Annotated in this window: 35 protein-coding genes (1 of these 35 running past the window's edge); 22 read left to right on the plus strand and 13 right to left on the minus strand. The window is 58.7% G+C overall.

Features of this window, described 5'->3' with window-relative positions:
- The 6 genes from AAF358_24480 to AAF358_24505 form a co-directional block, all read left to right on the plus strand.
- The coding region (locus tag AAF358_24480) for a galactose oxidase (GenBank protein MEM7708736.1) at positions 1 to 442 on the plus strand (442 nt) is incomplete at its 5' end.
- Positions 439 to 1599: a mannose-6-phosphate isomerase, class I gene (manA, locus tag AAF358_24485; GenBank protein MEM7708737.1), complete on the plus strand. Its 1161-nt coding sequence runs from the start codon at positions 439 to 441 to the stop codon at positions 1597 to 1599. The genes AAF358_24480 and manA, both read left to right, overlap by 4 nt.
- Before the next feature lie 81 nt (positions 1600 to 1680).
- Positions 1681 to 2538 (plus strand): ABC transporter ATP-binding protein, encoded by an 858-nt coding sequence (locus AAF358_24490; GenBank protein ID MEM7708738.1) that lies wholly within the window; start codon positions 1681 to 1683, stop codon positions 2536 to 2538.
- Positions 2528 to 5104, plus strand: coding sequence for a glycosyltransferase (locus AAF358_24495; protein ID MEM7708739.1), 2577 nt, complete (start codon positions 2528 to 2530; stop codon positions 5102 to 5104). Before AAF358_24490 ends, AAF358_24495 begins: the two co-directional genes overlap by 11 nt.
- A 3-nt stretch (positions 5105 to 5107) precedes the next feature.
- Complete coding sequence (locus AAF358_24500) at positions 5108 to 5890, plus strand: ABC transporter permease (protein ID MEM7708740.1); 783 nt, start codon at positions 5108 to 5110, stop codon at positions 5888 to 5890.
- A gap of 4 nt (positions 5891 to 5894) precedes the next feature.
- Complete coding sequence (locus AAF358_24505; protein MEM7708741.1) at positions 5895 to 6947, plus strand: glycosyltransferase family 2 protein; 1053 nt, start codon at positions 5895 to 5897, stop codon at positions 6945 to 6947.
- A 47-nt stretch (positions 6948 to 6994) separates the two neighbouring features.
- On the opposite strand, the gene AAF358_24510 is transcribed toward AAF358_24505, so the two are convergent.
- The 8 genes from AAF358_24510 to AAF358_24545 all read right to left on the minus strand — a co-directional run bounded on the left by AAF358_24510 (position 6995) and on the right by AAF358_24545 (position 19241).
- Positions 6995 to 8287 (minus strand): DUF1501 domain-containing protein, encoded by a 1293-nt coding sequence (locus AAF358_24510; GenBank protein MEM7708742.1) that lies wholly within the window; start codon positions 8285 to 8287, stop codon positions 6995 to 6997.
- A gap of 10 nt (positions 8288 to 8297) precedes the next feature.
- The gene (locus AAF358_24515; GenBank protein ID MEM7708743.1) at positions 8298 to 10145 is read right to left on the minus strand and encodes a DUF1800 family protein; all 1848 of its coding nucleotides are present in this window, start codon (positions 10143 to 10145) and stop codon (positions 8298 to 8300) included.
- A gap of 355 nt (positions 10146 to 10500) precedes the next feature.
- Positions 10501 to 11274: a sulfotransferase family 2 domain-containing protein gene (locus AAF358_24520; GenBank protein ID MEM7708744.1), complete on the minus strand. Its 774-nt coding sequence runs from the start codon at positions 11272 to 11274 to the stop codon at positions 10501 to 10503.
- 102 nt (positions 11275 to 11376) lie between these two features.
- The gene (locus tag AAF358_24525; GenBank protein MEM7708745.1) at positions 11377 to 13902 is read right to left on the minus strand and encodes a hypothetical protein; all 2526 of its coding nucleotides are present in this window, start codon (positions 13900 to 13902) and stop codon (positions 11377 to 11379) included.
- A 305-nt stretch (positions 13903 to 14207) separates the two neighbouring features.
- Positions 14208 to 15050: a methyltransferase domain-containing protein gene (locus tag AAF358_24530; GenBank protein ID MEM7708746.1), complete on the minus strand. Its 843-nt coding sequence runs from the start codon at positions 15048 to 15050 to the stop codon at positions 14208 to 14210.
- A gap of 26 nt (positions 15051 to 15076) precedes the next feature.
- Positions 15077 to 16969: a hypothetical protein gene (locus AAF358_24535; protein ID MEM7708747.1), complete on the minus strand. Its 1893-nt coding sequence runs from the start codon at positions 16967 to 16969 to the stop codon at positions 15077 to 15079.
- A gap of 53 nt (positions 16970 to 17022) precedes the next feature.
- A complete protein-coding gene (locus AAF358_24540; protein MEM7708748.1) occupies positions 17023 to 18297 on the minus strand; it encodes a hypothetical protein in 1275 nt (424 codons plus the stop codon).
- Complete coding sequence (locus AAF358_24545) at positions 18294 to 19241, minus strand: hypothetical protein (protein MEM7708749.1); 948 nt, start codon at positions 19239 to 19241, stop codon at positions 18294 to 18296. The genes AAF358_24540 and AAF358_24545 overlap by 4 nt, the downstream gene beginning before the upstream one ends.
- An 87-nt stretch (positions 19242 to 19328) precedes the next feature.
- Between AAF358_24545 and AAF358_24550 the strand changes: the two genes are divergently transcribed.
- The 10 genes from AAF358_24550 to AAF358_24595 all read left to right on the plus strand — a co-directional run bounded on the left by AAF358_24550 (position 19329) and on the right by AAF358_24595 (position 29289).
- Positions 19329 to 20396, plus strand: a complete 1068-nt coding sequence (locus AAF358_24550) for a hypothetical protein (GenBank protein MEM7708750.1) — start codon at positions 19329 to 19331, stop codon at positions 20394 to 20396.
- A 10-nt stretch (positions 20397 to 20406) separates the two neighbouring features.
- Complete coding sequence (locus AAF358_24555; protein ID MEM7708751.1) at positions 20407 to 21738, plus strand: FkbM family methyltransferase; 1332 nt, start codon at positions 20407 to 20409, stop codon at positions 21736 to 21738.
- Between the two features lie 44 nt (positions 21739 to 21782).
- Positions 21783 to 22718, plus strand: a complete 936-nt coding sequence (locus tag AAF358_24560; protein MEM7708752.1) for a sulfotransferase — start codon at positions 21783 to 21785, stop codon at positions 22716 to 22718.
- On the plus strand, positions 22711 to 23481 hold the full coding sequence (locus tag AAF358_24565; GenBank protein MEM7708753.1) for an SDR family oxidoreductase: 771 nt from the start codon (positions 22711 to 22713) through the stop codon (positions 23479 to 23481). The genes AAF358_24560 and AAF358_24565 overlap by 8 nt, the downstream gene beginning before the upstream one ends.
- Positions 23482 to 23660: 179 nt before the next feature.
- Entirely contained in the window at positions 23661 to 24350 is a 690-nt protein-coding gene (locus AAF358_24570) for a 6-hydroxymethylpterin diphosphokinase MptE-like protein (protein ID MEM7708754.1), read from the plus strand.
- On the plus strand, positions 24347 to 26014 hold the full coding sequence (locus AAF358_24575; protein MEM7708755.1) for an MBL fold metallo-hydrolase: 1668 nt from the start codon (positions 24347 to 24349) through the stop codon (positions 26012 to 26014). Before AAF358_24570 ends, AAF358_24575 begins: the two co-directional genes overlap by 4 nt.
- A gap of 22 nt (positions 26015 to 26036) precedes the next feature.
- Positions 26037 to 26732 carry an acylneuraminate cytidylyltransferase family protein gene (locus AAF358_24580; GenBank protein ID MEM7708756.1) on the plus strand — a complete coding sequence of 232 codons (696 nt, stop codon included), beginning with the start codon at positions 26037 to 26039 and terminating at the stop codon, positions 26730 to 26732.
- Positions 26733 to 26767: 35 nt separating this feature from the next.
- Positions 26768 to 27670, plus strand: a complete 903-nt coding sequence (locus AAF358_24585; GenBank protein ID MEM7708757.1) for a phosphoglycerate dehydrogenase — start codon at positions 26768 to 26770, stop codon at positions 27668 to 27670.
- A 148-nt stretch (positions 27671 to 27818) separates the two neighbouring features.
- Positions 27819 to 28523, plus strand: a complete 705-nt coding sequence (locus AAF358_24590; GenBank protein MEM7708758.1) for a methyltransferase domain-containing protein — start codon at positions 27819 to 27821, stop codon at positions 28521 to 28523.
- Between the two features lie 55 nt (positions 28524 to 28578).
- Positions 28579 to 29289: a class I SAM-dependent methyltransferase gene (locus tag AAF358_24595; protein MEM7708759.1), complete on the plus strand. Its 711-nt coding sequence runs from the start codon at positions 28579 to 28581 to the stop codon at positions 29287 to 29289.
- 16 nt (positions 29290 to 29305) lie between these two features.
- On the opposite strand, the gene AAF358_24600 is transcribed toward AAF358_24595, so the two are convergent.
- Positions 29306 to 32977: an FkbM family methyltransferase gene (locus AAF358_24600; GenBank protein MEM7708760.1), complete on the minus strand. Its 3672-nt coding sequence runs from the start codon at positions 32975 to 32977 to the stop codon at positions 29306 to 29308.
- 195 nt (positions 32978 to 33172) lie between these two features.
- Here AAF358_24600 and gmd point away from each other — a divergent pair, with 195 nt between their 5' ends.
- From gmd to AAF358_24620, 4 genes are all read left to right on the plus strand, one after another.
- Positions 33173 to 34291 carry a GDP-mannose 4,6-dehydratase gene (gmd, locus tag AAF358_24605; protein MEM7708761.1) on the plus strand — a complete coding sequence of 373 codons (1119 nt, stop codon included), beginning with the start codon at positions 33173 to 33175 and terminating at the stop codon, positions 34289 to 34291.
- Positions 34288 to 35283: a GDP-L-fucose synthase gene (locus AAF358_24610; protein MEM7708762.1), complete on the plus strand. Its 996-nt coding sequence runs from the start codon at positions 34288 to 34290 to the stop codon at positions 35281 to 35283. Before gmd ends, AAF358_24610 begins: the two co-directional genes overlap by 4 nt.
- A gap of 193 nt (positions 35284 to 35476) precedes the next feature.
- The gene (locus AAF358_24615) at positions 35477 to 36808 is read left to right on the plus strand and encodes an alkaline phosphatase PhoX (GenBank protein ID MEM7708763.1); all 1332 of its coding nucleotides are present in this window, start codon (positions 35477 to 35479) and stop codon (positions 36806 to 36808) included.
- A complete protein-coding gene (locus AAF358_24620; protein MEM7708764.1) occupies positions 36805 to 37191 on the plus strand; it encodes an MAPEG family protein in 387 nt (128 codons plus the stop codon). Before AAF358_24615 ends, AAF358_24620 begins: the two co-directional genes overlap by 4 nt.
- Before the next feature lie 33 nt (positions 37192 to 37224).
- Here AAF358_24620 and AAF358_24625 read toward each other — a convergent pair whose 3' ends face one another.
- Both AAF358_24625 and AAF358_24630 read right to left on the minus strand, forming a co-directional pair.
- Positions 37225 to 38079: a GGDEF domain-containing protein gene (locus AAF358_24625; GenBank protein ID MEM7708765.1), complete on the minus strand. Its 855-nt coding sequence runs from the start codon at positions 38077 to 38079 to the stop codon at positions 37225 to 37227.
- A 73-nt stretch (positions 38080 to 38152) separates the two neighbouring features.
- Entirely contained in the window at positions 38153 to 38530 is a 378-nt protein-coding gene (locus tag AAF358_24630; GenBank protein ID MEM7708766.1) for a VOC family protein, read from the minus strand.
- Positions 38531 to 38603: 73 nt separating this feature from the next.
- Between AAF358_24630 and AAF358_24635 the strand changes: the two genes are divergently transcribed.
- Positions 38604 to 39161, plus strand: coding sequence for a winged helix-turn-helix transcriptional regulator (locus AAF358_24635; protein ID MEM7708767.1), 558 nt, complete (start codon positions 38604 to 38606; stop codon positions 39159 to 39161).
- Here AAF358_24635 and AAF358_24640 read toward each other — a convergent pair.
- Positions 39158 to 40393: a threonine synthase gene (locus AAF358_24640; protein ID MEM7708768.1), complete on the minus strand. Its 1236-nt coding sequence runs from the start codon at positions 40391 to 40393 to the stop codon at positions 39158 to 39160. The two genes, AAF358_24635 and AAF358_24640, sit on opposite strands and share 4 nt — an antisense overlap.
- 111 nt (positions 40394 to 40504) lie before the next feature.
- Here AAF358_24640 and AAF358_24645 point away from each other — a divergent pair, with 111 nt between their 5' ends.
- Positions 40505 to 40972 (plus strand): TspO/MBR family protein, encoded by a 468-nt coding sequence (locus AAF358_24645; GenBank protein ID MEM7708769.1) that lies wholly within the window; start codon positions 40505 to 40507, stop codon positions 40970 to 40972.
- A gap of 117 nt (positions 40973 to 41089) precedes the next feature.
- Here AAF358_24645 and AAF358_24650 read toward each other — a convergent pair whose 3' ends face one another.
- Positions 41090 to 42500: the 3' portion of a tetratricopeptide repeat protein gene (locus tag AAF358_24650; GenBank protein ID MEM7708770.1), read on the minus strand. The gene runs 752 nt beyond the window's last position; 1411 of the gene's 2163 nt are visible here — the last part of the coding sequence; its start codon lies beyond the right edge, outside the window; the stop codon is at positions 41090 to 41092.

A 42500-nucleotide genomic window follows, 5' to 3' on the forward strand; every position in this document is an offset into this window, starting at 1 on the left:
CGTCAAGGTGCTGCCGCCGGCGAATGATGAGGAACGACGGAGCTTTGTTCCCTCTCCCGAGTGCTACCGCGGCGACATCGACTCGTTAGACCCTTCCCGAATCAGCTGGCGGCAGATTTCCAACCACCCCGGGCCCGCCCTTTACCGGAGCGCCGCTGAAGGCTCCGGCGGGCAGGTTGTTTTCTTTGGTGGCACCGACAACCCGTACAACTATAACGGCGTTGGCTACAACGGAATACCGTCCGAACCTCGCAACGGCGCGTTCGCCTATGTGGTAGCAGAAGATCGTTGGGAGGCGCTCGCGGTGCAAGCTCGGCCCACCATGGACCACCGTGCCCTATTGACTTTGGCACCCGGACGCTGGCTGGTGATCGGTGGCATGGACGAAAGCCGCGAGCTGCTGTCAACGACAGCGCCGATCACGGCCGAGGTGGATCTATGAAAGCCTCGGCGTTTCCACTACGCGGCAAAGTGCGGCATTACGCCTGGGGTGGTGATGCGTACATTCCCGACCTGCTTGGACAGCCGGACGGCGACCAGCCTTGGGCCGAATACTGGCTTGGCGCCCATCCCGGCGACCCCGCTGAAGTTCTGATGGATGACCGCTGGCACAGCCTCGCAGAATTGATCAAAAACGACCGGGCACACTGGCTAGGGCAGCCAACGTCGAACCGCTTCGACGAGCTGCCTTATCTGATGAAGGTGCTCGACGTCGCCAGACCGCTGTCGATCCAGGTTCACCCCAACGCCGCCCAGTCCGCCTCGGGTTTTGCTCGCGAGAACGCGCTAGGAATCGCGGGCGACAGTCCGCAGCGCAATTTTAAGGACGCCAACCCGAAGCCCGAACTTGCGCTTGCGCTGAGCACCTTCTGGCTGCTGTACGGATTTCGGCCGCTGGCCGATGGACTCGAGCAGCTTCAGCGGTTTCCTTCGCTTAAACAGCACGCACGGCTGCTCGAAACCGAGGGTCTCCAGGCCCTGTTCGAAAGGCTTATGCGGGCGCCGGCAGACGAGCTGGCGGCGTGGCTCGCACCGGTGCTCGAAACGGCCGGCAGCCAAACCGCGGGGATTTCGTCCGATCCGATTTCCTGGATCAGCCGCTGGCGATCCCTGCACGCGACACCAGGGGACGCAGTTGACCGTGGCGTTTTCGGTTTCCTGCTGATGAACCTGGTCAAGCTGGAGCCTGGCGAAACCATTTTCCAGGACGCCAACGTACCTCATGCCTACCTGCATGGTCAGTGCGCAGAAATCATGGCCAACTCGGATAACGTCCTGCGAGGGGGCTTGACGCCAAAACACGTGGACGTGGAGGCACTGATTTCACATATCGAGTTTGTTCCGGCAAGCGAGATACAGGACCTGCCGCCAACGAACCTCAATGAGTTTTCCCTTGCTCGCCTGCGCGGCGACAGTGCCCGTTCGATCACCGGACCAGCGTGCGGGCTGGTCCTGGATGGACAAGCGACGGTAGGCGAATATACGGCGAGACGGGGCGAGGGGTTTTTCGTGCGGGGCGGCCAGCGCATCATCCCAGACATCTCCAGCGGCGGCGATGTCCTGGTTGGCAGCCCGGCGCTCTCGTTGCTGGAGGCGTGAGGTCAGGGCGCTGCAGCGAGTCGGGCCGTTTTCTGCGCTATGGGCGGCGTTGCTGGCCTTTTTGCTCAGTTTCGGCGTCAGGTGAGCACCAAACGACAGAATAACGCCGCTTTTCGAAGTATCATCGCGACCACTGACAACGGTCCTGATGACACCGTCGCGCTGCCGAAGAGACACGCACCCTCTACGCTGATGAATTACCCGAACAAAAAAAACGCCGGAGTGTCCCCGGACCGCATCGTGCTCAAGGACGTCGGCTGTCACTACGGCTGGCGGCGCGGCGCCAAAGGCAAGGACCTGTTCTGGGCGCTACGTGATCTGAACCTGGAGATTCCTGACGGAACCTCGCTCGGGGTGGTGGGCAACAACGGGGCCGGCAAAAGCACGCTGCTTTCGCTGCTGGCGGGCATTATCTCTCCGGATTGCGGCCACATCGAACTGGGCGGCCGAACTGCAACACTGCTGTCGCTGAACGCCGGTCTAGACCCCAACCTGACCGGGCGCAGCAACGCCATACTGAGCGGACTGCTGCTGGGGGTGTCCCGGAAAAAGATCCATCGGGAGCTGGACAATATCCAGGCTTTCTCAGGCCTGGGAGAGTTCTTTGACCAGCCTGCCAGGACCTATTCCACCGGAATGCGGGCAAGGCTCGGCTTCGCCGTAACGGTGTACCTGGAGCCGGACATCCTGCTGATCGACGAAGTGATCGGCGTCGGCGACATGGCCTTTCGGGAAAAGTCCGCCGGCGTGATCAAGGCCCGTATGGCCTCTTCCCAGACCGTTATCCTCGTGTCTCACAGCCTGCCTTACGTGCGGCTGTACTGTGACACCGCGCTCTGGCTAGACAACGGCAAAATGAAAGCCTTTGGCGACTGTGACGAGGTTCTAGACGCCTATGTCACTTCCCAGGACACGCCGGAGCAAACCTGTGAAGCCTAGAGTGCAGCCCAACGCGGCATCCAGCCCGCAGTCCGCAGAGCGCAGCAGCACGGAGGAGCGACTCCGGCGCGAATGCCTTCGTCTCAGCCGCAGACTGGCAGCCGAACGGGACCGCAACGACGCGCTGAGGCAGGCCGTCACCGCCATGCTTTCTTCCATGACGTTTCGGGCCGCCGCGAGCGCCAATCGGGTGCTGTCAAGCCTGCTTAGAATGAAACGGGGGCCGACGGCGTGGGATCAGCTCCCGGTGCTGCTGGACGAACAGGGCTCCGGCGTTGACCCGCGCGAAAACCTGAAGCTGTCCCGAACCGCGCTGCTGCACGCCGAGGCCAGCTGTAATCGCGCTGGCCTGACCCGACTCCAGCAAGAGCCTGGCGGTGGCTGGCTACTCATCATCGGGAGCCCCCTGCCGTTCAGCTACTTTGGTGATCATCGCCAGATCACGCCGGAAGAAGATTTTGACGATCTCGCCGGGTGTCGAGGCGTTCTCGCCCTGGCGCTGGGCGACGGTGCGGCGGAGGTGATCGATCGGGCCGAGTCTGCTGCCAACCTCAGCGGCTGTCCCCTCGCCGTCTGGAGTGATCGCGAGGTGCCGGGCCTGCCGGACGCGACGCAGCTTGCGGGACCCAGCTTCGAAGGACAGCCCAACCACCAGCAACCCATCGATGACCCGCTGACCTTTCAGCGCTGGCTCGGTCAGCTTCGGGCGCGGAGCATCGGAAGTAGTGAGGTGCCGTTTACCGAAACCGCCTATCTGCGCTCCAATCCGGATGTATTGGAGGCGATCGTCGCTGGCGACTTTGAATCAGCGAGAGAACACTGGAAGCTGATCGGTAGAGCCGAATTTGCTGAGGGTAGCCGAGCCTGCCATCTGCGCCGCGACGAACCCACGCTGGGGTTGAGGACAGCCAGCGACGCGCTGAAGTCGCAGGCGCGAACGGAATGGGAGGGTTGGGATTATCAGCCGACGATTTCTGTGCTCGTACCCGTATACCGGGTCGACCTGCGCTGGCTGAAAGCCTGCGTAGACTCAGTACGGGAGCAGATCTATCCGTTCTGGGAGCTTTGTCTGGTCGACGACGCCTCCGAAGACCCCGCTATCGAAGAGTATCTACAGTCGCTCGATGATCCGCGTATTCGGGTTGAACTTCTATCCACAAACGCGGGGATCAGCGCTGCCTCCAATGCCGCGCTCGCCCTGGCCACCGGTGACCACGTGGCGCTTCTGGATCATGACGACGAGCTGACTGTCGATGCCCTATGGCTGGCCGCCCGCGTGATCGTCCGGCACCGGTCAGACATCATTTATTCCGATGAGGCCAAGCTGGACGACGAAGACCGGATTGTTGAACCGCACTTCAAGCCCGACTTCTCCTGGCCGATGCTGCTCAGCCAGAACTACGTCTCCCACCTCGGCATCTACCGACGTGAGCTGGTGAATTCGGTGGGGGGCTTTCGAACCGGCTTTGAGGGTTCCCAGGACCACGATCTGCTGCTGCGGGTGGCGTCAGTCGCTGACAGCATCTTCCACATCACGCGGGTACTTTATTACTGGCGCAAGGTGCCCGGCTCAACCGCCCAGCGCTTTGGCGATAAAGACTACGCCTGGGACCGCGGCGTCAGCGCCGTTTCCGACTGCCTCGGCGAGCTTGGCGCAGCTAAGAAAGGCCCATACCCCGGAACCTATCGGGCAGTGCGCCATTTCGAAGAAAGCCCTGCGGTTGCGGTACTGGTACCTTTCCGCGACGAGCCGGCGGTGCTGGAAACCTGCCTGGAATCGCTGACGAGCAAAACCGAGTATCGCCGGTACGAAGTGATCGGCGTCAACAATCAGAGCCGGCAGAAGCGCACCCGGCGGCTGATGGATCAATGGTCGGCTCATGAACGAGTGCGCTTCGTCGACTTCGATCAGCCGTTCAACTTCTCGGCGATCAACAACTTTGCCGCTGAACAGACCGATGCTGAGCATCTGCTCCTGCTGAATAACGATATCGAGATTCTCGAGGAAGGCTGGCTACGGGCGCTGGTTGAGCATTCGATTCAGCCACAGGCTGGCGCGGTCGGCGGGCTGCTACTGTATCCCGACCAGACCATTCAGCATGCGGGCGTGATCCTCGGCATTGGCGGCGTAGCGGGGCACTCACACAAGTACCTGCCGTCGCAGCACCACGGCTACTTCTGCCGCCCGCACCTGGATCAGAACGTCAGCGCGGTGACCGGCGCCTGCCTGATGGTAAAACGCCGGCTCTACCTGGAAGCCGGAGGACTGGACGATCAGAATCTGTCGGTGGCCTTCAACGATGTGGACTTCTGTCTCCGACTGTTGGAACTGGGCTATCGGAATATCTACACCCCGCGCTGCCGCGTTGTGCATCACGAATCGAAGTCGCGCGGCACCGAAGATACGCCGGCGAAGCAGCGACGTTTCAATCGCGAAGCGGCATTTATGCGCCAGCGCCACTCGCTGGCCCTATGCCTTGGAGATCCTTTCTATAACCCAAGTCTGTCGCCGGTCACTGAGGATTTTTCCCTGCGGCCCGACGTACAGCAGCTGCTGTTGACCTAAGGCATGAGCTTGTCCTGGACCCACTACGCTGACCTGGTCGTGTTTAAGGCCCGCTCGGAGCTGCTTGTCGAGACGTCGCGAACCTATATCGGAATCGCCTGGTGGGTGCTCGACCCGGTCCTGTACATGGCCGTGTTTTATCTGGTCTTTGAGGTCTTTCTGGAACGCGGCGGCCCCAATTTTGTACAGTTTCTATTGGTCGGGCTGGTGTTTTTCCGGTGGTTCAGCAACGCTGTCAGCAACGGCGCGACCTCGATCCGGCAAGGGCACGGGCTGATGCAGCAGGTCTATTTGCCCAAAATTGTGTTTCCGCTCGTGAGCTTTCTCAGCGACAGCTTCAAGTTTGGATGCACCCTGCTGCTGCTGCTGCCATTTCTCTGGATCAGCGGCTTCGAGGTGTCGATTCACTACCTGGCACTGCCGGCTCTGCTCCTGATCCAACTCGCCCTCAACCTTGGGTGCCTGCTGATCGCGGCCGCGATCTTGCCGCTGGTTCCAGATCTGAAATATTTGATCACTCACGGCATCATGGTAATGCTCTTCACTTCCGGTATCTTTTACGAAATCAAGGATCTTCCGTCCGAGGTTCAGGGATATGTATTGCTCAACCCGCTAGCCAACCTTATAACGGCCTACCGGGACGTGCTGATTGCCGCCAGCTGGCCCGACTTCAGGCAGCTTCTTCCGGCGATAGGGGTTGCCCTGCTGCTGCTGATCACCGGAGTCTGGTTAATCGTCCGGCTGGATCGCCGCTATCCGAAGATCGTGCGTGTACGAGGCGCCTGATCCGGTGGAACCAGATCACACGGAGCCGCCGACGCCAATCGTTATCCTCAACTGGAATGGGTTGAGCGATACGATCGAGTGCATTGACAGCCTGGCCAGCCAGACCTGCCGGGATTTTGTGGTGCATTTAATCGACAACGGTTCTGATGGTGACGATTTTCTAGAGCTTCAAGAGCGCTACGGGAAAGACCCCAAAATCTCACTGTTTGCCAACCCACAAAACCTGGGGTTCTCCGGGGGCGTAAACCGGGCACTGCAAAACATATTGGCGGATTCTCCTCGCCCGAGATGGGTCGTCCTTCTGAACAACGATACGGTCCCGGACCCACGGTGGCTGGAAATGTTGCTGGACGCAGCTGAACCCGGCAGGTCGATCGTCGGCTCCTGTATGGTCAACTACTACAACGCAGGCGAATTAGACAATGCGGGTCATTGCTGGCTCGATTCCGGAGAGATCATTCCTCGAGGCACCAGCGAAAATCCGGCTGACTACCAGGACCCGGTTGAGCTCATCGGCGTTTGCGCCGGGGCAATGCTTATTGCGACGGAGCTGCTGGAGGAACTGGGGTTGTTTGACGCTTTCTTCGAGACCGGTTACGAAGATGCGGAGTTCGGACTACGGGCCTTCCTGGCTGGCTACCCTTCCTTCTATGAGCCAAGGGCCCTCGTGCGCCACAAAATCAGCCGGTCGGTCGACAAGGTGCGCAGCCGTGAGTACGCGATGCGCATTCAGCTGAACATCAATTTCACTTACCTGAAGCTGGTTCCGCTACCCGTCGCGCTTTGCAACGCCCCATTTGTGGTCACCAAGACGCTGGGCGTGCTGCTTGTTTCGTCGCTGTTTGGGCGCTGGGCGCTAACCGGCGCCCATCTGCGCGCACTTAGCGAGACGTGGAAAGCACGGGCGCGGATCCGTTCATCCAGAGAGGCATTTGCTTCAATGCGGCGAGTGTCCGCCTGGCAGATCCTGGGATCACAGAAGTTTTTCCTCCCACGCTACGTCAGCTATTTTCGGCGGTACATCCTGACGGGAAGAAAAACGGTGTTTGAAAGGTAGCAAGCGGCCGGCGATCAAGCCGCCAGCCGCTTGAAACCCAGGCGCAGTTAGAGGTTTGTGCGGAGCATTCCGGGCACAGCTTCGTAGTTGTGACCGGGGAAAATCGCCGACTGGCCGCCGCTGTAACCGGAGTTCCCCAGCACGCCGTGAGCAACCGCGATCATGACATCGCGGAAATCGGTCGTCGGGATAAAGGCGTTGCCAGGCGTATTGTCGAAACCCGGGAATGTGCCCCAAAGCCCGCCGTTCATCCGGCTGGTTGATCCCATCACCATCATGACGTTACCAAGGCCGTGGTCCGTTCCTCGGTTGTCATTCTCCTTGACCTGCCGACCGAACTCGCTCTGCACAATCACAGCGACATCTTCGTCGTAGTTGGCGGCTATCATGTCCTTATAAAAGGCAGCGAGAGCGTTAGTCAAGTCTTCGAGTCGCGTACCGTAACCGTTAGCCAGCACGTTTTGCGTGTTGTGGGTATCCCACCCGCCGCGATCCGCGGTGATGACGCCGACACCCAGATCCTGTCGAATGACGCTCGCGGCAAGCTTCAGGTCGTTACCAATCCCGCTGTTGGGATAGGTGACGTTGCCCGCCGGCGTGTAGTCATCCAAATCAAGGTCGTTAATGGTTTCGATCGCCAGCATCGCCGTTGAAACTGCATCGTCGAGCGAGCCAGAGCCCTGGTACATCTCAGCGAGAAGCTGCAGATGTGCTTCCTCGTAGGTTCCACTGTTGGGCGTAAAGCCGTTCGTTGAGTCGATGGTCGCCACGTCCGGCCAGCCGTTGACGCTGGTCGGCGGGTTGCCGCCGGATACCATCGCCGTGAACAACGGATTCGGCGGTGCATCGTTGGCTGCATTCAGGTAGCGAGCCAACCAGCCGGCGTTGGCGGTCTGCGAGCCGGGCGTACCCAGTTCGATCTGCTCCTGTGCGTCGAAGTGGCTGCGGGTGTAGGTATCCGGATCCTTGTGACCGCACATGTGGATCAAGCTGAGATTTCCACTGGCCCAAAGGTCCATCATTTCACCGCACCAAGGATGCATTCCCCAGTTGGGCGTCAGGCCAATCGTATCGGCGATGTAGGTCGCATCGCGATTGAGCTGGTAGGCAGAGGAGAAAATGCCGGTTGACCGCGGAACCAGGAAGCTCAGTCCATCCATACCGCCCCGCAGGAAGATATAAACGAGCGTTTTCCGCCGGCCGCCGACAGCCTGTGCCGAGGCGATTTGCGAAAAGCCCAGCCCAACTCCCGCAGCACCACCGGCAGCGAGGGTCTGACCAAAAAATCGGCGCCGATTCGGGTTCTGAATCATCAGTCGTTTCTTGTTGACTTTGTCCATGTCTAAATCCTCAGCGCTGAATAAAGGTCGGAGACCAGAGAATCAGGTCTACCATGCCGATCATTCTTCGGCGCCAATAATAGGGGTAGTCATCCTCAAACACATCGAGGCGTGGGATGGTCTGATCGTACAAATAGAAATGCGGCAGGTTATCCGGATTAGGCAGATCTACCTGTGTCATAAACTGCATCGCGACGCCACCCAACTGGGTATTGGCATCCTGGTATCCGATGCTGTTTCCAACCCAACCTCCCGAGGGTGTGTAGCCCATAATCCACGAACACCAGAACTCGGCGAGCTGCCGTGGCGTGAAATCGCCGTTCAGGTTTTCCCGGACGATCTCGGTGACCCGCATCATCCGATCGCTGTTGCCTGCATCGCGGTCGAGCATCCAATCGATTGCCTGCCACGTCTGGACCAGTGATGTGGACCCTTCCCAATGCTCCCGGTTATCCGGATAGCCATCGGGTGTCGGCCAATGGAAAAGCTCCTGGCGGGTGTCGTCAAACTCCCAGTGGAAGCGACGGGTCGTGTCCGTCGAATCCTCTTCCCGCAAAATGTGGTTACCGCCGGCGGCACGCATGCACGAGACGACGTACTCAAACGGCCGCTTTTTCTTTTCGCCCCAGGTGTTCTTGAAGGCGTCAGAGAGCAAGATCACCCGAAGGGTCCGCCTGATCTGATTCGGCGACTCTCGGAACGCGAAAAATTCCGCAGCGGCGGCCTGTACAATGGACTCCGGCGGGTTGTCAGAAATCAGTCGCTGACACAGCTTTCGGGCAATGTAGGTTGCCGTGCCGGGGTGGTATGCCGCCACCCGCATGATGAGCTCCCCTTCCCGCTCAGGCTCCGTGTTGGCCGGAATGATGTTGGACGCGGTACTGAGAATCGACTTGCCGGTCTCATCGTGCTCACCGAGGTCGACGAAAAAGAAGCCCGTGTCACATTGCCCCGGGGTTGAGTTCCCGTTTTGCTCGTAGCGCCAGCCCGTCAGGCCTGCCGCGGCTTCATACACGTCATCATCGTAGTACTGGGCAGCAATCTGAATGCTCGGATTGGCAAAGTTGCCCATATCGAAGTTGTTGATTGCGACGTACGGGTTTTCCGGCAGCAGTTCAAAGCCGGTGAACGGTCGCTCAACGCCTCCATAGTTCTCCGCACCAAGGCAATGAAGTTCGAACAGTTCGCGGGCGTAGTTTTCGTTGATGCCGCCCGCGGAGTTCACGTAGTTGTCCAGGTAGCGGAGCATGACCGGGTGCTTACCCGAAGCCTCCAGCATGTTGGCAAAGTTGCCGAACGCATTAGCGCGGATAACGTCTCGGTCCCAGGACGACCAGCCGACCTCGATATCGCGGTTACCACGGACAAACACGTTGAAGTGGTTATGCCAAAAGTCGACGATGAGCTCGAACAGCTGCTTATTGCTGAAAACCGCTCGGTTGAATGACATGTTGCGAACGTCGCGGTAGGGCCGCAGGTACACGTTTTGGTCACCGTCACATTCGCGGTTTGCGAAAGAGGTCACCCGGCTTTCGTCGAGCGACTCAAAAAGACCCTCGAACGGCGCCATCCGAGCATCAAAGTCGCTGTCGTCGATGCTCGCGGGGTTGAGCTGTTCGTCAACATAATTTTCCAGTCGTTCGTCGTCGTTCGATCCGAGCGACATGAAGTAGCCGACGTCGTCTTTCCCAAGGTCACCAAATTTGCCGACACCCCCGCCTCCCGGGGGTGGCTCGAAGCTGTTTGAGAACACCAGACCTGGATCAACTGGATCGGCCGTCACGCCGGACTTAAGCTCTCTGCGAGCGGGTCCAAAACCCATCTTGTGGAAAACCCGCACCGCCAGCGGTGGCGTCAAGGTGTTATCCGAGCCCCCCTTGGCCCCAGCGGCGAATTCACGCGCCTTCTTCGCCAGCGGTTTGAGCTTGGGTTGAGCCCTCGCACTATCATCAGCTGTAGTGCTGGCAACCGCCGTGCTGGCAACAGCTGCCGCGGACCCCGTCAAAAAGCGGCGACGTGACTCAGAACGATCCATTCGGAAAACCTCTACACAATCGTAAGAACCCGCGAGTCTAGCAGCGGACCATTTGCCGTATGTGTGACCGGCATCTCTTTTCTGGAACCTATTCGAAAACTGTGACGCACCCGCCAGCAGGACCTGCGGCAAATGCGCTAGCGATTGGCCCCAAGAGGGCAGAAAGTGACCTGTCGCGTCACCCGTCAGAGGCACCGCTCCGATCAATACTATGGTTTAGCCGCTGCTCAAAAAGCGCCACCGCCTCATCATAAAGGCGGAGATCATAGGTATTAATTTCGGCAAGCTGACGGCGAAGCTCGTCGTCCAGCTCAACGTCGTCCGTACTTTCGTTGGCCCTGGGGAAGTCGTTTGGCAGAGCCCAGCGAAACATATCGAACATCAATTCCATAGATTCGTCGAATCGCTCCTGAATCCCGACAAAGTCAAAAGATCGAAGCGTTACCAGCGCCCGGCGAAAGGATTCTTCGTTGAGCGGAAAAGGTTGGTTGACGTCTGCCGGCCAGGCTGATGGATCGTCGAGGGCGAATCGCATCGTCAACATTCGGGTTTGAATATTGGCGATATGAGACTGCACAAAGGCCCGCTTCTGCATGATGTCGGCGAGACTCAGATCTTTGGCCCACGCCGCGTTGCGACGCACGTGGCGAAGGTGCGACACGCTTCTCGCCACCGGCTCCCGAAGCATGGTCAGCGTGACGGGCGTTCGAGCAAAGCGTTTCATGAGCTGCCACGGGTAGTGTCCGCGCAAAAGTTGGGTGTTGGACCAGACGTCATCCGGCAATTCCATTAAGTAAGGAATGGGTGGATAGTTGCCATCAAACGACTGCCGCATCACCTGGTCGGCGGGGACGGTCCGCTGCGCGTCGAAGCGCAGCTCAAGCAGCGTCCGCAGCGTTGTCCCGGCCGTTTTCGGGATATGCATGAAAAAGTGGTGGTTATGAGGCGGCATCGGCCAGGTTCGTAGGGACAAGGAAAAGCGCTACGGATAGTAATGACTACGGGGTCCTCGCGCCACCCTTGTCCAGGCAAGCCAGCGGGTTGCGTGCCTTACCTATTCGAAGCCGTCAATAAAAATGCGATCAAACGGCACGTCCTCACCCAACACAACAGGGTTGGAGGCGGTTGCCGTCGGGCCCGGATCGGCAAAAACCTGGGGCAGATAGCTGCCCTCTGGCAGAAAACCCAGGTCAGCCGTGTAGGCCCTGGCGCTTCCCGGGAGCCCATTGACGAGAGGAATCACGTCACCCGCCTCATCGACGACATTGACGCCCTGAGTTACATCACCCAGCTCCGATGCCAACCATCTGACTTCATAAGTATTTTCCGGCCCCGAATCTTCAACCAGGACAATCCAATCGATCTCAATCATCACACCGGGCTGCGATGTGGGGTCAATTCGCAGGCTTTGCCAGTTCGGCTCATCCAGCCAGTTGGCTAATGCGGGGACTGACCTCGCCGCAAGGTCAACCTCAACAACTTGCCATTGTCCAGGGAACACCGCGACCCCCTGGGTTGTCCCGAAGACACCATCGGTCAAAGACGCGTCGCGAAAAAAGTTCACCGAAAACTGCTGAGGGTCAGCGGACTGGTAACGCACCTTTGCTAGCAGCCGCCGGTAGACTGAAGACGCAATTGGCGTCGCGGCTCCGTCCGCGGTGTTGTCGCCGGGGAAAAGAAGGATAAACGAGGGATCGTTGGTGTCGGTTGTCGCCCGATACACTCCCCCGCTGATCGACTCTCCGGTCAGTCCGCGCGAGCGAGAGAGAATCACGTCCTCGGGACTATCCATCAGCCAGGCATTTCCGAGCACATCCCGGGCAAAGTCACCGATGGGGGCAATCACGTCCGCGTTCCCGTCCGGTTCGGTGATGGTGATGGAGGTCACGGGCGCCGCTCCAACTCGCACCGGACCCGTCGAGTATCGATAGGTTGTGTTGAATGCATCGCTGACCTCAGCCAGCACAAAATATTCTCCGCTGGGCACATCCTGAGGCCCATTCCACAAAGCGCTCGTGTCGGTGTTCTCCCGAAGATTGTCGAAAATCAGCGTTGGCGGCGGCATATTTTCGCGGACGCTGTCGTTGTCCACAAACAATCGAATCGACGCGTTGTCTTCGGGGTCGGAGGCTTCCCACTCGATGTTGAAAACCGGGTCGGCGGTGTCCAGGGGCGCCAGAATGATGGAGTCCAGCCTCACCGTCTTCTGGGTCGGGAACTCGTGAGGGTCAAACCGAAAAAAGTCGACCGTGCCGAACCAACGGTTTGCACCCTCGGTTTCCGTTTCGAGCAGCCGCATGTCTCCGATCTCGTAAACGTTGGTGCCCTCTTGCACAATGATGTCGTCGCTGGTGGTCAGCGTTGAGAGGTTGTTACCCCACAACACCCGGGCCACAGAGCCCGTGCCGATATCGCGCTCGCCGCTAACTTCGAATTGATAGGTCAGCATTCGGTAGAGTGCCGTATCAATCGGCACGGTGGCATTCATTAATATCGTTGAGTCGTCTCCGGTCGACGTGGCGCTCAACGAACCGCCTGCATAGCTGATTCCCACCAGCTGTGTGGTGCTGGCAACATCCGCAGCTTCGATCGGACCCCACGGATTTCCGAGTTCCGCGATGGAGAAGCGATTAGCGACATCTCCCCGCACGTCGGGTTCGTTGAAATTCAGAATCGGCGCCGCGTTGACACGGACATTGCCGGGGCTGTCAGCTGATGAGAACTGGCCATCAACTCGAATGACATAGCTATTTGGGGGGAGTGCGCTCAGGTCGACGGTCGCCTGAGTGCCCGCGAAACCGTCACCGAGCAGATAGCTTTGGCCGTTCGGCGCAATCGCGCTCACGGCATAAGGACCGTCACCCGCATCGGTCCATTGCACCTGCGTTTCGGCCACCGTCTGTCCGTCGGCGACCAGTCTGATCCAGTCGAGCTGGAAGGTAATACCGGGCAGGTCCGTCATGTCGAAACGGAGTCCTTTTGCGTCAGCAAACGCGCTCCAAGGTTGCGACCCGATATCGCCGCTGGGAGAGTCCGCCAGGAGATCGACCGTAACGACGTTCCAGTCGGTGCCCCGCATCAGTTCGCCATCCTGATTTCGGCACTGTCGATTTGCGGCGCCAAACGTACTGCCTCCCGCCGACAGCTCGTCATAAAAGAAGACCTGAACACAATGGGGTGTTGTAGGTTCTGGCGCCGGCTGAAGGTAACGGACCCGCAGCGTCACGTAGCGATAGACCGAGGTATCGATCGGAAAGAGCTGACCGCGATTTCTGTTGACGACCGAACTGGGAATCCCCGAGAACAACGCAAAGAAAGCCGGGTCATTGCCCGTACTGGTCGCGCTGTAAACACCCGACCCAAAACCCTCGCCGGTCAACTGAATAGACTCAGTCAGGACCACGTCCTCGGGATTGCTCATATCCCAAGGGTCGCCTAGCTCGAAGGTCGCATAGTCTTGCGCCTCGCCGACGACGACGCCGCCGGCACCTGGCACAAGGACTTCCAGGTTGCCAGCTGCTGCCGGCAAAGCGACGCTCAGCGTGATCAGCAACACCGCCCAAAAACGATCGATCATCATTGATTTAACCCGCCTTTCCATCTGGCACTTCGTTTCGGACTGTGGAGCAGTATCGCTTCCATGTTCCGCCTTCGCCTTGCTCGACGCCACTGAGGCGAACAAAAGAAATACTTTTTCAACGATCCGCGCTTTTCACCTTCCATCGGTCAAATGAACGATAGGCTTGAGACTGAGGTTCGTCTACCCTATCCGGCGACGGAATTCTCGCTCACAGCCACGGGCGACCGGTGGCCGAGAGGAAAACCGCAAATACCGCGTTACCCGGCGTGCAAAGAACCTCCGCGATAGTTCAGCGCCATTGACTGCTATCCGTCTGTCTCGCGCTTGTGCGCCAGCAATGCCGTTGTTGTGGCAATCCTCCAGCGGGCCTCTTCACCCAGTTCGGTCACCAGCTTCTCTCGCATCCAGTCCACCGGGTTCAAGTCTAGAATGTCGGCAACTCGGAGTCTGTGAAACTCATCGCGCAGTTCGGTTGGTAATCCGTCGCGATACGTCTGCAGCATCATCCATAGTGCCCAGATGGGATGCCCAGAAAGCGGCACCTGGTGGTCCTCAACCTCGATCTGATCGCCAAACAGTCGCCGAATACCCATGCGCGTCATGCCGAAATAGTGGTGCGGGTAGCCGTGTTCACGCTGCAGGAACGGCACGTTGCAATAGATCTTGCCGCCGGGTTTGAGCACTCTCAGAATCTCGGCCGCACAGTCAAACGGTTGATCTACGTGTTCGAGGACGTCCAGGGACAGGACGGCGTCGAAACAGGCATCCCGAAAAGGCAGCGCCTGGTTGACCGCGAGCACGTCCACATGAGGGTAGTCGACCACCTCACACTGAATCAGATTCGGGAAAGTCACCTTCTTCTTCCCTGCCCCACAATCGAGCACCATCCCCCCTCGATCCAGGATTTTTCTCGCGTTCTCGTCATAGCCGTGGGCCGAGACGTTGGCGGTTTCGTCGATGCCAAACTTACGTCGCATCTGCGGCGTCAAGAAGCTCATCGCGGTGGCATCTTGCGGAAAAGTGGTTTTGCACGCAGGGCAAACCAGCAGGTCACCCTTTCGCAACGGTCGCTCTTCGGCCCGACAGGAAGGGCAGGAAAAGTGGTCGAGGATCCAGGCTTCTTTGTCCAGGTTCGTTTCGGTATTCATATCAGTAGGTACTGTCAGCGGAATTGTTAGTCTTCCTGCCCGTTTGACAGGCTGGCCAGCAACGCGTCGAGGGATTTCCAGTGCTGCTCTAGTCGCTCCAGTGCCGCCGGAACGCCGCCCCGGGTCAGCTGCGACACCAGCCATCCGGGTAGCCCCCCGCCTACGCTGTCACACGCTGTCGCCACGGCCTCTCCCATCCCCCGTTTTTCCAGATCGAGAGACGTCAGCTTCTCCCGCAGGTCGTGCAACGTGGGCAGCAACCCGGTCAACGCGACCAGCGCGCTGGCATTGGCTTCCCGCACCGCCTCGCCGCTATGGAGAAGGGTGAAGGACACCGCGATGGATTCGATATCGGCCGGCGCTCGTGGGCCAAGATCGAAGTGCAGCTGCGGATCGTCCGTTTGGAAATGCCAGGTGCCCTCGTGACGGAACAGCGCGTTGTCGAGATAACACTCTAGATCCGTCGTCTCTCCCCCAACTAGTGTCACCTGCACAGCAAGGTCTGTGACGACGGCCGGCTGATTGGCGGGATCGAGGCGAAGCCGATATACCCCCCGCCCGAGCGAGCCTTCTTCCAGGCGATCGGTAGACAAGTTGAAGGACACCTCGTCGCCTGAGAGGCGCTGAGTGATCGACGCCTCCGCGGTAAAGCCCTCTCCGCGATCAAAAAATATCTGGGCCGCCACGGCTGGCGGTCGACCCACCGCGCTTTGGGCGGCGTAAAGGCTGCGGTAACGGCTTGCCGCATCCTCCCAGTTGCCGGCGATCCAGGCCCACTCGGCCAGCCGAGCCGGCGGCTCAGCCCAGCTCGGCGCGAGTCGCTCGGCGGTCTCGGCATGGCGTACCGCAGCGTTGCGGTCGCCAGCCGCCCACGCCGCCCTTGCCCGCTCCAGGGCCAAAAACGGGTCGTCGGGCCGTTGGTCGTGCCATTTACCCAGCCAGGCAGCGAGTTCAGTATGGGCACCCTGCTCGGTCAGCAGGGTGATCCGCGCGCGAAAAAGGGGAACCGGATTGCCGCTCACCTCGATCGCCCGGTCCAGCGCCGCCGCATCTGCGGCGTCGATCTGGGGGGCCGAAACCGTGCCTTGTTCCGATCGCGGGGCTGGTGCCTGTTCTTCCAGCAGCAGAGGGTGTGGGGCTTGCAGGTGGACGAGGTCGCGCCACAAGTGGTTGGCGGCCTCGGCTGTCTCGACCATGACGCCGGCGTCCGTCAGCTCGTCGCTGAGGTCCAGTCCGAGAGACGGCGCATGATGCACGAGGCCCGCGTCAAAGAAGTCGACCAGGCACTCGGGCTGAACCGCCTCCCGTCCAATCTCCTCGCTAAAGTCCTTTTCCAGCACGGCGGTGATGGATCGGACAAGACGGTCCGGGTCGGCCGTGAACAACAGCACGGGAAACGGTCGCTTTTCCAGCAGTTCCAGGAGCCGCCGATTGTAGCGGCACCAAAGCTGCACCCCCGCATCCGTTGCCAGCCCATCGCGGCGCTCTAGAGACCGCGCCACTGCAAGCGGGTGTCGCAGGACGCCCAGGCGCCGCGCATTGGGTCGCAGATCCAGCCAGTCGTCCGCCAAGAACAAGATTCGGGGATCCTTGATCAACCACGGCCGGCCCTCGCCCTCCAGTCCAGAGACGATGGCCTCCATCTTGGCCCGCTGGGTCTCGCTGACCTCTAATGTCTCTGGCGGGCTATCCCAGCTGCCACCGTGCGCTCGGAGCAGCCCTTCGTTGAGCGGCGTGATCGCCAGGTGTTCCCGGTTTCCCTTCTGATTGTCCGGATTCCAGCGGTCAACGTCCCCGATGTTAAAGCCCGCCCCCTCCAGCATGCCGGTCAGACAGCTCGTGCCGCTGCGGTGCATGCCGAGGACAAACAGGCCCGGCGAGGGAGCGTCGGATGAAGGTTGAGGGCTGGAATCGGACATCGGCCAGCGAGTATCGCACTCAGATCAGCGGACTGCAGCCCCGCGAGGGCTTATCAGCCGACACAGGCGTATCCGATCAGTTCAGAGACGGCGTGCCGCCAGGCTGCCGGGCCGTGTTCGTGGGCCAGCCAGGCGCTTCGCACCTCGTCGGCGTTGGCGCGCAAACGCGGGAGTTGAGCCAGGCACGCGTCCACCGACCGGGGGATGCCGTCAGGCGCGTCCATGTCGATGGCCGGCGCCCGACCGCCGAGATCTTCGTAAAGCGCTCGCATGGTGCTACCCGCCGGGACCAGCGGGATAACGCCGGCGCAGACGCATTCGAGGAAGATCCCGGAACCGATGGTTTGGTAGCGTTCGCCATAGGGCAGCAGCATGACGTCCAGACCAGCCAGTGTTGCGTCATAGTCACTTTGCGCCAGGTGGCCGGACAAAAGCGTCACCCCACGGGACCGCAGCGTGGACTCCAGCTGCTCCGGCGCCCTCCCGAGGGGTTGAGCCGCGTGCGCCGAGTCGAGCCGAACGCACCAGTCCACACCGCTGATGTCCGCTTCAAGCAGATAGCCAGCAAGGCTCTCAGGCTGATGGACTGGACGCGTTGCCCCGAGCGCTCCGAGGCGCGGGCGATTGTCCGGTGAAGGCGGGGATTTGGATGCGTCGAAACGCGCAGCAGCTGGGTAGGGTGCAACCCGAATCTCCGTTGATTCGAACGCTTGTGCCAGCAACCAGTCTGCAATGGCGGCGGATTCGGCTAGCAACAACACTTTTTTGCCGGATTCAGCCAGAACCTGCGTCGAGGACCGAAAAGACTCACGAATGAGGTTTTCGTCCTCACAGTCGGGCACCGGCGTGGTCTCCATGACGCCAATAACGGCGCCACGAAGCTCCGGTGCGCCGGCAATAGCCGACGTGATGCCGGGCAGCGTGAGAAAGCGCGCCGTCGGAAAAATGGCGACTTGGGCTTCAGAGCGCTTGACGCACGTGCTGACGATGTTGCCCAGAAGCTCGCTAAACGCGGCCAGAATCTTCTGATCGACCGGTGCAGCGGCGCCGACAAGGTGGTCGACGACAGGAAAGACGCCGTGCCAGCGCTGCGGCCGCGCCGACTGCCACTGCTGATGATGAAACACGTTCATCGCAAGACCATGGTCTGTGCATATCCGACTGTAAGCGTCAGCAAGCAAGGGGAAATGCCCGTGAGGCCCCTGCATGCGGGGCTCAAAAAGGGCAACCGCTGCGGGTTCGATACCGGAATCCAGTGACGCCACTGCGGCGTCCGCAAGCGCAGTTGCGTCGCCGTCTAACAGCTGGCGGAGGAGGAGTTCATTCATGTCTCGGTTTTGGCGCCGCCATCCCCTAAACGCGCAGACAGCTGCCGCTCCAACAGCAGGGACTCCGGCACAGCCTCCTGCCCCCAGCGTTCGAAGGCCACCCGCGGCCGGGTTGAGATGCCGAGCCAGGCGTCGCAAACCGCACCGATGTCGAGAGCAATGCCGCCGCGCTGGGCGATGATGTCGCAATAGACCTTGCCGCAGATGCCGGCGCCGACAAAAAACAGCTGACCCGGAAACGTCGGGGTAAGCGTGTCGAGCAGCTCATCGAAGCGATCCGGAAAATGAGGCGTCCAGTCGGCATCACGTCGCAGATAGCGGAGCGGCACCGGCCATTCATCCACCTCGATTCCCACCGCTCGAAAAAGCGGCGCAAGATCGCGGCGACCAGTCACCAGGCCAATGCGCTCCTGCCCCATGGCCAGATCCGCCAGAAAGCCCGACTCCAACCAGTCAAAATGGACCCAGGCAGAGGTCAGCAGGGCCTGCTCCGGCCAGTCGAATTCAGCCATCCAGCGGCCGAGCAGCATCAGCCGGCTGGCGCTGTCCGGGTCCAGTTGGGCACGCTCCTCCGGCCGCAGGGACAGGTTTCGCTGCACCCAGGCGACCCGCTCTTGATCCGACAGGCAGAAGAAGCCCTCGGGGAAGCTCGTTGCACCAACGTCGGTGCGAATGCCCAACACGTTCGCACGCCCGACCGCCAGCGCCAGTCGGCTACAAAGATCGTCCAGTTGCGCCCGCTCAAATTGTTCACCGAAGTGGGAAATGAGGTGTGGGCCGAAGGTGGCGTCCTCTAGATCCGGCCGGCTGAGGACAACGCCCTCGCCGTCACCCAGGCGCAGCAGCGACATTGCCCGCTTCCCTTTGATGTGATCTAGCACGCACGGGGCAGCAATTGCCTGGCTGGCGAGCAGGCTTCCGACGCTGGCGACAAACGGATTCATTGGTTACGCCCGGATCAATTTTCCGCATTGAGATGGTCGTGCGATAATAACGCGCTTATCCTGAGGCTGCCGCGGCTACAAAGAGCAGTGCGCAACTACGACCAGGATTACCAACTACCACAAATGAGCAAACGGCAATCCATTATGCTGCAAGGCAAGGAAAAGGATCGAAAGCAACGGGCACCCGCTCAGTCGGCGGTTAGCGACTTTAGGAAGCAGCCAAGCGACACCAAAGATCTGACGCTGCACGTGATTGGGGATCGAGAACGATTCAGCGCGCTGGTTAGGACGCTTGAGGGCCAGGGTTTCCGGTTGTTAGATGAGCTGGACGATCTCGGGTCTGTGCTGAGAGCAGACGCGGCCGGCAGTACCGTCGTCGTCTACCCTAATCCGGTTTTGTTCATCGGTGAAATGCTGAAGGCAGGCGAATCGACAAACCGCGCTTTAAACACTTGGCGTGAAACTACAGAGCAGCTCTTATCTCGGTTCCGTCAGGATCGGCGCCGCCTCACGCTGCTTGACGGCCATGCAGCGCAAGCCGGGCCTGAGCTACTGCATCGGCTGCTTGCCGACCGCCTGCCCCGCTCGGTCAACGCCACCGGGACGGCAGAAGGGTTGCAGGCAGACTCTGAACCGGCTGGCCTATTCGAGCTCGTCGCAGCGCAAGCTTTGCGCCAGGACGAAACGGCAGCAGCCCTGGTCGCCGAATTGGAGGCCAGCAGTCTACCCCTGCTTAGGGCTTACAGCATCGACGTGGATGCGGTCCTAGCCAGCGGGCTACCTGGCACTGACACATCCGATCTCGACGAGCTTCGGGAAGAGAACGAGCTTCTGTTTCTGCAACTTCACCAGGTGCAGGAAGAGCTGGAAGCACATTTCTTAGAAAACCAGAAAAAGAACAACGACCTGAGCAATCTTAAGGCGGAAGTCTACAAGGCCCGTGGCGACGCCAAAACGGCTCGCGATGGTCGCGATGAATCACAAGCTGAATTCGTAGAGGCCCGGGAGACCTGGGAAGCAGATCGCGAAGCGCTGGCCAGCCAACTCGAGTGGCATGCGGCCACGCTGACTGCAGTAAGGCGCTCCCTGTCCTGGAGATTGACCGCTCCCGTCCGACGCCTGCTCGGCCTGTTCATCGGAGATTCGAAGATCTAGCTTTCGCTTGATGGATTGGCTCGAACAACATTTGGCGATTTTTCCTGCGCCGGAAATGATTCTGGTCGTCGGCGCAGGTCAGGGCCGCGACTTACCGGTGCTAGCAAGTCTCTCCCACACACGCCTTATCATGCTCGAGCCACAGCGGCAATGGGCAGAATTTTTGCGGCGCCAGACCCAGAATCTTCCCCAGGCGGAGGTGTTGGAATACGCTCTAGACGAACGGAGCGGAACCGCTACATTTACGGTGTTCAACTTTCCCGAGCTGAGCAGCCTGCGCCCCGACCCAGATGTCTCTTCGATCTTCCCCGGCGCTCGTCAAACCACCAAACTGTCGGTCGAGACCCGGTCACTATCGGATCTCGCGCGCCATCTGCAGCTACCGGCGAGTCCGAACAACTGGCTGATCGTAGACGCTCCCGGCATTGAATCAGCAGTGTTGACGAGTCTTGAAGACCATGAAACGAGACGCCTTTTTGGTCATCTAGTGCTCCGCACCAGCCATCGCTCACTCGACGGTGAAGACGACGAGTCAGAGTGGCTGGGGGAAGCTTTGCTCACCCGCGGCTATCGTGCCCTTGGGGGCGAGGACCGGAGCGATGGCGACTGGCCGAGGCTGCACTTACAGCATTTCGGCCGCTCGCCGTTACACAAGGAACTCGAGGTAAAGCATGATTCTCTCGTGCGGCATACGCAAAACCTGACGGCCGAAAAGTCCGGTTTGCAGCAGCGGCTGGAGCAACAACGCGCGAAGCTAGACGGCACAATTTCGAAGCAAAAAGACCAGTTGAGGTCGCTTAACCGCAGCGCGGAGCAACGTCTAGCCGCGATAACGAAAGAACTTGAACAGAGCAAGAAGGCGCTAGAGAAGCAAAAGAAGCAAGCGACAAAAGTAGCCGAGCTTCGGGGCCAGCTGGCCGAAGCAAACAAAACCCTTGAGAGTCGGCAGGCAGAGCTTGATCAGCGCGGCGAAGAAGCGCGAGAACTAGAGAAAAAACAGGAAGCGCAGGTGGCTGAGCGGATCGAATCGGTGCGCCAGGAAACCAACGATCACATTGAAAGACTCGAGCGCGCAATTGAGCAGGCCAAGTCTGATCTCTCAGTTTCGCTGCGCATGCAGACGCTGCGTGAGCACGACCTCAAGGAGCTACAGAAACGCTACGCCGACGTGCTTGAGACGCGAAACGCACAGCATGAGCTGCTGCTAAAAATCCGCAAACGCCTCAGCCTAGCAGCGGAGTATCTGCTGCAGCTGAAGAATGAGAATGACGAAGAGCGGAAAAGCGAATTGACCTCCGGGCTGGTTGAGGCGCTTGCTCACAATATCGGCGAAGGCGAATAAGCCACGCTAAGCTTGGGATGGAGGTTGGCAAGTCGCCCTCAATCATGAACGTTCCCCAGAGATTTGCCGAACTAGTAGACAAGTGTGCTGAACTGATCGATGGTTCCGGCCTCATCGAAACGCACCATACGCTGCAGAAGGCCGAGCCGTTACCCAGCCTGCTGGAACGATGCTCGGAGCTAGTGGAGCATCCGTGGCCCACGGAGCCCGTAAGAACAATCCACCACTTTGCGTGCAGCGGGGGGACGTTGGTGTCAAAGTGTGTCGCCTCCATGCCGAACGTCCAGCTTTTGAGTGAGGTAGCACCCCATAGCCAGATGTACAGCGGAAGATCTTCCGCGTTCGCCCCGACAGACCTGGTTTCACTGCTTCGTAATGGCTCGCTGGGTTCCGACGAAGAACTAGAGCTCGAAGTATTTCTGCAAGGGGTGCGCGCGATATACGAGCGCTGCACACAAACTGGTACTCACCTGGTGCTCCGCGAACACACCCACAGCAAATATTGCGTCGAGGAGGATGTCAAGGACGTGCCTGGATTGGTCTCAGGTCTTTCCTCGGAATACGAGACACGCTCCATCGTATCCGTTCGGCACCCCCTGGACTCGTATCTGTCCTTACTCAAACGGGGATGGAGACACTTCAGCCCCAACAGTCTTGATGAATACGCGAGACGGTATCTGGCGTTTCTCGACGACCACGAGGAGCTTCCACTTGTACGCTATGAAGATTTCGTGGCCAATTCTGAACCGGTGATGCGCACCATCTGCAGTGCACTAGAACTTGGCTTTACGCCAGGATTTGAGAACTTGTTTTCCATCCACAAGTTGTCAGGTGACAGCGGTCGCACATCGGCCAGGATTGGACGGCGCTCGCGTCGCGCCACTCCTGAGGAGGTCGTGGGACAACTTGATTCACATCGGTACTTGGAACTATGCAAGCGACTCGAATACGACCCGTTGGTGTCACCACACAATGACTAACAGCTTGGGCGCTGGCAATTCCCAAAAGACTGTGCTGATCACTGGCGCCAATGGGGGGATCGGACGATCACTCGTCGCGCTATTCTCAGAGGCTGGTTTTAGAGTAATCGGCTCGGATCGTACAAGGCCTAAATCTTCTTCTCATTGTGATTTGTTCGTTCATGCGGACCTACAGCGAACCGTAGAAGATTCGGCCTATGCCGCAGAAAGATTTGAAGAGGTGAGGGCCGCCTGCGGCTCGGAGAGGCTCGATGCGTTGATCAACAACGGCGCCGTTCAGATACTCAAACCGATCGATGAGTTGAGCGTTACTGATTGGACGTCAACATTGAACACCAACCTGCTGGCCCCGTTCTTCTGGACACAGGCCCTGCTGCCCCTGTTGCGGCACGCCCAAGGCAGCGTGGTAAACATCAGCAGCATTCATGCAAGTCAAAGCAAGACTCGGTTCACAGCCTACGCGACCAGCAAAGCGGCGCTAAGCGCCATGACCCGGAACATGGCCCTTGAGCTGAGAGGCGAGGTGCGTATCAACGCCATTGAGCCCGCGGCAGTCAGGACCGAGATGCTTCTGGAGGGGTTCGAGGGGCGACAGGAGCAGCTCACCAAACTTGAACGATGTCACCCGGTCGGCCGGTTGGCGGACCCTGATGAAATCGCCCAGATTGCGCTATTTCTGTGCTCGTCTTCTGCGAGATTCCTGCAGGGCACTTCGATTGCCGCCACGGGCGGCATCCACGCGGTCCTGACCGACCCAGAATAACACGATCGCTCCAGTGTGATTCGTCTGTAACACGCTATTCAAACCAGCCCGGGGATACTCTAGAATAGCGCGACCCTCGAACGAGGCCGGCCCGTCTCGATGGTGAGCTGTTTGCGCCGGGATTTGCAGACACAATACTACCAGTTGCGTTTGCTCCGTTCCTGCCCAGTGAGCGAACGATGGACAGACTCTCGATTTTCAAAGACCGCCATGCGGGACAGCGTTGCATCCTTGTGTGCAACGGACCGTCGCTTAACGGCATGGAGCTAAGCGTGCTCAGGCACGAGGTCGTGATCGGACTCAACAAGATCCATCTGGGTATGGACCGTTTTCGCTTTTATCCTCGTTACCTGGTTGCGGTGAACGATCGGGTCGTCGCGCAGTCGCGGGAAGCCCTCCAGAAGCTCAACTGCGTCAAATTCATCAGCAGGCGAAACTCGCCCACAATCAGCGAGGATGGACTCACCCACTTCATTGAAACCGCGACTCCGAAAAAGCGTTTCTGCACGGATATCAGGGAAGGCGTTCACGAGGGCTGGACTGTAACCTACGCTGCGTTGCAGATCGCCTATCACATGGGGTTTCAGGAGGTGTTCATCATTGGCATGGATCACCGCTACGTGTATCGAGGCGCGCCCAATGAGGCTCGCGTGCTCAAGGGCACCGATCCGAATCACTTCGACCCGCAGTATTTCGGTGGCGGACAGGAGTGGAACAATCCTGATCTTGACCGATCGGAAGAGTCGTATCGGATCGCGCGGCGGGAATTTGAGCAGGCCGGGCGGCGGATTTACGACGCCACGGATGGTGGCGCGTGCAACGTTTTCGAGAAAATTGATCATCGGGCCGTATTCGGTGAGGCCGCATGAGCACTGACCTGCGAATTCCGGTAACGATGCTGGGTCAGTCTGGCTGTAAGCTGCAGTTCCCGGACGTAACCATCTATCTCGATCCATATCTCTCTGATTCTGTCAGAGAGCTGGACTCGCCAGATCTCGAACGCCAGGTTCCGATAGCGATGCTGCCCGAGGAGGTCGATGACGCCGACTGGGTTTTGATAACTCATGAGCATATTGACCATTGCGATCCGCATACTCTGCCTAAGCTGGCTGCCGCCTCACCCGGCGCTCGATTCGTAGGACCCCGCCCCGTATGCGACATTCTGTCGGGGTGGGGCATTGAGGACTCGCGAATTTTCAAAGCAGAGGAAAAATGGAAACCTCTGACCGATGATCTGCAGATTGTGGCCACCCCGGCTGCGCATCCCGAAGTCGAGCGTGATGGTGATGGCAACTTGACAGTCGTTGGATATGTTCTTGAATTTGGCGGGAAGAAAATCTACCTCGCTGGTGACACGTCAGCGCGGCAGGAAATTATCGACCGACTGGTTGAACTGGGTCCGATCCATACCGCCTTTCTGCCGGTTAACGAACACAATTTTTTCCGAGGCCGGCGCGGAATCGTGGGCAATATGTCCGTCCGTGAAGCGTTCCAGTTTGCTCGAGAGATTCAGTCGCAACAGGTCGTGGCCGTGCACTGGGACATGTTTGCAATCAATTCAGTGGAGCCGGACGAAATTCGCCTTATCCATCACAGGCAGTTCTCGGATTTCAGCCTGCTGATCAGCCCTGGGATGATCAACCTCGCAGATGCTCGCATCAGCATCATCATTCGCACGCTGAACGAAGCCCGATACCTCGGTGAGCTACTAGACGGCATCGCCGCACAAATGACGGAGGGACTTGGCCACGAGGTGGTGATAGTCGACTCCGGATCGACAGACCAGACTGTAAAAATCGCCGAACAGCATGGCTGCGTGATGCGCCACATCACCCGAGAACAGTTTTCGTTCGGACGCTCACTCAACGTCGGCTGTGAAGCGGCCCAAGGCGACATGCTCGTCGTCACCAGCGGCCATTGTGTGCCCGTTGACGAGCACTGGCTGCAAAACCTCTGTGAGCCGCTGATTGAAGGACGCGCGCAATACACCTATGGCCGGCAATACAGCGGCCCGACAAGCCAGTACAGTGAGGGCAAGATCTTCGCAAAGTACTATCCGGATAGCCCGGCGCGCGTTCAAAACCGCATCTTCTGTAACAACGCCAATTCGGCAATTCTGCAGTCGGCTTGGGAAAAATACGGATTCAACGAAGAGCTGACGGGTCTGGAAGATATGGAACTGGCGCAGCGCCTTGTTGCGGACGGCGGCCGAGTGGAGTACACGCCAGACGCCGGCGTATACCATCACCACGACGAATCCTGGCAGACCGTCCGACGTCGATTCGAACGAGAAGCGATCGCGCTTCAGCGGATAATGCCGAACGTCCATGTCAGCTCTGTGGACACGGCGCGCTATTTCACCTCAAGCGTTTGGCGTGATTGGCGTAGCGCCATGAAGGAAGGTGTGTTCGCGCGCAAGGCGACGGACATTGTTCGCTACCGCTGGAACCAGTACGTTGGGTCGTACCGGGGCAACCATGAGCACCGCAAGCTCTCCAACGCCGAGAAAGAGAAATACTTCTACCCGGACTGACACCAATTCCACGAGGAATTCGATGACATTGAACCGACCAAGGATCGTGGCGCTCCTGCCGATGAAGGCCAATAGCGAGCGCGTCGCGGGCAAGAATTTTCGGGATTTCTGCGGCAAGCCCCTGTTTCGCTGGATCCTCGATACCCTGCTCGAAGTTAACGCCATCGACCAGGTTGTGATCAACACGGATGCGCGGCACATCCTCGCAGAGAACGGCCTTGTCGACTCGGAACGCGTGCTGATTCGTGACCGCCGCCAGGAAATCTGTGGCGACCTGGTGTCCATGAATCTCGTTCTGGCTGACGACGTGGACAACGTGGACGCCGATGTCTATCTGATGACGCATACAACCAATCCGCTACTTACAGCAGAGACTATTTCAAACGCCCTCGACACATTCCTCGAGGCCCGGGATAAGGGGCATTCAGACTCGCTTTTCACCGTGAACAAGGTTCAGACCCGTTTCTACCGTGCTGATCTCTCCGCGGTCAACCATGATCCGTCGAACCTTGTACGAACTCAGGATCTAGAGCCTTGGTATGAGGAAAACTCCAATCTGTATGCCTTTACCCGGGCCAGTTTTCGCGAGACGAATGCCCGTATCGGCCGGAAACCCATGATGTATGAAAACTCGCGGTTCGAATCGATCGATATCGACACGCCCGAGGACTGGGACTTTGCGGTGATCGCCGCAACTTACTGGGTGGCCCAGTCTTGAGCAGCGCCGAACGGATACTCGTAACTTGCCCGCCCATGCTCCGCATGATCGATCAATTCGCTCCTTTGTTCGAATCCCGAGGCGCCGAGATCACAACGCCCGAAGTGGTTCAGACCTTGACGGAAGAACGACTCAGTGCGCTGGTGCCGGCTCACGACGGTTGGATAATCGGTGACGATCCAGCAACGCGCGCCGTATTTGAAGCGGGAAAAGCCGGCCGATTGAAGGCAGCGGTAAAGTGGGGGATTGGCGTCGACAACGTCGATTTTGCGGCATGCAAGGATCTTGACATTCCCATCACAAATACTCCCAACATGTTTGGCACCGAGGTTGCGGACCTGGCACTCGGCTATGTGATCGCGCTTGCCCGAGAGACTTTTCAAATCGACGCAGGTGTAAGGCGGGGAGAATGGCCGAAACCAAGTGGCATTTCACTTGGAGGAAAGACCGTTGCGCTCGTAGGACTGGGTGATATTGGCAGCAATGTCGCGAAACGTCTGTCGGCTTGTGACATGAACATCATCGCGTACGACCCTTTCGCATCTGAAGCGCCTGAGTATGTCGATCGCGCGAATTGGCCTGATCGCTTTGACGAAGCCGACTTTCTAGTGATCACCTGTGCCTTGACGGACTCGAGCCATCACATGGTAAACAGCGAGACCTTGGCGACGGCAAAATCTGGGCTCCGCGTTGTAAACGTTGGCCGTGGCCCCGTGATTGATGAGCCAGCGCTTGAATCCGCGCTAGAAACTGGCATCGTCTATTCGGCAGCGCTTGATGTTTTCGAGCAGGAGCCCTTGCCGGAAAAATCCGTTCTGAGGTTACATGAAAGGTGCGTATTCGGCTCGCATAATGCTTCGAACACACAAGAAGCTGTTGAGAGAACCAGCCTTGCTGCCGCCAACGCTTTGTTCAATTTCCTCGACCGAATTGCATGATGGGAAACTCGATGACTCACAACTGGCCGCACTAGTATAAAACGTTGCGCAGGACAGAAAAGAGCCGTTTTATTGAATTTGACGGGAGGCCTCTCGGGGTAATTCTTGTTACATACCCTTGTATAGAGGAACACTAGCTTTGCTTGAAGTGATCACGAAAGAGACTTACTGGAACGCGCTCGATGACCCTGAGGTGAGCAATCATCTTGAAAGGACCAACCGTCTTATGATTTGCCTAAAGCACATCCAGGATGCGTGGATACTCTCAAAGCTTGCGGGAGTCCGTGAACAAAAGATCCTGGAGGCGGGCGGGGGGTTCGGGCGAGTCTTGCGGACACTTGACGGAAACGAGCGGTGGAACCTCGACAAGCCAAACGGATCCGGCAGAACGGTAGACACCAAAAAAATTGTCATGCCGAAGGAGTTTCACGTTATCAGCACTTATCTTGGTGAGTATAACGACGAAGTTCCTGCTGAGTATTTCGATTTTGTCTTTTCCATCAGCGTGATCGAGCATATTCCGAAAGACCATATCGACAATTTTTTTGCCGATCATTTCCGCATTCTCAAAGCAGGAGGCCTGGGTTACCACGCCATCGATTTCTACCTGGGTAATGAGGAGCTACAGAACGTGGAGACTAGGATTGATTCCTACCTGCAAGGTGTGCGACGCGCGGGCTTGGAGTTCTTGCGTAGTCCAATCTTGCCGAGGCCATTGGTGTTTCATACCGAGTTCGCGACAAACCCGGATTTAACCATGCGCTACTGGAACGAGACCGTACCAAGACTTGCGAGTAGCCGCCTGTCCTTGCAATCCGTCAGTCTTGCACTCGCGGTAAAGAAAGCCATCTAGAGGATTCTGACCTACCGTTTGCCCCATTCGTGCCGGGCCAGAAAGGGACATCATAGTGGAATGCAATATCTGCGGAAGCGTGACTTTCCGCGACATGAAAAAACGCCTGAACGTTCGCTGTGCGAAATGCGGTTCTCTCGAAAGAACTCGCCTGCTCTGGCTTTATCTTGATCATTCAGGACATTTAAGGGAACACCGAAGGGTCATGCACTTTGCGCCTGAATTTGGCTTGGGGGAGAAGATCAAATCGATCGTAGGGGATAACTACTATCACGCTTACGACATTGATCCGAGGCTGTATCCCAAGACCGCCAATGTCCAACGCTTCGATCTGACCACAGACATCGAAGCAATCGAATCAGAGTCTGTAGATCTCATCATTCACTGCCATGTCCTCGAACACATCCCGTGCACCATGGCACACACGCTGTTCCACATGCACCGTATCCTGAAGACGGATGGTTTACATGCATGCGTGATTCCCATATCTCCCGGACGCTGGGATGAGTCTTTTGATCCTGCGCTCTCAGATTCCGATAGGCAAAAACGGTTTGGCCAACATGATCACGTCCGACGGATCGGAAAGCTGGACATCCAGAGTACGCTTGGAAAGATTATCGATATCGAACCGTATCTAACCTTCGATGCGACAAGAGACTTCCCACAGGAAACTCTGAAGCGCTTCAACATCCCGGAAAGTCATTGGTATGGACTGACCTTTGGCACACCGCTATTACTTTCGAAAGCAGCCTATAGACTGAGATAACCATTGGCATGATGCATCATTCAAGATCACCCATACTGTGCACGTGTCCAAGCCGCAGTTTCTTCGCGGCCCACAACGCATTCATTTCATAAATGCTCAACGGATTGAACCTATAAAGTGCGACATAGGTAGAGAGGGCCCGCTCATAATCGCCATCTCTGAAATGCCGATTGGCCTTTAAGAAGGCTCCTGGCGGCGGTTTTTTTGATGGTTGAGAGTCACCGAGAGCCCCTTCAGGATTTCCGACGACCAGTTGCTCCTCAAAGCAGCTTACGACGAGTTTCTCATCGACCGACCCTCGGAAAGCTAGAATGTTGCCCCAGCCGTTTTTGTTATTGAGCGAACAGGGGAACCTCTTCAACGTATGCCAATTGTGCCGGATACCATAGCGCTCAATCGGGTGCCATTCGCTGACGTACAGCGCGTAGCCTTTGTCCGCGAGATACCAGGCAAGATCCTTGAATTTGTATCCCAGCGGTTCCGTTTTCGAATCCTCGAACTCGCATTCGATAACTCTGGGTTGTAAACGCTCCCAAGGAAAGCCCTTCAAGACAAAGAGATCATGACCTTCCGTATCGATTTTTAAGAAGTCTACTTTCTCGATGGTTTGATCTTCGAGAAAATCTCGAAGCGAAACGACACCAACCTGGTCAGACTCTTTGTGAGACGGATGAAAGCTGCTTAAGCTGCTAATGCCCGTGCTTTCTTCTGAGGTATAGAACGGCCTGTGGTCCACTGATTCAGCGCCAACACAACGATCGTCGATTTTCAGTAACTCTCGGTGCCTGTGATCCTTGAGCCGCTCTAGCAGCTTTGACCGGTTATTCCTATCCGGTTCGAAGGCCTGCACCGTCCAAGACCTTTTCAAGAAGGGAAGCAGCGCGGAGCCATGGTGTGCGCCTACATCGATCATTGATGTCCCTTCGCCAATGTGATCGAACACCCGAGCAACGACGCGAGTTTCATCAATGTGTGCCTTGTGTGCCCGTTCATAGCTTCCAATGAGGGGCGCGTCGCTGTAGATACGACCAAGCAACTCTTCACGCCAATACCGTGCCTCAAGAAAGGCCTGTCGCATGGGCTCGACGGTGCGAGCCCCCTGCCGGCAGGGATTCTCCATCGCCTCGAGCACGTTGTCGACGTCGGCGAACGGAAAGCAACGCAGCGCGGACATTGAGTTGAGGTTTGTGATCGAGACCGGAAATCGCCGTAGGTCGGCTTTTAGCATCTCCCAGGAGCGCACATGCATATCCGGGTGACGGTTTGGTGGGTTATAGCGGTCACCGGCTACTTGGTAATTATCGAAGAAGTAATTTGGGTTTTCCTCAGGCGTCTCGTCAATGACCAACTCTCGGCCGTCAACTGATGCTTCCCGGATCTGCTCGATATACTTCAGATCGATACCCAGGAGAAATAGCTGACGATAACCCAGGAAGATGCCCACCAGAGCCGAGAAACTCCCTGTTGTAATCTTGTCGTCGACAAAAAACTCTGACTGATCTTGCAGGTCCTCCAGGAAGTGGACATGCGGATGGTTCTTCAGCTCAGGCATGTGTTCCAGAATAGAATTTCGCAGGAAGAACCTTCGAATGCCGTTGGCACATCTTTCCTTAATGAGTCTTTGGATCGCTTCCCGGTGGCTGTCTTGGACGACAGTATCGAAACACGCATAGTAGGTGGGATAGAAGTCGATTTCGTCCCAGTAACGGTAGGCCGCGTTCATGCCAAGCGTGTGCTGTGCGCGAAGCTTGTCAAAGTCGAACCCTTTGAGTGATGGCCCATTGCCCATAATGAAAAGCGCATCGGTTCCGCGATCGAACCTCAGACCGTCAAGGAAGTGAAACGTGCCGCGATGATGGTAGATACGAACCTCGGCATCGACACCTTCCAAGGCGGAAATGGATGCCTGCTGGTCTGTGAGATGGGCCGACTCCTTCCAATTTCGGACTGCCGCGGCTGAAGAAGCCTCGTTGCCACGACGATACAGGCTGGACGAGAAACTAGGTGCACCATAACGTGTGGTGAGAATGGACAGGATCGATTGCGTCCGATGGCCGCTATGAGCGAAAACACCAAACACGCGCTGGACAGGATACTGGCTGGCTTGCCTGTTACCGGCAACGAGTTCCTTTCGGAGCTGTTCGTCTTCCGCGGACAACCTTGTTCGATTCGACTTTTCCACAACTTTGGGCCAATACACCGCTGACCTTTTCTTCCCGAGCGCCCAGGCTTCGTCGATTATATTTCGGAATTTTCCGCCTTTTCGGTAGCCAACCAGAGCGGAGCAATAATGAGGGGCGACCAGTTCCGCGCTGCTGGGATTGATCGCTTCAAGTGCGTCGGGATGGATAAACGGCGCGTTTACAATTGGCCAATGTCGGCTGTCATCATGGTTTGTGATGAAAAAGTCGTGCTCACTGATGAGGTCAAAAATCTCAGCAACGCTCGTGAGCGCGCTCAGGCCAGCATCCATCCAGAGAATCAGTGCCTCTTTGCTGACGAGGTCTGCGGCTGCTCGCATCGCATACGACTTGTAAGCCCTCGATTTTGGTTCGAGAAACTCGGGAAACGTTTCTTTCGTGATTTCGGCGGGGTATTCGGCCAGTTCGACTTTGTCCAGTTCAAGCAATTGCAGCTTCTCCGTCTCGCCTAGACCAAGCGGATAGACAATGATCCTGTCGATTTCGTCGAAACTGGTCCGATGAAGGCTTGCAATCAGGTTGATGCCCTGGTTGAAGTACGCCGCGTCGAACGAGGTGACCACAACTCGTTCAAGCACTGAGCCATGCCCGGACGATGGATGGCCGCCCACTAGTACTGCTGAAGCACCCCCTACCATCTCACCTGCTTTCTGATTGAGTGTTCGAACAAGCCGTTGAGCCATGCGAGAACGAAGATTGGAGAGTGAGGCTGGCATCTCGATGTCGCTTGTGACCTTCGCGTCCTTCCGCGTCAGAAAAAATTCGACGAATCGCTCAACCCACACCTTTGGAACGTGGCCAAACTTGCATTTAATCAGTGTCATACACTCGTCGAGCTGCTCCAACCTCTGCTTCGTGCTCTTGGCATCCATGTGAACCGTGGCCACCGACAGAAGTTGGTCGATTCGCCCAAAGCGGAAGCCGTTCTGCGCGAATCGAATCCAGAGTTCATAGTCGAGTTGTAAAGGCCAACAGTCGTCCAAGCCGCCTGCACACTCATAGACGCGTCGCCTGAAGAATAGGGATGGCTGAAGCAGGCCGATGGAAGTCTCGAGAGTTTTGAGAAAATTTGTGCCTGCTGGATGGACAAACGCTTCTTTGATCGTATTGCCGGCGTGATCAACCCGGAGCCCGCGCCCGTAGGCGATGTCAACATCCTCGTTCTCGAGGAAGAACTGATGAACCGTACGCAGCACGGAGTCATCGTAGTAGGCGTCATCCGTATTAAGCCAGGTCAAAATTTCGCCGTTCGATCTGGCAAGCCCCTTATTGATCGCATCGACTTGCCCCTCGTCCTCCTCAAAAACGACCGATGCTCTCGGGTTGCTGTCACGATAACCTTCCAGAATTTCCCTGGAACCATCATTCGACCCTGGATCGAAAACTAGGTGCTCGTAGTCCGAAAAGTCTTGGTGCGCGACCGATTCGAGGGTTTTCTTCAGGTAGGCAGCCTGGTTGTAGGACGGTGACACGATCGAGATTTTCAATTCTTTCTCCCTCGGGACGGATTTGACCGATAGGTACTGCCTGTCGACCGGGCGGAGCCTACCCTACTCTGGACGCTGCTGCCCAATTTGAAACGTTTCAGCCGCTCTGCGCCATAAAAGAACTCGGTCTCCACTAGAAGGGCGACCCGTTGGAGTATCGGTTACGATATCCAATTATTTCCGATTAAGCAGCCGATGAAAACCGCATTAATTACCGGCGTCACCGGTCAAGACGGCTCTTACCTCGCCGAATTCCTGCTCGAGAAAGGCTACAAGGTCCACGGCATTAAGCGCCGGGCGTCGTCCTTTAACACCCAGCGCGTCGACCATATTTACCAGGACCCTCACGAGCCAGATCCTCGCTTTGTGCTGCACTACGGGGACCTGACCGATAGCTCCAACCTGACGCGAATTTTGCAGGAGATCCGGCCGGACGAGGTTTATAACCTGGGCGCCCAGAGCCACGTGGCCGTGAGCTTCGAGGAACCGGAGTACACCGCGGACGTTGACGCGCTGGGCGCCTTGCGCCTGCTTGAGGCGATCCGCCTGCTGGGCATGGAGAAGACGACGCGCTACTACCAGGCGTCCACCTCCGAGCTCTACGGCCTGGTCCAGGAGGTGCCGCAGAAGGAGACCACGCCATTTCATCCCCGCAGCCCCTATGCTGTCGCCAAGCTGTACGCCTATTGGATCACGGTGAACTATCGCGAGGCCTACGGGATGTACGCGTGCAACGGCATTCTGTTCAACCACGAGTCTCCCCGTCGCGGCGAAACCTTCGTCACGCGGAAGATCACCCGGGGGCTCGCCAACATCGCCCAGGGGCTGCAGGACACCCTCTACATGGGCAACCTCGACGCGCTGCGCGACTGGGGCCACACCAAGGACTACGTTCGCATGCAGTGGATGATGCTGCAGCAGGAGACGGCCGAGGACTTCGTGATCGCTACCGGCGTCCAGATCTCGGTGCGACAGTTTATTGAGCTCGCCGCGCAGGAACTGGGCGTCAGACTTCGGTTCGAAGGTGAGGGTCTGGAAGAGGTGGGCTACGTTGATTCGGTCGAAGGGGATTCGGCGCCGGCGCTGAAGCCCGGCGATGCGATCGTCCGTGTCGATCCGCGCTATTTCCGGCCCGCAGAGGTGGAGACCCTCCTCGGTGACCCGTCCAAAGCCCGCGAGCTGCTGGGCTGGGAGCCTGAGATCACCGTCGAGGAAATGTGCGCCGAAATGGTCGCCCACGATCTCGTGGACGCAAAGCGCCACGCCCTTCTGCGCGACCACGGGCTGGAGCTCCCCGTCAGGGTGGAGGCGTGAGCGCCACCTCTCCGGAAACGACTCGCGACCGATCCGGAACCATTTATGTCGCCGGCCACCGCGGCATGGTTGGTTCCGCGATCGTGCGACAGCTTCAGTCGCTCGGATACAACAATATCCTCAAGGCGAGCAGTGACGAGCTGGATCTTCGCGATACAGCTGCGGTGAACCGTTTTTTTGCTGCCAGCGATGTCGACCAGGTCTACCTCGCGGCGGCTAAGGTCGGCGGTATCCACGCCAACAACGAATACCCGGCGGACTTCATCTACGAAAATCTGATGATCGAGGCCAATGTCGTCAACGCCGCGCACGAGGCCGGAGTGCATAAGCTCCTGCTGCTGGGTTCATCCTGCATCTATCCCAAGCACGCCGAGCAGCCGATGGCCGAGGACGCGCTGCTCACGGGCACGCTCGAGCCCACTAATGAGCCTTACGCCATCGCCAAGATCGCGGGCATCAAGCTCTGCGAGAGCTACAACCGTCAACACGGACGGGACTACCGGAGCGTCATGCCGACCAACCTCTACGGCTTGGGAGACAACTTCCACCCGGAAAACAGCCACGTCATTCCAGGGCTGATGCGCCGTATTCACGAAGCGAAAGAGGATGGGGCCGACGAGATTGTGATCTGGGGCAGCGGGAAGCCCATGCGCGAGTTCCTGCATGTGGACGATATGGCCGAGGCCAGCGTCTTTGTGATGGAGCTGGACGACGCCACGTATCAGCAGCATACACAGCCGATGCTGTCTCACATCAACGTTGGCACGGGGGTGGACTGCACGATCCGTGAGCTGGCGGAGACGCTGTGTCGGGTAATCGGCTTCGAGGGTCGGCTCACCTTTGATACCAGCAAACCGGACGGCACACCGCGTAAGCTTCTGGACGTTTCGCGCCTCGCCGCACTGGGGTGGCGAGCTAACATTGAGCTGGAGCGCGGACTTCGTGACACCTATGAATGGTTCAAACAGCAGGGACACGCGATTCGCAGCTGATTGCTCGGTGGGACACTTTCGTTGGTGGCGTGCGGCAAGCCCCGAGAAACCTCCGTCCGGTTTGCCGGCGGCGAGCACGAAGCATCCTGTCAACTGTCCAACATTTTTGTCGAATCCGTAGGCAAATGCTCGTCAGTCACATAAACATCAAGGTCTCTGCGATAATATCCGCGTTTTTATCGGCCACAGATCCATGCTGAACAGACGAAATTTCCTCATTGGCACCGGCGGCCTTGCGGCGGCCATGACCGCCGGCACCGGCAGCGCCGCTGACAATCTGCGCAGCGGTAGCGATATGGCGACCGGGCTGGACCTGCTCAAGGTGCCCGAAGGGTTTCGGTACCACACGCTGGGCTGGCGCAACGACCTGATGGCGGATGGACGCCCCACCCCCGGCAGGCACGACGGTATGGCGGTGATTTCAGCCGGCGACGATGCCCTGGTTCTGGTGAGAAACCACGAGATGGTAGGCGACTCTGGCGCCATCGGCCCGGCGGAACACTCTTATGACCCGGCGGCGACGGGCGGCACCACCACGCTGCGCGTCAAACCGACAGACGCCACGCTGTTGGACGACCGTGTCAGCCTGTCCGGCACGCTGACCAACTGCTGTGGCGGCCCTACTCCCTGGGGTACGTGGCTTAGCTGCGAGGAAGACTGCGTCGATCCAGGGCTCATCGTGCAGGGAAACACCGTCAAGCTGCAGCAAAAGCATGGCTTTGTATTTGAGGTGCCCGCCGAAGGCTTCTCGGACGCCAAGCCGATCAAGGACATGGGGCAGTTCTGCCACGAAGCGGTGGCGGTCGATCCGCAGAGCGGCGCCTGCTACCTCACCGAAGACCGCTACATCGCAGCGGGCTTTTACCGGTTTCTCCCCAACCGGCCCGAAGACCTGCACGCCGGAGGCCGGCTGCAAATGATGCGCGTGGCGGGCCGGGAGCAGATGATTCGTGGCGTCCCCAATCGGGAGTACGACGTCGTCTGGGTGGACATTGAGGACCCGCAGCGCGGCCACGTCAATCCTTTCCACCAGGATCGCTCCGGCGTTATCAGCCAGGGGCTGCTTTCGGGCGGGACGGCGTTCAGTCGCCTGGAGGGCTGCTGGTTCGACGGCGGGAAGATCTACTTTTCTTCGACCAATGGCGGCGACTCGGGGCTCGGCCAGATTTTTGAGCACGACATCGAAAACCAAACGGTGCGAATGCTCTACGAGACGGCCGACAAGAGCATCCTGGAACACCCCGATAACCTGACCGTTTCGCCCAACGGTGCAGTTGTGATCTGCGAGGACGGGGGCCGCATGGGGCAAATGCTGCTAGGCCTGACGCGATCCGGTAAGCTCAAGCCAATCGCCCGCAACCAGGTGAATCTGAAGAGTGAGCGAAACGGCTTTGAGGGCAACTATATGGATTCGGAGTGGTGCGGGGCCTGTTTTTCACCCGACGGCAAATGGCTGTTTGCCAATATCCAGAAGCCCGGCATCACCGTCGCGATCACCGGGCCCTGGTCTGACTATCTCTCATGATTGAGCTGGTCCCGGTCACAGCCCTCTACGCCGGTGCGCTGGCAATTTTGGTGATTTACCTCTCGTTTCGGGTGGCCATGATGCGCCGCGCTGGTGGTATCGGCATTGGCGACGGCGGTAACTCGAGCTTGAGCAAGGCGATCCGGGTTCAGGGTAACGCGGTTGAGTACGTGCCGCTGGCGCTCGTACTGCTACTGCTGCTGGAGCTTAACGGCGCGCAGGCCGCGATGCTCCATGCACTTGGCGGAACGTTGGTGCTCGCTCGCGTCCTGCACGCGTGGGGTCTTAGCAGCTCCGCCGGCGTCAGTATTGGCCGGCTGTATGGCACCATGCTGACATGGATTGTCATTCTGAGTGCCGGCGTTCTGAATATCCTGCTTTAGACCTCTCTGTAACGGCCTGTCCGACCCGTCGACCTAGACGTCAACGATAATTCGATTCCCACCGGCGTTGCGCGCCTTGTACATGGCGTTGCTCGCGTTCCCGATGGCAACGTCCGGCGCCTGATCGGGTGCCACAGTCGCAATGCCGATGCTCAGCCTAACCGGGCGAGATGGGTTGTCCCTGAGTGAGGTCGCAACCCGGCCCAGCGCGGTAAGGGCCGCGTCGGCCTTCACGCCCCAGAGTCCAACCAGAAAGTCGTGATTGCCGTGGCTGGCAACCCAATCGGAACGACGGATAACCTTAACAATCGTCTCCGACACGCTGCTGCTCAGCTCGTCAAGAGACTCCTGCGGATAGTGCGATGCCAGCTCTTCGATATTGTCGATAGCCACCATCGCCAGGCACAGTGGCCGGCCATCGCGCGCCGCGCGCAGAATGTCCTGGCCTAGCCTCCGCACCGCAGAGCGTTGATTGATCAAACCGGTGATGGGGTCGGTGGTCCGGTCCGACTGGCGCTGCCGCCGGGCGTCTTCCAGCAGAACGGCACTGCGCTGCGTATGAGCCATGATGACGCCCACCTCGTCGCGCCCGTCGGTGGGCAGCTGCGGCAGCGTCTTCTTGCTGGCGTAACGCTCCAGCGCGTCGCGGGTATTCACGAGGGGCCGAACGACTGACTTGAACATTCCCAGCCAGGCGAGCACAGAAAGAATCGCCCCCAGCAAGACAACCCCGGCTTCAAGACCCGCCGAGCCCAAGTCAAACAATGCGACGGTAAGGCCACTGAGAAGCAGCGGCGTCGCCCCAATAATCGCAATCAGAAAGAGTTTTGCGCTGAAGCTCGCCGCGAGCGGCCCCCGATTCAGCGCACCGTAGAGTCCAGTCCCCAAACCGGTCCCTCAGCCTGCAAAACGCCATTGTAAGCCATCGGCATCGGGCCCGCGCCGGCTTCAGGAAATCGACTCAGTTTTCGGAGATGTCCTGGTAGAGCATGATGGCATTGTCGTCTGGGTCGAACAGCCCGAGGATCTTGACCATGCCGTCGATTACCTGCACTTCCCCGTCGAGCTTCACGCCTTTTTCCAGGAGGGCTGCTTGAGCCTTCTCGATATCGGAGACGCCCCAGGTCGGCGTCGTTTCGCCTCGCTTCACCACCTCAACCTGACTCAAGCCTACGTTCACGCGCGCTACCGGCGACGCCAGCTCGCACCACCCGAGCTCATCCATCTGGTAAATCAGCTGCAGCCCGAGCACGTCCTGGTACCAGGCGACCGAGCGGTTCAGATCGGAAACCGGGATGGACAGCGTCAGCCCGCCGTCGAACCCTAGTACGTCATCCATCACTTTTCCTTTTGCCTCATTGAGTACTGTTTTTATACTTGATATATTTCTAGATCACAAGGGGTTTGATGGCTTGCAGCTCTCACTGTTGATCAACCTGACACACCGCCGCTGGAACCTGCCGCTGCTGGCGCAGTTCCACGAGCGACCTGCCGTGAAGTTTGTCACGCTGGCCAACGCGCTTGGCTGCAGCCGCAGCGCGCTCAGCGTTAGCCTCCAATCGCTTCGCGATCTGGGTTTGGTTCAACGGAACGAAGGACACGGCCACCCCATGCGACCCGAGTACCTGCTGGCTCCGAGCGCTATGGACCTGGCGAAAACCTGCGCTGAAGTCCATCACACCCTGCACGCCTGGGAGCACCGTGAGCTTGGCTACCGCAAGTGGACCCTGCCGCTGGTCTTGGCGACCGGCTCGGAGGAGCGGCGATTTGCTGACCTCCGGCAGCGACTGTCACCCATTACGGCACGCGCGCTCGCTTTGAGCCTCAAGGATCTGGAGCGAGAGCATTGGCTGTCGCGGACGGTGCAGAACGATTACCCGCCTGAACCGCGCTACGCGCTGGGCCGCCCCGGCAGGACCCTCTATCGACTGGTGCGTGGCGGCAAGACCGCCGACCGGCGCAACAGTTAACCGAAGCGGGCGTAATCCACGGGTTTGTGCTGATCGAGCACCTGGGTGACATCCGGCATCGGATATTTCAATCCGGTTGCGCAGTTGAAGAGCACGACGTTGTCCTGCGACGAGACCTGCCCGGAGGTCAGCGCCTTTTCATACGCGGCATAAGTCGCCGCGCCCTCGGGGCACAGCAGTAGCCCTTCGCGAGCAGCCACCTGATCGCGACAGCGCATGATGTGGTCGTCATCTACCGCCATGGCAAACCCGCCACTTTCGTTGACAGCGCGGATGATCAGAAAGTCTCCGACCGCCACCGGCACCCGGATTCCGGCAGCGACCGTCTCAGCTCCCTCCCACACCGGCGCATGCTCCTCTCCGGCCTCCCACGCTTTGACGATGGGCGCACAGCCCGTGGACTGAACGGCCACCATGCGAGGCAGTTTGCCGCTAAGCCAGCCCATCGCCTTGAGCTCGGCAAAGGCTTTCCACATGCCGATCAGGCCGGTGCCGCCACCGGTGGGATAAAAGATCACGTCGGGCAGCGTCCAGTCGAGTTGCTCCGCCAGCTCCAGTCCCATCGTCTTTTTGCCCTCAATTCGGTAGGGCTCCTTGAGCGTTGAGATATCAAACCAGCCCACCGGCACTTTGCCCTCCCCGACGATACGCCCGCAGTCGTTGATCAGCCCGTTAACCAGCCAGGTATCGGCACCCTGCAGCGCTATCTCCTGCACGTTGATCGCCGGCGTATCGTCCGGGCAGAACACCGTGCTCTGCATGCCGGCACGGCTGGCGTAGGCAGCGAGCGCAGCGCCAGCGTTCCCGTTGGTCGGAATTGCCACCCGGATGACGCCGAGTTCCCGGGCCATGGCGATGGCCACGGCAAGCCCGCGCGCCTTAAATGATCCGGTGGGAAGTCGCCCTTCGTCTTTGACCCACAACTTGCCTTCACCTGTCGGTAGCCCAAGCCGTTCCCCGGCGAGCTCGATCATTGGTGTCATCACCTCACCGAGGGTTACAACGTTGGCACTGTCCTGCAGCGGCAGCAGATCGCGGTAGCGCCAGAAACCATTGCGGTCGGGCTGCCGAGTCAGGGTGTCCCGGTCCAGCGCAGCCCCCATGGCCTCGAGGTCGTAACGCACCAGCAGCGGTCGTCCTACCTCCGACAGCCCGTGAAGCTCGCCAGCCGGATAGTGTTGGCCAGTCATCGAGCACTCCAGGTGGGTCACAAAACAGCGATCTTGGGTCATGGAAAACCGGTTCCTTCTGTGAACAGCGTTCAGTCCTACGCTTCGCGTCATCGTCACGCGGCGGGTGATCTGATGCTAAGCTCTTGATAGTTATAGCCATCGGACGACAGCATGACGGCAGGCATCATCATAGCAGTGCTGGTCTTTGGTGCAGCCGCCACCGGCGGCCTGTTCAAACCCGGCACTTGGTACAACGCCCTCAACCGCCCCTCTTGGACGCCCCCGGACTGGGTTTTCCCGGTCGTGTGGACGCCGCTCTACGCCATGATCGGCTACGCCGGCTGGCTCGTCTGGCAAGAGCGCGAGTGGCTGGCAATCGGCATCTGGGGCGCCCAGCTGCTTTGTAACGGCCTCTGGTCTTACCTCTTTTTCGGTCGCAAACAGATGAGAGTTGCCTTTGTGGATCTGGCCGCCATGTGGACCATGATCTGGGCATTTGTGGCGGTCACGCTGCCCGAACAGCCTCTGGCTGCCCTGTTGTTTGTCCCCTACGGCATTTGGGTGTCAATCGCGGGGGTGCTCAATCGGGAGATGATTCGGCTGAACCCCCGTGAGCCCGAGCTCGCTCTGCAGCGCTAGCCCGTTGAGCTACCAGGGCGTCGGCGGGCAGGTCGCCAAGCTTTGAAATCGCCTCGACAGACTCGACAAAAGAAGGACGGTTAACCCGTAGACCGGATGGCAACACCCGAGGATCGCCTATGTTGTCGCCGACTCACCCTCCGCTGCGATCGATTCCATGGCGGTGGCAAAAGTCGCCGCAAATGCGGGTCCGTCCATGAGGGGTGAGCCCGCCATGCGATCTCGCATCCCCTCTCGAAGGCTCGCCAAGCGTTCTGGGTCTTCCGCCAGCGTGGCCGCGATCTGTACATAGGCAGCCGGGCTGTCGGCGACCAGCTCCTTGAGATCCATGGCCTCAAGGAAACTCGCACAGACCCGCGATCGATGGTTTCCACCCGCTAGCGCGATGACCGGCACGCCGCACCACAGCGCCTCACAGCTCGTGGTAACGCCGTTGTAGGGGAACGGATCGAGCGCGATGTCCACATCCTGGTAGCGGGCCAAATGGTCCGCCGTTTCGTTGTCGCGTGCTTGCAAGACAAGGCGTTCACCAGCGATTCCCAACCCGGCCAGCACCTCGCGGATCCTGGCCTGGACCACCGGATCCGCCAACACCCGAGTTTTGAGCAGCAGCCGGGAGTCCGGCACCGACTGGAGGATCCTGCCCCAGGTGTTGAGCACTTGGGGCGTTATCTTGGCCAGGTTATTGAAACTCCCGAACGTTACGTAACTCTGGCGTTGGCTCGGCGGCGGCTGAACCGGCGGCGCCGCGGCGGGCGGCGCGTAGCAGGAAAACGGCCCCTCCAGACGCAACAGTTTTTCGGTATGAGCCTGGTCGGCCTCACCGGGCGGATCGATAAAGCTATCGGTCAGCCGGTAGTCGATCGCGCTCAAGCCCGTAGTATTCGGGTAGCCCAGCCAGGTGACCTGACGTGACGCCGGCCGGCGGGCAAATACCGGCAGTCGGTTTCCGCCGGAATGGCCGGACAGGTCGATTAAGACACTGATTTCGTCCGCCTGAATCCGGTCAGCCACTTCCTCATCGGTCAGATCAAGAATCTCACGCCAACCTTCGGAGCACGCTTGGAGCCGTTCGCTGACCGTGTCGCTTTGGTAGTGGTTGAAGTATGCGAAGAGCTGAATACGTTTCGCGTCGAGATGTGGCAGCCAGGATTCCAGAAAACACGCAACCGAGTGGCGGCGCAGGTCGGCGGAGACTAACCCCACCCGCAGCGGTGTCCTCGGCTTCTTTCCCGTCGCTCGTTCTTGTCGCTTCATCCCTCGCTCGAGCTGGCTGCCATACGCGCGATGTGCCTCTAGGATCGTGCTGTCCTCGACGTTCTCCAGGTAGTTGAGGGTCAGCAGCTGGTTCGATCGGATATCCAGATCCGCAGTGTCGAGTTGCAGCGCCTGCTGGAAGTGGGCCAGCGCACTCTCACAATCGCCCAGATCGATTTCCGCACCCGCAAGGTTGGCCAGCAGATGAGGATTCGCAGGCTGGTTTTGCAGTGCTTCTCGAAACTGAGCGGCCGCTTCGCTCGGGAGACCC

Source organism: Pseudomonadota bacterium (genome assembly GCA_039033415.1).
Taxonomy (GTDB): Bacteria; Pseudomonadota; Gammaproteobacteria; order Xanthomonadales; family SZUA-38; genus JANQOZ01.

Excerpts from the sequence above, each read along its gene's own strand:
- manA (MEM7708737.1), top strand. The coding sequence starts at position 439 with ATGAAAGCCTCGGCGTTTCCACTACGCGGCAAAGTGCGGCATTACGCC.
- AAF358_24500 (MEM7708740.1), top strand. The coding sequence starts at position 5,108 with ATGAGCTTGTCCTGGACCCACTACGCTGACCTGGTCGTGTTTAAGGCC.
- AAF358_24510 (MEM7708742.1), bottom strand. The coding sequence starts at position 8,287 with ATGGACAAAGTCAACAAGAAACGACTGATGATTCAGAACCCGAATCGG.
- AAF358_24520 (MEM7708744.1), bottom strand. The coding sequence starts at position 11,274 with ATGCCGCCTCATAACCACCACTTTTTCATGCATATCCCGAAAACGGCC.
- AAF358_24525 (MEM7708745.1), bottom strand. The coding sequence starts at position 13,902 with ATGATGATCGATCGTTTTTGGGCGGTGTTGCTGATCACGCTGAGCGTC.
- AAF358_24530 (MEM7708746.1), bottom strand. The coding sequence starts at position 15,050 with ATGAATACCGAAACGAACCTGGACAAAGAAGCCTGGATCCTCGACCAC.
- AAF358_24535 (MEM7708747.1), bottom strand. The coding sequence starts at position 16,969 with ATGTCCGATTCCAGCCCTCAACCTTCATCCGACGCTCCCTCGCCGGGC.
- AAF358_24540 (MEM7708748.1), bottom strand. The coding sequence starts at position 18,297 with ATGAATGAACTCCTCCTCCGCCAGCTGTTAGACGGCGACGCAACTGCG.
- AAF358_24545 (MEM7708749.1), bottom strand. The coding sequence starts at position 19,241 with ATGAATCCGTTTGTCGCCAGCGTCGGAAGCCTGCTCGCCAGCCAGGCA.
- AAF358_24555 (MEM7708751.1), top strand. The coding sequence starts at position 20,407 with ATGGATTGGCTCGAACAACATTTGGCGATTTTTCCTGCGCCGGAAATG.
- AAF358_24560 (MEM7708752.1), top strand. The coding sequence starts at position 21,783 with ATGAACGTTCCCCAGAGATTTGCCGAACTAGTAGACAAGTGTGCTGAA.
- AAF358_24565 (MEM7708753.1), top strand. The coding sequence starts at position 22,711 with ATGACTAACAGCTTGGGCGCTGGCAATTCCCAAAAGACTGTGCTGATC.
- AAF358_24570 (MEM7708754.1), top strand. The coding sequence starts at position 23,661 with ATGGACAGACTCTCGATTTTCAAAGACCGCCATGCGGGACAGCGTTGC.
- AAF358_24575 (MEM7708755.1), top strand. The coding sequence starts at position 24,347 with ATGAGCACTGACCTGCGAATTCCGGTAACGATGCTGGGTCAGTCTGGC.
- AAF358_24580 (MEM7708756.1), top strand. The coding sequence starts at position 26,037 with ATGACATTGAACCGACCAAGGATCGTGGCGCTCCTGCCGATGAAGGCC.
- AAF358_24585 (MEM7708757.1), top strand. The coding sequence starts at position 26,768 with ATGCTCCGCATGATCGATCAATTCGCTCCTTTGTTCGAATCCCGAGGC.
- gmd (MEM7708761.1), top strand. The coding sequence starts at position 33,173 with ATGAAAACCGCATTAATTACCGGCGTCACCGGTCAAGACGGCTCTTAC.
- AAF358_24615 (MEM7708763.1), top strand. The coding sequence starts at position 35,477 with ATGCTGAACAGACGAAATTTCCTCATTGGCACCGGCGGCCTTGCGGCG.
- AAF358_24620 (MEM7708764.1), top strand. The coding sequence starts at position 36,805 with ATGATTGAGCTGGTCCCGGTCACAGCCCTCTACGCCGGTGCGCTGGCA.
- AAF358_24630 (MEM7708766.1), bottom strand. The coding sequence starts at position 38,530 with ATGGATGACGTACTAGGGTTCGACGGCGGGCTGACGCTGTCCATCCCG.
- AAF358_24640 (MEM7708768.1), bottom strand. The coding sequence starts at position 40,393 with ATGACCCAAGATCGCTGTTTTGTGACCCACCTGGAGTGCTCGATGACT.
- AAF358_24645 (MEM7708769.1), top strand. The coding sequence starts at position 40,505 with ATGACGGCAGGCATCATCATAGCAGTGCTGGTCTTTGGTGCAGCCGCC.